The following is a 44,310-nucleotide window of genomic DNA, read 5'->3' as shown; positions in this document are numbered from 1 at the left end:
ATCCGCAAGCACTTCGTGTTGAAGCCACTCCGTTTTCCCGGACCCCTCGGCAACACCGTGGTGTCGTCGGGAGGGCGCGCATTGTGCGCCTATCGAAAATTTTTGGGAAGGCCTTTCGCGAAAATTTTTTCATGCTGCATCGCCCGTTCATCACAGGCACGGCCTGCAGCCACTTCTGCCACGCCTTCAACGCCGGCCGGCAAGGCGCAGGCCGGCGTTTCCCCCGCACGCGGCAGCGTTCGTGCCCGCATGCCTGCGGGCACTGGTCTCACTGGGCGGGTCCTGCTGCGGCCTGCCCTCCCGAGGGCGCCAGCCGCAAAGGCGGAGGAAGCGTCGCGATGCACCTGGAGCTTATGCCGGGCATCTCGCAGTCCCGGTGCCGGGCATGGGAGCGCAATCATGGTCATCGGGAATGAAACATCCGCCCTCGCCTGCCGGTGAAGGACAGATGCCGGAGCGGCGCGTCCCACGACGCGATGGCCGGAACGGGAGAGCTGCTACCTGGACCGGGCGCTTCCAGGCTCGGGGCCATGCCTGCGCCTGCCCCCTGCACGCAGGCGTCGACGCCTCGGGACTCCCGCGGGACGGACGCCGGTACGCCTGCAAGGCACCGGGCCAAGGCGGGATTGTTCACGCAGGAGGGCCCTTCGACGGAGCCGCGCCGCCGCTGGAACGGCGCAAAGAAAAAGCCCGGCCGTGGGGCCGGGCTTTCCATGGCTGCGCAGACCGCCAGGTCAGGCGCGGCGGGCCATCATCAGCTTCTTGATCTCCGCGATCGCCAGGGCCGGGTTCAGGCCCTTCGGGCAGGTCCGCGCGCAGTTCATGATGGTGTGGCAACGGTACAGCTTGAACGGGTCCTCGAGGTCGTCCAGGCGCGCACCGGTGTCCTCGTCGCGCGAGTCCACGATCCAGCGGTAGGCCTGCAGCAGGATCGCCGGGCCCAGGTAGCGCTCGCCGTTCCACCAGTAGCTCGGGCAGCTGGTCGAGCAGCAGGCGCACAGGATGCACTCGTACAGGCCGTCCAGCTTCTTGCGGTCCTCAGGCGACTGCAGGCGCTCGCGGTCCGGCGGCGGCGGCGTCTGGGTGCGGATCCAGGGCTTGATCGAGGCGTACTGCGCGTAGAAGTGGGTCAGGTCCGGGACCAGGTCCTTGACCACGTTCATGTGCGGCAGCGGGTAGATCGGCACCTCGGCCTTGCGGCAGTCTGCGATGGCGCGGGTGCACGCCAGCGTGTTGGTGCCGTCGATGTTCATCGCGCACGAGCCGCAGATGCCCTCGCGGCAGGAACGCCGGAAGGTCAGGGTCGGGTCGATCTCGTTCTTGATCTTGATCAGCGCGTCCAGGACCATCGGACCGCACTTGTCGAGATCGATCTCGTAGGTGTCGGTGCGCGGGTTGGCGCCGTCGTCCGGGCTCCAGCGATACACCTTGAAGGTGCGCACGTTCTTCGCGCCGGCCGGCGCGGGATAGTGCTTGCCCTTGGTGATGCGGGAATTCTTGGGGAGTGCAAACTCTGCCATTGGTCTGTCTCTGGCCCTGGCTCAGTACACGCGTGGCTTGGGCGGCACCACATCCACATCCTTGGTCAGGGTGTACATGTGCACCGGACGGTAGTCGAAGCTGGTCTTGCCGGTCTCCGCGTCCACGGTGACCAGGGTGTGCTTCTGCCAGTTGGCGTCGTCGCGCTCCGGATAGTCCTCGTGCGCGTGGGCGCCGCGGCTTTCCTTGCGCTGCTCGGCCGAGTTGATGGTGGCGACGGCGTTGAGCAGCAGGTTGTGCAGCTCGTAGGTTTCGATCAGGTCGGAGTTCCAGACCAGCGAGCGGTCGGAGACGCGGACGTCCTGGAAGCTGTCGTAGATCTGCGCCATCTTCTCGCAGCCTTCCTTGAGCGTCTTGCTGGTGCGGAACACCGCGGCGTCGGCCTGCATGGTGCGCTGCATCCGGTCGCGGATGACCGCGGTCGGGGTGTCGCCGTTGGCGTGGCGCAGCTTGTCCAGGTGGGCCAGCGCCTTGTCGCAGGCGTCGGATGGCAGCGGCTTGTGCGGGGCGCCCTTCTTGATGGTCTCGGCGCAGCGGTTGGCCACCGCACGGCCGAACACCACCAGGTCCAGCAGCGAGTTGGAGCCCAGGCGGTTGGCGCCGTGCACCGACACGCAGGCTGCCTCGCCGATCGCGTACAGGCCCGGCACGACCGCATCCGGGTCGTCGCCGACCTTGCGCACAACTTCGCCGTGGTAGTTGGTCGGGATGCCGCCCATGTTGTAGTGCACGGTCGGGATGACCGGGATCGGCTCCTTGTGCACGTCGACGCCGGCGAAGATGCGGGCGCTCTCGGCGATGCCCGGCAGCTTCTCGTCGATCACCTCCGGGCCCAGGTGGGTCAGGTCGAGCAGGATGTGGTCCTTGTGCTCGCCGACGCCGCGGCCCTCGCGGATCTCGATGGTCATCGAGCGCGACACCACGTCGCGCGAGGCCAGGTCCTTGTAGTGCGGGGCGTAGCGCTCCATGAAGCGTTCGCCGTTGGCGTTGCGCAGGATGCCGCCCTCGCCGCGGACGCCCTCGGTGATCAGGCAGCCGGCGCCGTAGATGCCGGTCGGGTGGAACTGCACGAACTCCATGTCCTGCATCGGCAGGCCGGCACGCATCACCAGGCCGCCGCCGTCGCCGGTGCAGGTGTGGGCGGAGGTCGCGCTGAAGTAGGCGCGGCCGTAGCCGCCGGTGGCCAGCACCACGCCGTGGGCGCGGAACAGGTGCAGCGTGCCCTCGGCCATGTCCAGCGCCAGCACGCCGCGGCACACGCCCTCGTTGTCGAAGATCAGGTCGAGCGCGAAGTACTCGATCATGAACCGGGCGTTGTGCGCCAGCGACTGCTGGTACAGGGTGTGCAGCATGGCGTGGCCGGTGCGGTCGGCGGCCGCGCAGGTACGCTGCGCCGGCGGGCCCTCGCCGAAGCGGGTGGTCATGCCGCCGAACGGGCGCTGGTAGATCTTGCCGTCCTCGGTGCGGGAGAACGGCACGCCGTAGTGCTCCAGCTCGATGATGGCCGGGATCGCCTCGCGGCACATGTATTCGATGGCGTCCTGGTCGCCCAGCCAGTCCGAGCCCTTGATGGTGTCGTAGAAGTGGTAGCGCCAGTCGTCCTCGCCCATGTTGCCCAGGGCGGCGGAGATGCCGCCCTGGGCGGCGACGGTGTGCGAACGGGTCGGGAAGACCTTGGTCAGGCACACCGTCTGCAGGCCCTTCTGGGCCAGGCCGAAGGTGGCGCGCAGGCCGGCGCCACCGGCGCCGACGACGACCATGTCGTACTTGTGTTCGGTGATCTTGTAAGCGGACATCGGGTCTGTTTCCTTTGCGCGGTCAGCCGGCCAGCGCGATGCGGGCCACGGCGAAGATGCTGACGATCGCGCCAAGCACCGCGATGAACTTCACGCTGACCTGGAGCGCCAGGGCCAGCAGGGAATTGTGGACGTAGTCCTCCAGGACCACCTGCAGGCCCAGCTGGGCGTGCCAGAACATGGCGACCAGGAAGCCGACCAGCAGCACCGCGTTCCAGGGCTTGGACACGGCCTCGGTGGCGGCCAGGTAGTCGCTGCCGGCCAGGCTCACGACGAAGTACACGAACCACAGCGACAGGAACGCCAGCGCGGTGGCGGTCAGGCGCTGGTGCACGAAGTGCTCGGTGCCAGCCTTGGCCGCACCCAGGCCGCGCACGTTCTTCAGGGGGGTACGGTAACGGCTCACGCGGCACCTCCGTTCAGCGCAAAAGCCCACACGATCGCGGTGATCACCAGGCTGCCGATGATCGACAGCCAGCTGTTGCGCACGAACACCGGGATGCTGAACCCGTGCGCGAAGTCCTGGGCGATGTGGCGGATGCCGTTGCACAGGTGGTAGGCAAAGCACCAGGTCCAGCCGAACAGGAACACCTGGCCGTACCAGGCGCCGGCATGGTCGCTGAAGCAGGCCCAGCTGTCCGGGCCGAGCATCAGCGCCAGCAGGCCACCGGCAAGGACCAGGGCGCCGCCGGCCAGGACGATGCCCGTGGCGCGGTGGAGGATCGAGGTCACCATCTGGACCTGCCAGCGGTACACCTGCAGGTGGGGTGACAGGGGGCGTTCGCGGCTGCTCATTCGCTGGCTCGTAGTCTCGGCTGTGCGGGCAAACCGCCCGCGTGGCTCCTGGGGCGCTGCCTTCGCATCAGAAATCGATGCAGCGTCCGTTCTTCCCCAGTCCCCGTAGCGGGTCGGTTCCGGCCCCTCTCGCCCGCCGATCTCGCGCGGCGGCGCCTTCGCGGCGTCCTTGTCGAGCGACGGCGCGGCTTCCGGCGCGTCTTCGTCCTCTGGAACCACGGGGCTATGACCTATCATGGATAGTCCTTTGCAAGCGCAAAATTTTAAGCCGGGGTTAACGTGCCTGACAACCAGCCCCTACCAAGCCCCTTGAATCTCCGGGAGTTTTTCGCGCTGGACGGGTGGTCCGTCCTCGCCCTGGAAGGCCCCGACGCGGCGGTCTTCGCGCATGCCCAGTTCGCCAGCGACGTACGGGCGCTGGCGACCGGGCACTGGCAGTGGAGCACCTGGCTCAACCCCAAGGGCCGGGTAATCGCCTTGTTCGCCCTGCTGCGCACCGGCGACGGAAGCTTGCGCATGCTGCTGCCGGATGCCAATGCGACGTTGGTCGGCGATGCCCTGCGCCGCTTCGTGTTCCGGCGCAAGGTGGTGCTGGCGCCGCGCGCGGACCTGCACGTGGCCGGCGCGTTCGGCGCGGCGCAGCCGGCACCCGGCGTACTGGAAGGCGCCGAGGACGCCCCCGATGGGCTGCGCCTGGGCATCGCCCCGGGCCGCGTGCTGCGGATTGGCACCTCCCCTGCCCCGGCGTACGCGGAGGCGGTCGCCGCCTGGGACGTCGCCGACCTGCGCGCCGGGATCCCGCGCCTGCCCGCGTCCCAGGCCGAGCAGTGGACCCCGCAGCAGCTCGGGCTGGAGCGGCTGCGCGCCTTCAGCGTGAGCAAGGGCTGCTATCCGGGCCAGGAAATCGTGGCCAGGACCCATTTCCTGGGCAAGGCCAAGCGCCAGCTGGTGCTGTTGCGTGCGGGCGATGCGGCGGAGGCCGGCGCCGAGGTCGCGCAGGACGGGCGCGCCATCGGCAACGTGGTGGCGGCGGCCGGCCAGGCACCGCGCCTGGCGCTGGCGGTGCTGCCGCTGGAACTGGCGGACGCGCCGCTGGCGGCCGCGGGGGCACCGGCCACGGTCGAGCCATTCGCGGAAGTCGCCGCCCCCTGAGTTCGCGCGGGCCGGCGCTAGGCCACCAGGCGGCGGCCATCGCGGGGATCGAAGAAATGCACGCGCGCCGGGTCCGGGCGCAGGCGCACGCGGTCGCCGGGCGCCGGCAGGTCGCTCGGGGGCAGCCGCGCCACCAGCGCCTGCCCGCCGAAGTCCAGGTGCAGGTAGGCCTCGCTGCCCACCGCCTCGACCACCTCGACCCGCGCCTCCAGGCCCTCCCCCTCCCGCACCGGCAGCAGGTGTTCGGGGCGGATGCCCAGCACCACCTCCTGCTCCAGCCAGGCCGGCGGCACCTCCACCCCGGGCAGCGGAACCGGCGCGCCCTGCGCCATCTCCAGGCGCAGGCCGCCCCCGGCATGCAGGCGGCCGCGCAGTACGTTCATCGCCGGACTGCCGAGGAAGCCGGCCACGAACAGGTTGGCCGGGCGGTCGTACAGCGCCATCGGGGTATCGATCTGCTGCACCCGGCCGCCATCCAGCACCACGATGCGCTGGCCCAGGGTCATGGCCTCGACCTGGTCGTGGGGGACGTAGACCATGGTGGCGCCCAGCCGCTGGTGCAGGCGCGCGATCTCTGTGCGCGTGCCGTGGCGCAGCTTGGCGTCCAGGTTCGACAGCGGCTCGTCCAGCAGGAACACCGCCGGCTCGCGCACCAGGGCGCGGCCCAGGGCCACGCGCTGGCGCTGGCCACCCGACAGCTCGGCCGGACGCTTGTCCAGCATGCCTTCCAGGCCCAGCATCCCGGCCGCCGAGGCGACCCGGCGCTCGACCTCGGCGCGCGTGGCGCCGCGCAGCTTCAGGCCGAACGCCAGGTTCCCGGCCACGGTCATGTGCGGATAGAGCGCGTAGCTCTGGAACACCATGGCGATGTCGCGGTCGCGCGGCGCCACGTCGTTGACCACCCGCCCGCCGATGCGCAGGGTGCCGGAGGTGATTTCCTCCAGCCCGGCGATCATGCGCAGCAGGGTGGACTTGCCGCAGCCCGAAGGCCCGACCAGCACCACCAGCTCGCCATCGCCGATCGTGAACGAGGCCTCGTGCACGGCCACGTGGCCGTTGCCGTAGACCTTGCGCACCTGTTCCAGCTGGACGTCCGCCATCGGCATCTCCGCATACGTATTCAACCAGCCCGCGCCGGGCGCGGACCGAGGCCGCGATGATGTCACGGCCGGCGGTGCAGGCGACGTGGCGGGTTCCCATGCCGCGTCCTCGCGGCCGGGCCAGCGGGTGCCGCCGCAACATACGCAGCAGCATGCGACGGACCGTTTCCGTGGACACTTTCCCGCCCACTGGACATTGCCCAAGGGGGCGGCCATATTTCGGAAGTTTCACGCATTACCTGCGGTCACCTGCCACCTTCCACCCGCTGCCCGGCGGGTGCGATCCGAAGAGAATCCACCGAACCAATGCCCCACCCCACGGAAGCCCACCGGATGCATGACACCCTGTTGCTGTTCGGCGCCACCGGCGACCTGGCACAGCGCTACCTGTTCCCCTCGCTCCTGCGCCTGATGGGCGACGGCCTCCTGCCGGAGGGCTTCCGCGTGCGCGCGATGGCGCTGTCGCCGCACGACACGGAGAAGTTCCGCGCGATCCTGCGCGAGCGCTTCGCCAACCTGGGCCACTACACGCCCTCGCCGGACCTGGTGGAGGCGTTCCTTCAGCGCGTGGACTACCGTTCGGTGGACATGCGCACCCCGGCCTCGGTGGCCGAGGCGGTGCGCGACATGACCGACCGCCCGTGCGTGAGCTATCTGTCGATCCCGCCGGGCCTGTACATCAGCACCTGCGAGGGCCTGGCCCTGGGCGGCGCGTTCGCCGCGCCCAGCCGGCTGATGCTGGAGAAGCCGATCGGCGCCGACCTGGCCTCGGCGCGCGAGATCAACGGCACGATCGGCAAGCTGATCGACGAGGACCGAATCTTCCGCATCGACCACTACCTGGGCAAGGCGGCGGTGCAGAACCTGCTGGCGCTGCGCTTCGGCAACGCCCTGCTGGAGGCGGTGTGGAACCGCAACTACATCGACTCGGTGCACATCCTGGTGTCCGAGAGCGAGGGCGTGGACGGGCGCAACTCCTACTACGCCCGCTCCGGCGCCCTGCGCGACATGGTCCAGAGCCACATCCTGCAGCTGCTGTGCCTGGTGGCGATGGAGCCGCCGGCCTCGCTGGAGGCCGACCGCATCCGCGACGAAAAGGTCAAGGTGCTGCGCGCCCTGCCCCCGTTCTGCGCCCCCGAGGCGCGCCGCCACAGCGTGCGCGGCCGGTACACCGCGGGCACCATCAACGGTGAGCCGGTGCAGGGCTACGCGCCGCCGGATGACAGCGATGTCGAAACCTTCGTCGGCGTCACCGCGCACATCGACAACTGGCGCTGGGCCGGGGTGCCGTTCCACCTGTGCACCGGCAAGCGCATGGCCGAGCGCTCAACCGTGGTCACCGTGACCCTCAAGCCGGTCACCCACTGGCTGTTCGAGCGCCCGGACCGCAACAACGCCGTGCCCAACCGCCTGACTTTCCGCCTGCAGCCGCAGGAGGACATCGAGCTGGGCCTGATGAGCAGCCTGGCCGGCCCGGAATGGGGCACCCTGGAGCTGCATCCGCTGGAACTGCAGCTGTCCTCGGAGACCGGCCAGAACCGCCGCATCGCCTACGAGCGCCTGTTCCTGGATGCCTTCCACGGCAACCACGCCCTGTTCGTGCGCAATGACGAGGTCGAGGCCGCCTGGGCCTGGATCGACAGCGTGGTCGACGCCTGGCGCGCCGACAACTCGCCGCTGCAGCCCTACCCGGCCGGCAGCTGGGGTCCGGAGGACGCGGCCGTGTTCCTGCCTGAAAGCTTCGACGCCGTCGCGCGTCCGGCACGCGACGCCCGCTGACCATGGCCGAACTGTTCCTGATCGCCGACATCGGCGGCACCAACGCGCGTTTCGCCCTGGCCGACCCAGGCGCCCCGGTCCCGCTGCTGGAGGACAGCGTGCGCGAGTTCGCGGTGGCCCAGTTCCCGTCGCTGGCCGAGGCCGCGCGCCACTACCTCGACCAGGCCCAGGCCAGCGCCCACCGCGGCGTGTTCGCCGTCGCCGGCCGGGTTGACGGCGACGAGGCGCGCATCACCAACCATCCGTGGGTGATTTCGCGCCCGCGCACCCGCGAGATGCTGGGCTTCGAGCAGGTCTACCTGATCAACGACTTCGCCGCCCAGGCCATGGCCATCAGCCTGTACCGGGCCGAGGACGTGGTGCCGATCGGCGGCGTGTCCTGGACCCCGGCGCCGCTGGGCGAGCCGCGCACCTACGCCGTGCTCGGCCCGGGCACCGGCCTGGGCGTGGGCGGGCTGGTGGTGCGCGACGGCCGCTGCTACCCGCTGGAGACCGAGGGCGGCCACGTCAGCTTCCCGCCGGGCACGCCGGAGGAGATCCGCATCCTGGAAATCCTGTCGGCGCAGTTCGGCCGCGTCTCCAACGAGCGCCTGATCTGCGGCCCCGGCCTGGTCAACATCCACCGCGCCCTGTGCGAGATCGCCGGGGTCGACCCGGGCCTGCTCGAGCCCAAGGACGTCACTGCCCGCGCCGCCGCCGGCGACCCGCTGTGCATGCGCGCGGTGGACGTGTTCTGCGCGGTGTTCGGCGCCATTTCCGGCGACCTGGTGCTGACCCTGGGCGCCTGGGACGGCGTGTTCCTCACCGGCGGCCTGGTGCCGAAGATGCTGGACTCGCTGCGCCATTCCGGCTTCCGCCAGCGCTTCGAATACAAGGGCCGGTTCTCGCCGACCATGGCCCGCGTGCCCTCGCTGGCGGTGCTGCATCCGCATGCCGGCCTGCTCGGCGCGGCCGCCTACGCGGTGGACATGGTCCGCCGGGAGGGCCTGGCGTGATCGCCGATCCGCGCATCGAATGGCTCGAACACGCCGGCGTGGACGCCTGGGGCGAGGCGATCGCCGCCGACCTCCAGGCCGCGCTGGCCGCCGACCTGGCCACCCGTGGCCGTGCCCGCACCCTGCTCTCCGGCGGCACCACCCCGGCGCCGGCCTACACCCGGCTGGCGCAGGCGCCGCTGGACTGGTCGAAGGTGAGCGTCGGCCTGGTCGACGACCGCTTCGTGCCCGCCGACCATCCGGCCAGCAACACCAGGCTGATCCGCGAGAGCCTGCTGGAGCGCGCGCCCGGCCTGCATTTCGAGCCGCTGGTACGCGAGGGGCTGTCGGCCGCCGAATGCGTGGAAGCCGCCAACCGCGAATCGGCCAACGCGCAGGATCCATGCGTGGCGGTGCTGGGCATGGGCAACGACGGCCACACCGCCTCGCTGTTCCCCGGTTCGGTGGACCTGGACGCGGCGCTGGCCGCGCAGGACGACTACGCCGTGCTCGACGCCACCGGCTGCCCGGTCGCGGCCGAGTGGACCACGCGCATCACCCTCACCCGCGCCGGCCTGGCCCGCTGCCGCCGGCACCTGCTGCTGCTGCGCGGCGAGGCCAAACGCGAGGTGCTGGAGCGTGCCCTGGCCGGCGACGACGTGCGCGAAATGCCGATCCGCGCGGTGCTGGGCCTGAGCGCCAGCCCACTGCGCGTACACTGGTGTCCTTGATGCGAGGCCCGCCGCCCGCACCTGTCTGATACCGGGGCGGCACGCCCCGGGCCCGCTGCCCCGTCCCTGCAGCCCGCGCCGGCGACGGCGCCAGCTCCGCCACTTCCTGGTACGACATGAGCCTGCATCCGAAGATCGAAGCCGTCACCGAGCGCATCCGCAAGCGCAGCGCCCCCTCGCGCGCCGCCTACCTGGCAGGCATCGACGAGGCGGTGCGCAACGGCCCCAACCGCACCCCGCTCAGCTGCGCCAACCTGGCCCACGTGTTCGCCGCCTGCGGCGAGCACGACAAGGCCCGCCTGCGCGGCTCGGCGACGCCCAACCTGGGCATCATCACCGCCTACAACGACATGCTCTCGGCGCACCAGCCGTACGAGCACTACCCGGAGCGGATCCGCGCCCTGGCCCGCGAGCTGGGTGCCACCGCGCAGGTGGCCGGCGGGGTGCCGGCGATGTGCGACGGCGTCACCCAGGGCCGCGGCGGCATGGAGCTGTCGCTGTTCTCGCGCGACGTGATCGCCCAGGCCACCGCCATCGGCCTGAGCCACGACGCCTTCGACGCGGCCCTGTACCTGGGCATCTGCGACAAGATCGTGCCGGGTCTGCTGATCGGCGCCCTGGCCTTCGGCCACCTGCCGGCGCTGTTCGTGCCGGCCGGCCCGATGCCCTCGGGCATCCCCAACAAGAAGAAGGCCGAGGTGCGCGAGCGCTACGCCGCCGGCGAGGCCACCCGCGAGGAACTGCTGGAGGTGGAGGCTCAGTCCTACCACTCCCCGGGCACCTGCACCTTCTACGGCACGGCCAACTCCAACCAGGTGCTGCTGGAGGCCATGGGCGTGCAGCTGCCGGGCAGCTCGTTCATCAACCCGGGCACGCCGCTGCGCAAGGCGCTGGACGAGGAAGCCGTGCGCCGGGTGCTGCAGATGACCGCGCTGGGCGATGACTACCGCCCCCGGGGCCGGCTGATCGACGAGCGCGCCATCGTCAACGCCATCGTCGCGCTGATGGCCACCGGCGGCTCGACCAACCACACCATCCACTGGATCGCCGTGGCCCGCGCCGCCGGCATCGTCCTGACCTGGGACGACATGGACCAGATCTCGCAGGTGGTGCCGCTGCTGGCGCGCGTGTACCCCAATGGCGAGGCCGACGTGAACCGCTTCCAGGCCGCCGGCGGCGTGCCGTTCGTGTTCCGCGAGCTGCTGGACGCAGGCCTGATGCACGACCTGCAGACCGTGGTGCCGGAAGGCATGCGCGCCTACACCCGCGAGCCGCGCCTGGAGAACGGCGTGCTGGGCTCGGCCCCCGCGGCGGCGGCCTCCGGCGACGAGAGCGTGGTGCGCACCGTGGCCGCGCCGTTCGAGAGCCAGGGTGGCCTGCGCCTGCTCCGCGGCAACATCGGCCGCGCCCTGATCAAGCTATCGGCGGTCAAGCCGGAGCACCGCTGCGTCGAGGCACAGGCGGTGGTGGTCGACGCCCCGCAGAAGCTCAACAAGCTGCACGCCGCCGGCGTGCTGCCGCACGACTTCGTCGCGGTGGTCACCTACCAGGGCCCGCGCGCCAATGGCATGCCCGAGCTACACTCGCTGGCGCCGCTGCTGGGCATGCTGCAGAACCAGGGCCGCAAGGTGGCGCTGGTCACCGACGGCCGCCTGTCCGGCGCATCAGGCAAGATCCCGGCGGCGATCCACGTCACCCCGGAAGCGGCGCGCGGCGGCCCGATCGGCAAGATCCGCGACGGCGACATCGTGCGCCTGGACAGCGAGGCCGGCGTGCTCGAAGTACTGGTCGACGCGGCCGAGTGGAACGCCCGCGAGGTGGCGCCCAACACCAGCCGCGCGGCGCACGACCTGGGCCGCAACCTGTTCGCCTACAACCGCGCCAACGTCGGTCCGGCCGACCAGGGCGCAACCTCGATCTCCTGTGGCCCGCCGGCGCACGACGGCAGCGCCTGGGACTACGACGCCGAGTACGAACTGGGCAGCACGGCCGAGGCGGCGCTGGCGCCGCACGCCGAGAAGGACAACTGAGCTACCGCCGCCGCGCCCGCGGCGGCCCACCCCATGCACGCGCGGCCCGTGGCCGCGACCCCGCACTTACGGAGCCACCGATTCCATGAGCATCGACCAGACCCAGGCCAAGGCCGAACAGCTGCTGAGCCAGGCCGGCATCCTGCCGGTGGTCACCGCCGACAGCGTCGACGAGGCGCGCAAGCTTTCCGCCGCGCTGCTCAAGGGCGGACTGACCGCGATCGAACTGACCCTGCGCACCCCCTGCGCGCTGGATGCGCTGGTGGCGCTCAAGAAGGAACTGCCCGGCATCGCCGTGGGCATGGGCACGGTGACCACGGTCGAGCAGATGCAGAAGTGCATCGAGCTGGGCGCCGATTTCCTGGTCACCCCGGGCACCCCGGCCGAACTGGCCGACGCGCTGGCCAGGGCGCCGATCCCGGCCGTGCCCGGCGGTGCGACCCCGACCGAATTCCTGTCGCTGATGGCGCGCGGCTTCCGCGTGTGCAAGCTGTTCCCGGCCAACGCGGTCGGCGGCCTGGCCATGCTCAAGGGCCTGGCCGGCCCGCTGGCCGAGCTGAAGATCTGCCCCACCGGCGGCATCACCGAAGACACCGCGGCCGAGTTCCTGGCCCAGCCGAACGTGGGCTGCGTGGGCGGCTCGTGGATGGTGCCGAAGAACTGGCTCAAGGCCGGCGAGTGGGACAAGGTCGAGGCCAGCGCGGCCAAGGCCGCCGGGATTGTTGCCGCGGCGCGCGCGGCCTGAGCCGCCTCACCTCGACACCAGGAAAGCCGGGCAATGCCCGGCTTTTTTGTTGCCGACGGTTACGGACCGGCCACCTCGATCCTTACCTCTGCCCCGGGCCGGGTGATGCGCAGCTCGCCACCGGTCCACTTGGCGGGGCGGCCATCGATCGTCGTCCGTCCGGGATGGCCCGCGTATGGCCAGGGCAGCACCAGCCCGCCCGGCGGCAGCCCTGCGTCGCCGGCCACGTCCAGCTGCAGCTGTCCGTCGCGGCGGCGCAGCGCGTAGCCGAGGCGGCCGTGGGGGGTGTGCAGGCCGCGCACCTGGATGCCCTCGCCTTCCAGCCAGTCCAGCGGCACGCCGGCGGCCAGCACCAGGCTGTCGTCGCGCTCGCGGTGGTAGGCGAACATGTCCAGCGCCGAGCGCACGAAGTCCGAGGCCACCCAGGCATGCGGCAGGTCGCCGACGAAGAACGGCTTGCGCGGCGTGGCCGAGACCACCTCGGCCCACTGGTTCCAGGGCGGCGGCGCGCGGTCGGCGAAGAAGTACTCCACCGCCTGCCAGGCGCGGTCGCGCCAGCCCAGGCGCACGAAGGCGGCCACGTTGCGCCACTCGTAGGGCGTGTAGTCCTTCCATTCGCGGCGGCCGTCGCGGCGCTCGACGAACTGCTGCCAGTAGCGCTCGAAGGTGTTCTCCAGCAGCTCGCGCGGCAGCCAGTCCTGCTCGCCGCCCGGGGCCAGCGCGATGGTGGTCGAGGTCGGGTCGAAGTCGCCCAGTTCCGCGGCGCCGGGCAGGTAGTCGATGCCATGGCGGGCGGTGGCGGCGCGCAGCGATGCGGCGAGGTCGGCGCGGAACTGGTCGCGCGCGGCGGCCATGCGCCGGGCCTCCTCGCGCAAGCCCAGCGCCTGGGCCACTTCCACCGCGTCCTTGTAGCCGCGCAGGGCCCAGAAGTTGTCCCAGTACGAGTGCATCGGCTTGGCCGAATAGCCCTCGTGGCTGATCGACACCGGCATCATCCCGTAGAAGGCCGGGTCGCGCCTGCGGTTCTCCTCCGTGCGCTCGCTGGCGCGCAGCCGTTCCATGTAGTCGAACGCACCGCGCACGTGCGGCCACATCCGCTGCAGGAATTCGCAGTCGCCGGTGTAACGCCAGTACTCGGCGATGTTGAACACCAGCTCGCCGTGGCTGTCGTTCTCCGGCACCGGGTCGCTGCCGCGCGCGTCGACGCAGCACGGGACCTTGCCGTTCTCGAACTGGTAGGGCGCGTACCACTCCAGGTACTGGCGCACGACCTCGGGCCGCCCCAGGCGCAGCAGGCCTTCGGAGATCATCGCCCCGTCGCGGATCCAGCTGCGCGAATACGAGCGCGTGCCCGGCTGCAGGCGCGGGCCGACGCGCGAGACCAGCATGTGCGCCAGCGCGGTGCGCACGGTGGCGGCGAAGTCGCGGCCCTCCGCCGGGAGCCGCAGCTCCACCTGGCCCAGCAGTTCCTGCCAGCGCGCAGCGGTTTCTTCGGCGGCACGCGCGGCGTCGAAACCGGGCGGCGGCGCAGTTTCGCCGTCCAGCGGCGCCACCAGGGCGACCTCGCGTTCCTCGCCGGGGGCCAGCCGCCAGCGGTACAGCAGCATGCCCGAGGCCAGGCCGGTCGGATCCTCCACCGCGGATGCGGCAGGGATGTCGCCGGAGGCCAGGCGCTGCACGTCCAGCCCGGCGTCGAACGGCGTGGCAAAGGCCTGGTCCGGTGGCCGGGTCGCGTAGACCCGCGGCCGGCCGTCCACCGACACGGTGGCGCCGTCGATGGCCAGCGAGCTGATCGGGCTGACGCCGCCGATGGTGTTGAGGAACTGCGCCGGCGGATTGACCTGCAAAGGCCGCACCGCCAGCGCCAGCACGTACTCGCGTGGTTGTGGATGCGGGTTGCGCAGGCGGTAGCGCGCGACCACGCGCGAGTCGCCCGCCTGGCCATGGGCGAAGGCGGAAACCTGCAGCGCCGGTGCATCGCCGCCTTCGCCGGCCGCGGTCCACTCCACCTCCGGCATGGGCAGCCCCTCGCCGGGCAGGCGCTGCACCGGCTTCACGTCGGCCCAGCCGACGAGCCGGCCGCCTTCGAGCACGAAGGGCTCGATGCTGAAGCCGCCACGCGCCAGCTCGACCGCGCCGTCCTCGCCGACCAGGCCCTGCTCGCTGCCACCATCGACGCCGATGATGGTCCAGTAGGGCTGCTCGCCGCTGAAACCGCGCGGCAGCCAGCCGCGCGGCAGCTCGCGGGCCAGGGCCTTGATGAAATCATTGGGATGGGCCGAGAACTCCAGCGGCTGCACCTGCGCCTCGGCCAGGGCGTAGCGTCCGCCTTCCAGCCGCAGCGCGATCCGCCGCGCCTCCGCTTCCGGCAGCGCCAACCAGTCGCTGTCACCGCGGCCCTGCTCGACCGTGCGCACCGTGCGCCACTGGCCGTCGGCATCTTCCAGTTCCACCGCGTAGCGCTGCGGGCGCCGGCGGGCATCGGCCCAGCGCAGCACCAGGCCACCGAACTCGCGCTCCTGGCCCAGGTCCAGCAACAGGCGCTGGCGGCCGCGGGCCTCCCAGGCCGTGCCGCGGTCGCCGTCGATGGCGTGCACGGCGCGGGCGGCGGCAGTGCTGGCCTCCACCGCAACGGCCGCCGGCGGGGTGGCCGGATCCGGCGGCAGCGGTTCCAGCGCCAGCTCGTCGAAGCAGACGCTGCCGCGGCCGCCGGCATTGTTGTAGATGGTGAACTCGACCTTGGCACTGCGGCGGAGCACGCGATCCGGATCCGGGCCCCAGGCCTTGTCGATGTGGCGGGTGCGGTAGCGCACCTCGGTCCAGTCGGCCGGGAAGTCGTAGCGCGGGCGGTTGACCCAAAACACGTTGTCGCCGCTGGCGTCGACCAGCTTGAACTGCAGGTCGTTGGCCGGGGAATCGCCGCGCAGGTGGAAGGAGAAGCGGTAGTTGTCCGGGTACTCCAGCGGCAGGTCGCGCTGGATGCCGGCGTAGCCGGACACACCGTTGAAGTCGTAGTCCAGGCATAGGGCCCCGCCCCGGGCGCCTTCGACGCGGCGGATCGCACCGCTGACCTGGTCGGACGCGACCACCCTCCACGGCGCCGGATCCTCGAACCCGTCCAGCACCCGCGCCTGCGCGCCGGCGACGGCGGGATGCAGCGCCAGTGCGCCCGACAGCAGGATGGCTCCACGCATCGCCACAGGCACCATCGACGAACCTCCTATCCCTTGACGCTGCCCAGCAGCAGGCCCTGGATGTAGTAGCGCTGCAGCAGCAGGAACAGCAGCAGCACCGGCAGCACCGTGACCACCGCGCCGGCCATCATCAGTTCCACGTCCATGATGTGCTCGCGCGAGAGCGTGGCCAGGGCCACCGGCAGGGTGTAGTGCTCCTGGTCGGTGAGCACGATCAGCGGCCACATGAAGTCGTTCCAGGCGGCCATGAAGGAGAAGATCGCCAGCGTCACCAGCACCGGCTTGAGCATGGGCAGGACGATGGAGAAGAAGATCCGCCACTCCCCCGCCCCGTCGATCCGCGCCGCCTCCAGCAGCTCGTCGGGGATCGAGCGCGCGTACTGCCGCACCAGGAAGATGCCGAACACGCTGGCCAGCGCCGGCAGCACCACGCCGGCGTAGCTGTTGACCAGGCCCAGCTGCTTCATCAGCAGGAACAGCGGCAGCATCGCCACCTGCGCCGGCACCACCAGCGCCGCCAGCAGCAGCTGGAACAGCCGGTCGCGGCCGCGGAAGCGCAGCTTGGCGAAGGCATAGCCGGCCAGGGTGTTCACCAGCAGCGAACCGATGGTGATCGCGCCGGCCACCAGCAGGCTGTTGAGGAAGTTGCGGCCCATGCCGGTGCGGCCGAACAGCGCCCGGTAGTTCTCCCCGCTCAGCTCCGAGGGCAGCAACGGCGGCGGGAAACGCGCGGCCTCGCCGGTGGGCATGAACGACACCGAGAGCATCCACAGCAGCGGAGCCAGGCTCACCAGCGCCAGCGCAAACAACGCGCCGTTGACCAGCAGCGCGTGCAGGCGCGACTGCCCGACCTCGCGCCCGATGGACTGCGCTGCGCTCATACCATCCCCCTGCGGCGGCCGAGCCGCAGCATCAGCGTGGTCGCCGCCAGGATCACCACGAACAGCAGGAAGGCCACGGCCGAGGCGCGGCCCAGGTTCCACCACTTGAAGCCTTCCTCGAACATGAAGTACAGCACGCTGACCGTGCTCTGCAGCGGGTCGCCGCGGGTCATCACGTAGGGCTCGGCGAACAGCTGGAAGTAGCCGGACACGGTGATCACCCCGACCACCAGCAGCACCGGCCCCAGCTGCGGCAGGGTGATGTGCAGGAACTGCTGCCAGCGCGAGGCGCCGTCGATGCGCGCGGCCTCGTACAGGTCGCGCGGGATGGCCTGCAGGCCGGCGAGGAAGATCACCATGTTGTAGCCGAAGTTCTTCCACACCGCGAACAGGATGATGGTCGGCATCGCCCAGCGCGGGTCGCCCAGCCAGTCGACCGGGTCGATGCCCAGGTGGCCCAGCGCCCAGTTCACCAGGCCGTAGCTGGTATGGAACAGGTAGCGCCAGATCACCGCCACCGCCACAAGGGTGGTGACCACCGGCGCGAACAGCGCGGTGCGGAACAGGCCGCGCAGCCGCGCAGCCGGGGCGTTGAGCAGCAGTGCCGCGCCCAGCGACACCGCCACCGACAACGGCACGCCCACCACCACGAAATAGGTGGTGTTCCACAGCGCCTTCCAGAACAGCGGCGTGCGCAACAGCTCCAGGTAGTTGTCCAGGGCGACGAAGCGCAGGTTGCGCATGTCCGCCAGCGCGTACAGGTCGAAGTCGGTCAGGCTCAGCGCCAGCGCCGACAGCACCGGCAGGGCGAAGAACAGGCCCAGCACCAGCAGCGCCGGGCCCACGAACAGCCATCCGGCCAGGCGCGCGCTCATCGCCCCGCCCCCTGCGCGGCGGCGCGTTCGTGGATCCAGCGCCGCTTGGCGAGGATGCCGTCGACCCGCGCATCCAGCTCGCGCGCGGCCGCGTCCTGGGCCAGGCCGCCGCGCACCACCCGCTCGGTGACCAGGCGCATCTCCTGGGCGATGCGCTCCCACTCCAGCACCTTGGGCGCCGGCTTCGCGCGCTCCAGCTGGTCGCGGAACGCGGCGGCCAGCGGGTCGCCGGCCAGGTCCGGGTGTTCCCAGGCGCTGCGGCGCGGCGGCAGGTCGCCAATCAAGGCGTGGAAGCGCTGCTGGATGTCCGGGCGCGAAAGGAACTCCACCAGCTTCCAGGCCTGTTCCGAACGCGGCGAGCCACGGAACAGGACCAGGCTGGTGCCGCCGGCGATGCCCGCGCCCGGGCCGTGCGGCCCCGGCAGCGGCATCGTGCCCCACTGCCCTTCCAGCTGCGGCGGCTGGCGGCGGCGGAACTCGCGGATGTTCCAGGGCCCGGACAGGTAGAACGCGTAGGAGCCACGGAAGAATTCGTCCCAGACGTTGGAGATCTGGGTCTCGGAGACCTTCGGCGCCCAGCCCTGCTCGAACACGTTGGCGTAGAACGCCAGCGCGCGGCGGAAGCCGGGGCTGGAGAAGTTGCCGCGGGTGTCGTCGTCGCGCAGCAGCGGGTCGTCCTGCTGCAGCGCCAGCGACAGCTGCTGCTCGAATTCGTTGAGCGGCATCAGGATGGCGTGGCGCCCGGGCCCCAGGTGGCGCTTGACCGCGGCCATGGCCTGCTCCCACTCGGCCCAGGTGCGTGGCAGCTGTCCAACCCCGGCCTCGCGCAGCAGGTCCTTGCGGTAGAACAGCAGGCGCGTGTCCACGTACCACGGCACGCCCACCAGCTGGCCGTCGACCACGGCGGTGTCCCAGATGCCCGGGAAGTAGTCGGCCGGTTCAATGCTGGCCGAGGCATCCACCCGCGCCTGCAGCGGTTGCAGTGCGCCCAGCTGGGCGAATTCGGGGATCCAGGTATTGCCGAGCTGGCACACGTCCGGCATCGCGTCGGCGGCGAACGCGGTCAGCAGCTTCTCGTGCGCGGCGGTCCAGGGGATCTGCTGGATCTCCACCTCGATCCCGCTCTCGCGCTCGAACTCCTCGACCAGGACGCTTACCACCTCGGCCTCGCGGCCCATCGCCCAGAAGCGCACCGGCTGCGCGGCCGGGTCGCCGCCGCAACCGGCCAGCAGCAGCGCCAGCAACGGCAGCAGGCAGGCACGCAGCAGCCGCGGCGTGGCCATCACTGCCTCGGCGGCTGCGCGCGGTTGGCCGCGGCCGGCTCTTCCCTGCGCTGCTGCTCCTTGCGCTGGGCCTCGGCGGCTGCCGCGCGCGACTCGGCCATGCCCAGCGCGCGCGCGTCGGCGGCGCGGCGGTCGGCTTCCATGCCCTCGTCCTCGTCCTCCGGCGCCAGCCAGCCGCCGCGGAAGCCGGCACGCTCCAGGCCGGTGCGGATGTACGGGCTCTTCTTCATCACCGACCACACGAACTCGTTGCGGTAGTTGGCGATCATCGCCAGGATCGGCCCCTGGTCGATGCCGATGTAGTCGCTGGCCACCCAGCCCTTGCCGGGGACGATGCGCCCGGTCTTGAGCGGGATGTCGTAGTTGAAGCTGGGGTTGAACGAGTCCAGGAAGCCGTAGCTGGAGTACAGGTAGTCGCCGTAGCGGCGGAGCATCTCCTCCGTGGCCGGGATCACCACCTCCGGCGCGAACACGATCGAGGAGATCGCCGCGGTCGGGGCGATGGTGCCGTCGTCGAAGTTCTCGCGCAGGCCGGCGCCGCGCGAGGAATAGTGGCGGAATTCGCGCTCCTCGCCGCGGTAGATCTGGCGGGTGTTCTGCGGGCCGTCGCCGGCGGTCAGGCCCCAGACGTTCTCGCCGTAGTCCTTCCACTTCATCGGGTTGGCGATGGCGTACTCGCGCTGGGCCAGCGCCGCGCGGCGGCTGTTGAGGAAGTAGTCGATCCCGCGTTCGCGCATGTACTGGTCCTGGATGTCGCGGAAGTCGATCCAGACATGGCTGTACTGGTGGCCGAACAGCGGGCCGAAGCTCAGGTACTCCTGGCCGTAGTACACGCCCCAGTCGTTGTTGTAGGTGCGGGTCCACACCGTCCAGGCCTCCGGCTCGACCGCGTGGGTCGGCGAGCCCAGGGCCAGGATGTACAGCAGCATGGCCTCGTTGTAGCCCATCCAGTCGTGCTGGATGAACCCGCTCTCGGGGAACCAGCCCATCGAGATCAGCGGCGGGCGCACCTGCAGCCACTTCCAGTCCACCCGGCGGTAGAGCTGGTCGGCCAGCTTGCGGATCTCCTGTTCGCGCGGGTCGTCGCCTTCGTAGTAGGCCTGGGCGAACAGCACGCCCATCATCAGGATCGCGGTGTCCACGCTGGACAGCTCCACCCAGCTGTCGTAGCGGTGGCCGTTCTGCATGTCGAGGAAGTGGTAGTAGAAGCCCTTGTACGCACCGCGCCCGGTGGCCTGGGGCCCCTGCGGGATGTCGCGCAGGAAGCGCAGCGTGGTCAGGGTGCGGTCCACCGCCTGGGTGCGGCTGACCCAGCCGTTCTCGATGCCGATCGGGTACGCGGTCAGGGCGAAGCCGATCGAGGCCACGCTGGCGAACGGGCGCGAGGGATAGCGGTCCGGGGTCAACCCGTTCTGCTCGTTGGTGGTGTCCCAGAAGAACTGGAACGTGCGCCGCTCGATGTCGCGGAACAGCGGCGGCAGTTCCGGCCGCGGCGGGCGTTCGGGGAGCACGGGCTCGATCAGGATCACGTCGGGCTTGGGCGGCGGCGGCAGCTCGGCCGGCGGCGGCGGCGTTTCCTGCCGGCATCCGGCCAGCAGCAACAGGAGGCCCGCCAGGGGGACGATGCAGCGTTGCCAGTACCACCGTTTCAAGACCGCTCTCTCCTCATTGCCGCCGGCGGCGGGACCGGATCCGCTCCATGCCGTGCGCGCCGCCGCCCCGGTGCAGGCAGGCCGGCGGCGGCGCGCCGGCGCTCACCAGTCGATCCCGAGCGTCAGCTTGAACGTGCGCGTCGGCAAGGCGATCGACAACGGCGTGCCCCAGGCCGGATTCTGCGGCTCGCCCGCGCCTCCGCGCCAGTCCTCGTAGCCGTCGTAGTTGGACCAGTTGAACACGTTGAGCACGTCGCCGCGCACGCGGAAGCTGATTCCGCCGCCGGTGTCCCAGACCTTCTCAAGCGCCACGTCCAGCTGCTTGAACTCCTCGTCCGGGGTGTAGCTGTCGTAGTAGCAGTACGCCCAGGCGGAGACGTTGCAGTTCTGGTAGTAGCGCGGGGTGGCGTCGGCCCAGGTGCCCTTGCCGGAGAAGGTCGTGCCCCAGGGGCCGTCCCAGATGCCGGTCAGCACCACCCGGTTCTCCGGCACCTTGCCCGGGAACCAGCCGTAATCCTCGATCCGTTCGGCGTTGAATGCGCCCGGCCAGCCGTCGACCGGGCTGTTCTGCTCCGAATCGGTCCAGGTGTAGGCCAGGGTCACGCCCCACGGCGAGGCGTTGGTGTACGGCTTCTCCACCTTGAGGTAGACCGAGCGGGTGCGGGTCTCCAGCGCGTTCTGCGCCAGGATCAGGTTGGAGAACGGGGCGAAGCCGATGCCCCACGGCGGCGGATCGGTCGCGTCCGGCGGATCGGAGGGGAAGAAGCTGCCGTCGTCGCGGCGGTTGCCCAGCAGGAACGCGATGCCGTCGTGGCTGCGCACGTAGGACAAGGTCAGCTCGGTGCTCCAGTCGTGCCCGCCCAGCGCCCAGGTGTCGCGGATGCCGAGGCTGAACTGGTCCGAGTACGGGACCTCCAGGTCGTTGTGGTTGAGGAACACCTCGCGCGCGCCGGCCACGCTGGCCGAGGCGCGCAGGAACTCCGGATCCAGGTAGCGCGGGTCCCAGGCACGGCAGGTCGCCCCGGTGGCGGTGTCGCAGGGGTGGGCCGGGGTGTCGAAGTCGTAGGTGTACTGGCCCCAGCTGGCCTTGGAGACCTCGTTCTGCAGGTAGTCGAACAGGTTGCGGTCGTAGGAACGGCCGGCGCCGCCGAACAGCACGTGGCGCTGGTCGCCGAAGAAGTCCCAGGAGAAGCCCAGGCGCGGGGCCCAGTTGTCCTTGTCCGCCTTGCGGTTGTTGCCGGTGCTGATGTAGTCCTCGACGTCCACGCTGGAGCCCGGAAGCGCGGCGTTGGAGGCGCGCAGCGCGTCCACCACCTGCTGCGGGGTGACGTAGTCCTCGTAGCTGGGCGTCTGCTCGTAGTCCCAGCGCACGCCCAGGTTGACGGTCAGGTGCTCGTTGACCTCCCAGTCGTCCTGGATGTAGATGCCGAACTGCTTGTTGCCGGAGGAGGCGGTGCCGTTGCCGAACCCGGCGACCGGCGCGCCGAACTCCACGTGCACCGGCACGTCCAGGCTTTCGTTGATGTCGTAGTAGAAGACCGGGTTGTACTTGTTCTGCTCCAGGGTCTTCAGGTCGACCTTCTTGTACTTGATGCCCATCTTCAGCGTATGGCCGTCCCAGCCGCTGTAGGTGAGGTCGTCCTGGAAGGACCAGCCCTTCTGGCCCTTGTCCTGGTAGTTGTCGCTGCCGCCGCTGCGGACGATGGTGTCGGTCCAGTTGCCGTCGCTGAGGTAGTAGCCGGGCACGAAGTTGGCCGGCAACGGGCTCCAGAACGCGTCCTCGTAGGTGATGTGGGCGTCGTTGAGCCAGTCGCCCGCGGTCAGCTGGTAGCGCAGGTCGACCCGGGTCTCCTCGTTGGTGTTGAGCGTGGCCGCCGGCGGCAGGCGCTGGTCCTGCACCTGGATGGTCTCGCTCTCGTCGCGGTACTTGGCGGTGAGCTCGAAGTAGTGGTTCTCGCCGAACAGCCAGTCGACCTTGGCGAAGTACAGGTCCTCCTTGAACGGCGAGGTGTAGGTGCCGGTGCCGTACTGCTCGCGCAGGTCGGGCGGCAACTGGTCGGGGGTGTAGCCGCGGCCGAGCAGGAAGTTGCGGGGGGTCTGGTACTCCTTGGCCTCGTAGGCGAGGAAGAAGTGGGCCACGTCGCGGATGATCGGGCCGCCGAAGCTGACGCCATACTGCTCCTGCTTGCTCTCGGCCTTGGTCGCGCCCTCGCGCTCCTCGAAGCGGCTGCGCGAGCGCCACTCGGTGCTGGTGCGGTCCCAGAAGAAGCTGCCCTCGAACTCGTTGGAGCCGGAGCGGGTGGCGGCCACGATCGCCGCGCTGCTGAGCTGGTCGAACTCGGCCTTGTAGTTCTGGGTGATGACCTTGTACTCGCCGATCGCCGACTGCGGGAAGGGATTGCCGCGGCTGGTGTCCTGGCCGCTGATGCCGCCGGTGGTCACGTAGTTCTTCTGGCCCACGCCGTCGATGAACACGTTGACCGCGTTGGCGCTCTGCGCGCCGGAGCGGATCCGGGTGTTGCCGCTGGCGTCGGTGATGAACTGCACGCCCGGCGCGGTGTCGGCGAAGGCGAGGAAGTTGCGGGTGTTCTGCGGCAGCGCCTGGATCTGCTTCTGGGTGACGTAGCTGGCCACCTCCGAGGTGCGGGTCTCCACCGCGGCCTGCGCGGTGACCTGCACCGCCTCCAGGGTGGTCGCCTCGCCGGTCGGCGCGCCCTCCGGCAGGCCGCCCACGCCCAGGTCCACGGTCGCGGTCTGGCCAACCTGCACCGTCAGCTCGCGGGAGGCGGTCTGGCCGTTGGCGTCGACCTCCACGCGATAGGTGCCCGGCGGCAGGCCGGCCAGGGTGTAGCGTCCCTCGCCGGACACGCGCACGCTGCGCCGCAGGCCGGTGGCGGTGTTGACCGCGGTGACGGTGGCGCCGGCCGCGGGCGCGGAATCGGCATGCACGTGGCCGCGGATGGTCGCGGCCGAGCTTTGCGCCAGCGCCGCGCCGCTACCCAGCGCCAGGCAGCCTGCCAACGCCAGGCTCAGCAGGCTGCGCGCGGGCCGATCGGTTCCAATGCGTTTCATCGCTCCCTCCCAGGATGGATGGGCCTGATGCGGTCAGGCCTTCGTTCGTCTAGCCCGGACCGGTGCCGGACGCGGGATGCTCCGGGCCCCCGCTGGATGCGCGCACCACCAGTTCCGGTGCCAGCACGTGCCGGTCCGCCACCTCGCCCGATGCGGGTCCGGCCACGTCCGCGCCGGCTTCGATCTGGTCGAGCAGGCGCTCCACTGCGCGTCCTCCGAGTTGCGCGATACTCACTCGCATCGTGGTCAAGGACGGGTGAACGAAACGCGCCAGCGGGATGTCGTCGAAGCCTGCGAGCGCGATGTCCTGCGGCACCCGTACGCCGGCCTGCGCGAATGCGTAAAGGCAGCCCAGCGCCATCATGTCGTTGGCCGCGAACACCGCCTGCGGACGCTCGCCCGCGGCGAGGATCGCCTGCCCCGCGCGGTGCCCCGAAGCCTCGTCGAAATCGCCCGGGTACTCGCATCCGCTCGCGCCCGGATGCGCGGCGATGGCCTCGCGGAAGCCACGCAGGCGTTCCTGCGCGTCGTAGTTGTGCTCCGGGCCGGCGATGAAGGCGATGCGACGGTGGCCCAGCGCGAGCAGGTGCGCGGTCATCGCCATCGCCCCGGCGTGGTTGTCCACCTCGAACGCCGGCCAGGCCGGCTCGGCCTGGTGGGTGTTGACCAGCACCGCGGGCAATGGCGGCAGGTTCTCCTCGAGGAACCCGGGCTGGTCGGCGAACGGCGACATCACCAGCAGGCCGTCGACCCGCCCGCGCATCGCGCGCAACGCCGCGGCCTGCTGCTCGGGGTCGCCGTGGTAGCTGGACAGCAGCATGTGCTTGCGGCGCGCGCGCGCGCCGGCGCCGATGCCGCGGATCAGCTCGGAGAAGAACTCGCCATGCAGGTCCGGCAGCACCACGCCGATGGTCTGGGTGCTGCGGCTGCTGAGGCTGCGCGCGGCGCCGTGCGGGCTGTAGCGCAGGCGCTGCGCCACCGCCTCGACCTGCTTGCGCACCGGCTCGGCCACGTTGGCGTGGCCGTTGAGCGCGCGCGAGACGGTGGCCACCGAGACCCCGGCCTCGCGGGCGACATCGCGGATCGTGACGACCGGGCGTACCATCGGACGGCTCCTGCGCGGAAACGTGACGCGAATGTAAACGTTTCCATGCGGGACGCCAAGGCGGCGTCAAGGTTCCGCGGCGCGTTCCTCAGCGCAGGACCGGCAGGAACGGCCGCACCTCGACGCGCGCGTAGACCCCGGCCTCGACGTAGGGATCGGCCCCGGCCCAGGCACGCGCCTGCTGCAGCGAGTCGAACTGCGCGATCACCACGCTGCCGCTGAAGCCGGCCGGGCCCGGGTCCTCGGCATCGATCGCCGGGCAAGGCCCGGCCACCAGCAGGCGCCCGGCCTCGCGCAGGGCCTGCAGCCGCGCCAGGTGCGCCGGTCGCGCCTGGCGCCGGCGCGGCAGCGCGCCCTCGGCGTCATGTCCCTCGATCACGTACCACATGGCTGGCTCCCGCACGCGTTGGCCCGGATTGTATCTGCCGCCTGTCCGGCCATGCACCGCGGTGCTGGACACGCCGCCGGGCAGCGCTTACCCTTGGCACCACATGCGGCCGTGAAGCAGCGGCCCGTCGGCTCCAGACTGCAAGGGCTGCCAGCCCGTACAGGGGAATCCGGGCGCGGTATCCCGCTCCACACCCGGCCGACCGACGACCGATCCGCTGACCGCGAACCGCCACGCAGACGACCTCCCCGGCACCCGGCCGCCGCCCCGCGCGACCTGGGCCTGTATTGATGTGCTTACAGGCGCCCGTCCCGTCCCCACGGCGACGTCCGCCATCCGCAGGTGGCACCGCGTTCCCGCCCCGGGGCGCTGCGTGCGCCCCTACCCGGGCATGGCTTTCCGAGCAGATGAGTTCCGAACCCGCGCAAGACGCGACCCTGCAAACGCCGCAGCAGCCGTCCGCACCGCAGCAGCAGGAAATGCCGCTGGCGATCGTGCACGGGCAGCCGCTGCTGCAGATCCCGCAGGACCTGTACATCCCGCCGGATGCGCTGGAAGTCATCCTCGACGCGTTCGAGGGCCCGCTTGACCTGCTGCTGTACCTGATCCGCCGCCAGAACCTGGACATCCTGGACATCCCGGTCGCCGAGATCACCCGGCAGTACGTGGACTACATCAACGTGATGCAGGACCTGCGCTTCGAGCTGGCCGCCGAGTACCTGGTGATGGCCGCGATCCTGGCCGAGGTGAAGTCACGGATGCTGCTGCCGCGGCCGGTGAACGAGGACGGCGAGGAAGCCGACCCGCGCGCCGAGCTGGTGCGCCGCCTGCAGGAGTACGAGCGCTTCAAGCAGGCGGCCGAGGACCTGGACGCGCTGCCGCGCATGGAACGCGACACCCTGCCGGTGCAGGCCCACGTGCCGGACCGCCAGGCCATCCGCCTGCCGCCGCCGGTGGACCTGCGCGAGATGCTGCTGGCCCTGCACGACGTGCTGCGCCGGGCCGAGCTGTTCAGCGGCCACGCCATCCGGCGCGAGGCGCTGAGCGTCCGCCAGCGCATGGGCGAGGTGCTGCAGCGGCTGGACGACGGCCGCTTCCACCGCTTCGAATCGCTGTTCACCCCCGAGGAAGGCCGCCTGGGCGTGCTGGTGACCTTCCTGGCCATGCTCGAGCTGGCCAAGGAGCAGTTGCTGGACATCGTCCAGGACGCACCGCTGGCGCCGATCTACGTCAAGTCGCTGGCGGTCGGCAACACCAACGCACCGCTCGAATTCCACAGCGAGTTCGACGAAGGCGACGACTCCTCCGCCGCGGCGGAAGAGTAAGCCCGCCCCACCCTTCAACCGATCCTGCGAGATTCATGGACCAGGCGCTGATCAACCGCATCGTCGAGGCTGCCCTGCTGGCGGCCAACCAGCCCCTGCCGCTGGCGCAGCTGCGCGGCCTGTTCCCGGAGGACGAACCGATCCCGCCGGGGGCCGTGGAAACGGCGCTGGAACAGCTACGCGAGGCCTGCGCCGACCGCGGCGTGGAGCTGGTGGAGGTTGCCTCCGGCTTCCGCTTCCAGGTCAAGGCCGAGGTCCACCCCTGGGTGGCCCGCCTGTGGACCGAGCGCAAGACCCGCTACACCCGCGCCACCCTGGAGACCCTGGCGCTGATCGCCTACCGCCAGCCGATCACCCGCGGCGAGATCGAGCAGGTGCGCGGCGTGGCGGTGAGCAGCAACATCATCCAGGCGCTGGAGGAACGGGAGTGGATCCGCGTGGTCGGCCACCGCGACGTGCCGGGCCGCCCGGCCCTGTACGGCACCACCAAGCAGTTCCTGGACTACTTCGGCCTCAAGCGGCTGGACGAACTGCCGCCATTGTCCGAACTGAAGGACATCGGCGAGCTGGAACCGGAACTGCCGCTGGATCCGGACGCAGCCCCGGCCGCGGCCGGCGTCTCCGCCAACGACGCCGGGGCGCAGCCGCAGGACGCGGACGCGAACCCCGCCGAGGGCCAGGCCGGCGCCAACGCCCAGGCGGCAACCGATGCAGGCGCGGCCGATGCTGCCGCCCAGGACACCCCCCACTCGCCGGAGGCCGCCGATACGGCCGCCGGTCCCGCAACCCAGGCCCCGGACGATACCGAAGGCCGGAGCAATACCCATGACTGAAACAACCCCACGCAAGACCCTCGGCAAGCTCTCGCTCAAGCGCAGCGAGGACGCCGCCCCGGCCGCGAAGATCGAGGAGCGCCTGCACAAGGTGCTGGCCCAGGCCGGCCTCGGCTCGCGCCGCGCGCTGGAGCAGCGCATCGCCGACGGCCTGGTGAAGGTCAACGGCGAGGTCGCGCAGGTCGGCCAGAGCATCCGCAGCGGCGACCGCGTCGAACTCGACGGCAAGGCCTTCGTGGCCTCGGCCCTGACCGAGCCGGCGCGCGTGCTGGTCTACAACAAGCCCGAAGGCGAAGTGACCACCCGCGAGGATCCCGAGGGCCGCCCGACCATCTTCGAGTCGCTGCCGCGGCTCAAGGGCGCGCGCTGGATCGCGATCGGCCGCCTGGACATCAACACCACCGGCCTGCTGCTGCTGACCACCGACGGCGAGATCGCCAACGCGATGATGCATCCCTCGCACGAGGTCGAGCGCGAGTACGTGGTGCGCGTGCGCGCACCGGAAGGCCAGGAGCGCGTGCCGGACAACGTGGTCGACCGCCTCGCCCGCGGCGTGGCCTTGGAGGACGGCCCGGCCAAGTTCGACCAGATCGAGCGCATCGGCGGCACCGACTCGCACGACTGGTTCAAGGTCGTGGTCAAGGAAGGCCGCAACCGCGAAGTGCGCCGCCTGTGGGAATCGCAGGGCTGCCAGGTCAGCCGCCTCAAGCGCGTGCGCTACGGCAACATCAGCCTGCCGCGCGAGCTGCTGCGCGGGCAGTCGCAGGAACTGCCGCAGGAGCAGGTCGACGCCCTGCGCCGCGAGCTGGGCCTGGACGCCAACGCGCCCTCCACCCTGACCCTGCAGCCGGTGATTGGCCAGCGCCGCGCGGCCAAGACCGCGCTGCACGTGCGCCAGGGCGGGCAGGCCTACGTCAACGGCCACAACACCGCCGACGAGGGCCGCGAACTGCGCCGCTTCGACCACGTGCGCGAGGACCGTCGCGGCGGCCGCGGCGGCAAGAAGCCGCACGGCGGCCTCACCGTCAGCGGCGAGATGGCGGCCAAGCAGTCGCAGAAGCCGTTCAAGCAGCGCAAGCAGAAGGGCGCGCTGAAGCCGCTGCCGGACGGCAACCCGGCCGCATTCCGCACCTGGTACGTGCCCGAGGGCGTGGCCACCGGCCCCAGCGGCCACCGCAACGCCGGCCCGGGCGGCAAGCGCTCCGGCAAGCCGGGCGCCGGCCAGGGCGCGCGCAAGGCGGCGCGTCCCTATGGCCATCCGGGCAACGCCGTGCACTTCCCCTCCGACCACGCCACCCCGGGCCAGGACCGCGGCCCACGCGGCAACGCCGGCAACCGCGCCAAGCGCCCCGGTGGCGGCGGCCGTCCGGGCGGCGGCGGCCGTGGCGGCCGCGGCCCGCGCCAGGGCTAAGCACCGCTGGTCCGATCGCGGCTCCACGGAGCCGCACCCACCTGCCCGCCCAGCGCGGGCAGGTCCGTTTCCGGGGCCTGGAAACTCCGCTCGCGGCCGATGCGGAACCGGTTCCTGCCCGGTTATCGCCTGCGCATCACGAGCGCATCAGAAGAGCGATCGCGACCACTCCGCCAGCCCCGCGGCCCTCCGGACCCGGGCTCACCGAATCCCGAATCCCGAATCCCGAATCCCGAATCCCGAATCCCGAATCACTCGATCACAAACTTGCCAAACGCGACACCCAGGTCCCAGCCCTTGCCGGTGCCGGCCAGCGCCAGGGAAACATCGCCCTTGGTCATGACCTGGGCCTTGCTGGACTTCGCCGCGCCGGCGTGCACCTCGGCCGCGGCATAGGTGCCCAGGGTCTCGGCGATGCTGTTGACGCCGGAGAACTCGCCCACGCCGTTCTCGATCTTCGACTTGCCGAAGGTCAGGCCGCCGCCCTTGGCGGTGATCCTCACCGCGCGGCTGGCGCCGTTGTCGCAGGTAATGACGCCGGTGCCGGTGGCGGTCTTGTAGAACACCGACCAGCCTTCCAGGTTGAAGCGCAGCTTGCAGTCCACCTCGCCGGCCTGTGCCTGGGGCAGTGCCAGCACGCCGAGGCCAAGCGCCAGGGCGGTGGCCAGGAAACGGGAAGCGGAACGCGGACGTCGGATCATGGCAGCCTCCGGAAGGATCGTGCGCCGGAGCATATAGCAGGCTTCCGTCGCCGTGCCGTGCACCGCGGCCGCCGTCCGTCGGCCGCGGTTCAGCGGGCCGGGTCGCGCAGTTCGAACGGGTCGGCGTCGAGCATGGCCGGGAAGTGCTCGCGGTGCGCGGCCAGGGCCGCGGCCGAAAGCGTGGTGGTCAGCACCTGCTCGCGGCCATGGGCCTCGACCTGGTCCTGGCCGAGGAAGTCGATCACCGCGCTGTCGCCGCTGTACTCCAGGCCGTTGCCGTCGCGGCCGACGCGGTTGACCGCGGCCACGTAGCACAGGTTCTCGATCGCCCGCGCCCGCGCCAGGGTCTTCCAGGCATGCGCGCGCGGCGCGGGCCAGTTGGCGACGAACACCTGCAGGTCGAAATCCATCCCGTCCGGCCGCTCCACCCCGTAGCGGTTGCGGCAGAACACCGGGAAGCGCAGGTCGTAGCAGACCTGCGGATTGATCCGCCAGCCCTTCCACTCCACGGTCAGGCGCTGCCGCCCCGGCGCATAGCGCCTGTGCTCGCCGGCGTAGCGGAACAGGTGGCGCTTGTCGTAGTGCGCCAGCGCGCCGTCGGGCGTGGCCCACAGCAGGCGGTTGAACACGCCCTCCTCCGTGCGCAGCTGCACGCTGCCGGTGACCGCCGCCCCCAGCCTGGCCGCCTGCTCCCGGATCCAGGCCACGGTCGGTCCGTCCATGCCCTCGGCGCGGTCGATCGCCTCGTTGGAGAAGCCGCTGGTGAAGGTCTCCGGCAGCACCACCAGGTCGGTGGCCCCGGCCAGCGGCGCCACCAGCGCCCCGTAGTACTCGCGGTTGGCCGCCGGATCGTGCCAGCGGGTGTCGCCCTGGACGAGGGAGATGCGCAAATCCTGCATTGCTGGGCTCGTGATTCGTAATTGGTGATTAGTGATTGGCGAAAGGGCGACTTGCTGGGGGTGTCGGACAGATAGCGATCATGTGGTTCCGCTCCTTCGAATCACGAATCACCAATCCCCAATCACAGTGCCTGGAGGCGCTCGATTGCCGCGTCCAGCGTTGCCTCGTTCTTGGCAAAGCACAGGCGGGCCAGGCGCTGGCCCGGGGGCGGGTTCTCGTAGAACGGGGACAGCGGGATCGCGGCCACGCCCTTCTCGATGGTCAGCCACTTCACGAACTCGTGGTCCGGCAGGTCGCTGACCTCCGAATAGTCCACCAGCTGGAAGTAGCCGCCCGGCACCGGCAGCGGCTTGAGCCGGGTGCCCAGCAGCTGCTCGCGGAAGCGGTCGCGCTTGGCCTGGTAGAAGGCGCCCAGCTGCTCGTCGTGCTCCGGTTCGTCGCGGATCATCGCCGCGAACGCGTGCTGGGCCGGGGCGAAGGTGCAGAACACGTTGTACTGGTGGACCTTGCGGAACTCGGCGCTCAGCGCCGGCGGGGCGATGGCATAGCCCACCTTCCAGCCGGTGCAGTGGTAGGTCTTGCCGAAACTGGACACCACGAAGGCGCGCTCGCGCAGCTGCGGCCAGCGCAGCACGGACTCGTGGCGGCGGCCGTCGAACACGATGTGCTCGTAGACCTCGTCGGACACCAGCAGGATGCCGGTGCCGTCCAGCAGCGCGGCCAGCTCGCGCATGTCGTCGGCGCTGAACATCGCGCCGGACGGGTTGTGCGGGCTGTTGATCATCAGCAGGCGCGTGCGCGGAGTGACCGCGGCGCGCACCCGGTCCCAGTCCACGGCAAAGGTGGCCGGATCCAGCGGCACGTGCACGGCGCGCGCACCGGCCAGCTCGATTGCCGGCTCGTAGCAGTCGTAGGCCGGGTCGAGCACGATTACTTCCTCGCCCGGACGCACCACCGCGTGGATGGCATTGAAGATGGCTTCGGTGGCGCCGCTGGTGACGGTGATCTCGCCGTCCGGATCAACCTGCGCGCCGTAGCAGCGCAGTACCTTGGCGGCGATCGCCTGGCGCAACACCGGCGCGCCGGTCATCGGCGCGTACTGGTTGTGGCCCTCGCGCATGGCCCGGTCCAGCTCGTCCACCAGCCGCTGCGGCACCGGGAAGTCCGGGAAACCCTGGCCCAGGTTGACCGCCCCGTGCTCGGCCGCCAGCTGCGACATCACGGTGAAGATGGTGGTGCCCACCCGGGGCAGCTTGGTCGGCGGGATCTGTACTGGCATCTCGGCGTCGGGGGAGTCGCGTGGAGGGGCGAGTGTACGCAATGCGGCCGCCGGGGGATGATGGGCCATGGCGCATAAGCACATTCCCGCCACGCCGCCTGCCCCGGGGGAACTGCTGGCGGCTTACCTGGACGCCCGCTACGAGGTCCTGGCCCCGGGCGGAAGCTGCCTGCTCCGGCCCGGACACCGCGCCCCGCCGGCGCTGGCCGCGGCCCTGCCGGCCACCTGCTGGACCGTGATCACTGCCTGGAACCCCGGCTCGCGGCCGCGCCCCGAGGCGGACAACCGCCAGGCCGACGCCGCCCTGCAGGCGGAGCTGGATGCCCTCGGCCTGCGCCGCCTGCCCACCCTCGCCAGCGACGCCGAAGGCAACTGGCCGGAGCCGGGGTGGCTGGTCGCCGACCTGTCCACCGCCGACACCGATGCCCTCGCCCGCCGCTTCGGCCAGGCGGGCGTGCTGCACTGGCGGGCTGGCGAGGCAGTCAGGCTGCGGATGTACCTCGCGCCGCCGGCGGAAGGACTGGAGGGCATCGACACGGGCTGCGTGAAGTGGGTCGTCCCAGCCCCGTAGGCGCCCTCCCTCCCACTACGAGGAATCGGAGGAGAGGGCCGGTCCCCCGGCGCAGCCCACACCCCGGCATCCCGCCCCCACCCCCTGGCCTTCCTCCGTGGGTAGAGGACCGGCGGCTTGCTACCGGACGCGCCATCTCCACGCAATGCGTGCGGGCAAGTGCCACGCCAGCGCCCGCGGCTACAATGCGCGGCGATGACCGATACCGCCCACGCCCCGCTGCTGGCCGCCCATGGCCTGGCGTTCGCCCGCAACGAGGAGCCGGTGTTCGGCCCGCTGGATTTCGCCGTCGATGCCGGCGAGGCGCTGCTGGTGCAAGGCGGCAACGGCGTGGGCAAGACCACCCTGCTGCGGGTGCTGGCCGGGCTGCTCCGCGCAGACGCCGGCCAGGTCCTGGTCCAGGGCAAGCCCGCCTCGCCCGAGCTGCGCGCCCGCGCCGTGGCCTACCTGGGCCACCTCCCGGCGCTGAAGGGCGAACTGACGGTGCTGGAGAACCTGCGCTTCCTGTGCGGCCTGCACGGCCGCCGCGAGGGCCAGCAGATCGAGGCGGCGCTGGAGATCACGGGCATGGCCGGCTACGAGGACGCCCCGGCCCGGCAGCTGTCGGCCGGGCAGAAGAAGCGCGTGACCCTGGCCCGGCTGTGGCTGTCGCCGGCGCCGCTGTGGCTGCTGGACGAGCCCTACGCCAACCTCGACCTGGAAGGCATCAACTTGGTCAACCGCATGGTCTCGGCGCACCTGCGCGACGGCGGCGCCACCCTGCTCACCACCCACGGCGCCTACGCCGCGCCGCCGGTGCGTACCCGCATGCTGATGCTGGGAGCCGAGGCATGAGCGCCGCGCCCGGCCTGCGCCAGTCCGCCCGCGCCCTGCTGCTGCGCGACCTGCGACTGGTCTGGCGACGCCGCGGCGATGCCCTGCAGCCGGCCCTGTTCGCCCTGCTGGTGGTGGTGATGTTCGCCCTGGCCATGGGCGGCGGGCGCGAGGTCCTGCGCGACCACGTCGCCCCCTATGCGGTCTGGGTGGCGGTGCTGCTGGCCGGCCTGCTGTCGCTGGACAGCCTGTTCCGCGGCGACGCCGAGGACGGCTCGCTGGAGCAGTGGCTGCTGGCCCCGGTGCCGCTGCCCTGGCTGGTGGCGGTGCGCACCTTCGGCCACTGGCTGACCACCACCGTGCCGCTGCTGCTGGTCGTGCCGGTGCTGGGCGAGTTCCTGTACCTGCCGCGCGCGCAGCTGCCGATCCTGATGCTGACCCTGCTGCTGGGCACCCCGATCCTGAGCCTGCTGGGCGCGGTGGTCGCGGCCCTGACCGTGGGCCTGAAGCGCTCAGGCATCCTCGTGGCCCTGCTGGCGCTGCCGCTGTACGTGCCGGTGCTGGTGTTCGGCGCCGGCAGCGTGGCCGCGACCGCGCAGGGCCTGGACGCCAGCGGCGCGCTGCTGCTGATGGCGGCCGGGCTGGTGGCCTCGGCGGTGCTGGCGCCGCTGGCCGCGGCCGCGGCGATCCGCATCGCCCAGGGCTGAAACCCGGCGCATTGCGCCCGATCAAGGCAGAATGGCCGCACGGGCCGCACCATGGCCTGCGTGCCGAACCGCCCCGCAGCACCGGATGCGCCCGGGGTGGACATTTTGTCCATGCGTCCGGCTTGGCCCTTCGGGGGCCAGTCTGGAAAAATGCCCTGAACAGCCCGTCCGGCAGGCCCAGGCCCGCCGGCGCCAAACGCGAGCGACGTGATCCATCCCATGAACCCGGTGATCCGCTGGTTCCACCTCCTCGGCTCACCGCCGTACTTCGACCGCTTCGCGGCGCGCTGGGCGCCGTGGTGCTGGGCCGCGGCGCTGCTGACCCTGGGCGTGGGCGCGTGGCTGGCCCTGTTCCAGGTGCCGGCCGACTACCAGCAGGGCGACAGCGCCCGGATCCTCTACATCCACGTGCCCTCGGCCTGGATGAGCCTGTTCGTGTTCGCGCTGATGGCCCTCTATGCGGCCATCGGCCTGGTCTGGCGGATCAAGCTGTGCGAGGTGCTGGCCATGGCCTGCGCGCCGATCGGCGCCGGCTTCACCGTGATCACCCTGGCCACCGGCTCGATCTGGGGCAAGCCGATGTGGGGTACCTGGTGGGACTGGGATCCGCGCCTGACCACCGAGCTGATCCTGCTGTTCCTGTACCTGGGCGTGATCGGCCTGTACCACGCCGGCGACGACCGCCGTGCCTCGGCCCGCGCCGCCGGACTGCTGGCCATCGTCGGCGTCGCCCTGCTGCCGATCATCCGCTACTCGGTGGAGTGGTGGGATTCGCTGCACCAGGGCCAGACCATCCGCGTGTTCGGCCAGTCCAGCATGGATCCGAGCATGATGGCGCCGCTGTGGTGGATGGTGGCCGGCACCAAGTTCTGGTTCGCCGGCTCGCTGCTGGCGCGCGCCCGCGCCGACAACCTGCGGCGCGAGGCCGGCAAGGACTGGGTGCGCAAGCTGGCCGGAGGCGACGCATGAGCTACCTGCCCTACGTGGTCGGCGCGTACGCCGTGTTCGCCGCCGTGTTCCTGTGGGATTTCCTCGCGCCGCGGCTGCAGGTCCGGCGCCAGCTGCGCGCCGCGCGCCTGCGCGCGCGCCGCGACCGCAAGTCGTCCGCCCGCCCGGCGGACGTGGAGTTGACCCGATGAATCCGCAACGCCGCCGCCGGCTGCTGCTGGTGCTGGTCGTGGTGCTGGCCTCCGGCCTGGTCACCGCCCTGGTCGCCATGGCCCTCCAGCGCAATGTCGCCTACCTGTACACCCCGGCCGAAGTGCTGCGGGGCGAGGCCGGCGAACGCGCCCGCTTCCGGCTCGGCGGCATGGTCGAGAAGGGCTCGTTCCAGCGCGCCGCCGGCTCCATGGAAGCCAGCTTCCGCGTCACCGACGGCGATGCGCAGCTGCCGGTGCGCTATACCGGCATCCTTCCCGACCTGTTCCGCGAGGGCCAGGCGGTGGTGGCCACCGGGCGCATGGAAGACGGCGTGTTCGTGGCCGAGAACGTGCTGGCCAAGCACGACGAGACCTACATGCCCAAGGAAGTGGCCGACAAGATGGGCGTGGCGCACCAGAAGCACGAGGTGCAGGTGCCGGCACCCGGGACCGAACAGCAGTGATGGCCCTGGCCCGCGTCGGGACGTCCGCCCGGGGAACGCAAGCTTCCTGTCATGCCGCAGGAGGCAGCCATGCTGCCTGAACTGGGCCAGGTGCTGATGGCCCTGGCGCTGCTGGTGGCCGCGCTGCAGGCGCTGCTGCCGCTGGCCGGCGCCCACCGCGGCGAACCGCGGCTGATGGCCGTGGCCCGCCCGGCCAGCTACGCGATGCTGGCCCTGGTCGGCGGCGCCTTCGCCCTGCTGACCTGGGCCTTCGTGTCGCAGGACTTCTCGGTCCGCTACGTGGCCACCAATTCCAACTCGCTGCTGCCCATGGTCTACCGCTACACGGCGGTGTGGGGCTCGCACGAGGGCTCGCTGCTGCTGTGGGTGCTGGTGCTGTGCGTTTGGAACGCGCTGGTGGCGGCCTTCTCCCGCGCCCTGCCGCAGGCGGTGGTGGCGCGGGTGCTGGGGGTGCTGGGCATCGTCGCCTGCGGCTTCCTCGCCTTCCTGATCTTCACCTCCAACCCGTTCGAGCGCCTGCTGCCGGCGGCGGCCGAGGGCCGCGACCTCAACCCGCTGCTGCAGGACCCCGGGATGATCATCCACCCGCCGATGCAGTACGTCGGCTGGGCCGGGTTCTCGGTGCCGTTTGCCTTCGCCATCGCCGCCCTGCTCGATGGCCACATCGATGCGCGCTGGCTGCGCTGGGTGCGGCCGTGGACCAACGTCGCCTGGGCGTTCCTGACCGTGGGCATCGCCCTGGGCAGCTGGTGGGCGTACTACGAGCTGGGCTGGGGGGGCTGGTGGTTCTGGGACCCGGTCGAGAACGCCGCGTTCATGCCCTGGCTGGTGGGCGCCGCGCTGATCCACTCGCAGGCGGTGACCGAGAAGCGCGGCAGCTTCCCCGGCTGGACCCTGCTGCTGGCCATCGCCGCGTTCTCGCTGTCGCTGATGGGCACCTTCCTGGTGCGCTCGGGCGTGCTGACCAGCGTCCATGCCTTCGCCGCCGATCCGTCCCGCGGCCTGTTCATCCTGGTGTTCCTGGGCCTGGTGATCGGCGGCTCGCTGCTGCTGTACGCGCTGCGCGCCGGGCGCCTGGACCCTGGCGCCGGCTTCCGCCCGGCCTCGCGCGAGACCCTGCTGCTGCTGAACAACCTGCTGCTGGCCAGCGCCTGCGCGATGATCCTGCTGGGCACGCTGTACCCGCTGCTGGCCGATGCGCTGGAGCTGGGCAAGATCTCGGTCGGCCCGCCTTACTTCGGCCTGCTGTTCTTCGTGCTGATGGCGCCGCTGCTGGCGCTGGTGCCGCTGGGCCCGCTGGTGCGCTGGCAGCGCGACCAGGCCTCCAAGGTCGCGGCGCTGCTGCTGCCGTGGCTGGGCCTGGCCCTGGTCGCCGGCGCGGTGGCGTACTTCGCCGCGCCGCAGGGCAGCTGGAAGACCGCGGCCGGCGTCACCGGCACGGCCTGGGTCGGGCTGGGCACGCTGCGCTTCGTCTGGGCGCGGCTGCGCAACAGCGGCCGCCTGACCGCCGAGATGTGGGGCATGGTCCTGGCCCATCTGGGCCTGGCCGTGTTCGTGGTAGGGGCCCTGCTGGTCGAGGCGCAGAACGTGCAGCGCGAAGTGGCGCTGAAGCCGGGCCAGGCCCTGGAGCTCGGCCGCTATGCCTTCCGCTTCGAGGGCGTGGACCAGCTGCGCGGCCCCAATTACCTGGCCGACCGCGGCCACGTGCAGGTGCTGCGCGATGGCCGCCCGCTGGCGCTGCTGCACCCGGAGAAGCGCGCCTATGCCAGCGGCGGCCAGGTGATGACCGAGGCCGGCATCCGCCCCGGGCTGGCCGCCGACGTCTACGTCGCCCTGGGCGAGTCGCTCGGCGACGGCGCCTGGGCGGTGCGCGTGCACGTCAAGCCGTTCGTACGCTGGATCTGGGGCGGTGCGGCGCTGATGGCGCTCGGCGGCCTGGTGGCCGCCGGCGACCGCCGCTTCCGCCGCGCCACCAAGGAGAAGACCGCATGAACACTCCGCACAAACCGCAGGGCCTGCCGGTGGTCGCCGTGGTGATCGGCGCCCTGTTCTTCCTTGGCCTGCTGGGACTGATGCTGCACGGGGTGATGCGCTCCGGCGACGCCGACCGCGACGTGCTGCCCTCGGCCCTGATCGGCAAGCCGGCGCCGGAATTCGTGCTGCCGGTGCTGCACGACCCGTCGGTGCAGATGGGCTCGGCCGAGCTGCGCGGCGCGCCCTACGTGCTCAACGTCTGGGGCAGCTGGTGCGTGGCCTGCCGCGAGGAGCACCCGGTGCTGACCCGCTTCGCCGAGACCCGCCGCGTGCGCGTGGTCGGCTACAACTGGAAGGACGAGCCGGAGGACGCGCTGCGCTGGCTGGAACAGTTCGGCAACCCGTTCTTCGTGGTGCTGGCCGACTACGAGGGCCGCTACGTGCTGGACTGGGGCGTGGCCGGCGCGCCGGAGACCTTCCTGGTCGACGGCGCCGGCGTGGTGCGCTGGAAGCACACCGGCCCGCTGACCGAGCAGGTCGTGGCCGAACGCCTGCTGCCGGCGCTGGAGCAGGTGGAGCGCGGCCGGTGAGCGCCATGGCCGCCCGCGCGCCGTGCCTGCTGCTGGCCGCGGCGCTGGCCCTGGCGCAAGCGCCGGCCGCCTTCGCCCAGGCCGCCGGCGACCAGGCACCACCGGGCTTCCGCGACGCCGCCGAGGAAACCCGCTTCCACGCCCTGACCTCCGAGTTGCGCTGCGTGATGTGCCAGAACCAGTCGCTGGCCGACTCCAACGCGCAGATCGCCCAGGACATGCGCCGCGAGGTGCTGGCGCTGATGCGCCAGGGCCGCAGCGACGCCCAGATCAAGCAGCACCTGGTCGAACGCTACGGCGAGTTCGTGCTGTACCGGCCCAGGGTGGACCGCCATACCTGGCTGCTGTGGTTCGGTCCCGGCCTGGTGCTGCTGGGTGGCGCGGCGGTGGTGTGGAGCATCGTGCGCCGCCGTGCCCAGGCCGCGCCCGCGCGCGAAGACGACGATCCCCCGGAGCAGGAATGGTGAACACCTCCGTGCTGCTGTTCGCCCTGCTGGCCGTGGCCGTGGTCCTGGCCGTGGCGCTGTGGGTACTGCGGCCGCTGGGCCGGCCGCTGGCGGTCGCGGTCGGCGCGCTGGCCCTGTGCGCCGGCACCGGCGGGCTGTACCTGGCGGTAGGCACGCCGGCGGCGCTGCGCGCGCCGGTGGCCGCGGCGGACGCGCCGCAAAGCCTGGAGGACGCGGTGGCGCAGCTGGCCGCCGAACTGGAACGCAATCCGGCCCAGCCCGAGGGCTGGGTGCTGCTGGGCCGCTCCCAGGCCGCCCTGGGCAATGCCGCCGCCGCGCGCGACGCCTATGCCCGCGCCCTGGACTACGCGCCCGACGAACCCGACCTGCTGGTCGACGCCGCCGAGGCCCGCGCCCTGGCCCATCCGCAACGCCTGTTCGACGAACAGGCCGTGGCCTGGCTGCAGCGCGCGCGCCAGCTGGTGCCCGGGCATGCCCGCGCCGGCTGGTTCATCGGCGTAGCCCAGCGCCAGGCCGGCCAGGCCGCCGCGGCCGCGCGCACCTGGGAAGCGCTGCTGCCGGGCGTGGACGAGGCCACCGCGCGCAGCCTGCGGCTGCAGATCGACGCGGCGCGCGCCGATGCCGGCCTGCCGCCGCTGGATGCGCCGGCCGCGCCGGCGCCCGGCACCGGCCTGACCGTGAAGGTGGCGCTGGATCCGGAATACGCCGCACGCGCGCAGCCGGACGGCGAGGCGGTGGTGTTCGTGCTGGCGCGCGTGCCCGGCGGCCCGCCGATGCCGGTGGCGGTGGAGCGCCACCGCGTGCGCGACCTGCCGCTGGAGGTGGTGCTGGACGACCGCGACAGCCCGATGCCGACGCAGAAGCTGTCGGCGCTGCAGGAAGTCGAGGTGCTGGCGCGGATTTCCGCCGCCGGCAGCGCCAGCCGCGGCGAGGGCGACGTGGAATCGGCCCCGGTGCGGGTACGCCTGCCGGCCGGCGAGGCGGTCGAACTGGTCATCGGCGCGCCGGCACCCTGAGCGCCGCGCGGCCGCGCGGATCGTTTCAGCCGTCACCGGCGCCAGCGGCGCGCGGGCGATGCCGTTACACTGCGCCGCCTATGGCATCGGCGTCCGCATACGAGTTCATCCCGCCCGGCAGCCGCTTCCATGCGCTGCCCTCGCCCTTCCCGATGAAGCGCGGCGGCGTGCTGCACGGCGCACGCGTGGCCTACGAAACCTGGGGCACCCTGGCGCCCGGCCGCGACAACGCGGTGCTGATCCTCACCGGCCTGTCGCCGGACGCGCATGCCGCCTCCGGCCCGCACGATCCCGCGCCGGGCTGGTGGGAAGCCATGCTCGGCCCCGGCAAGCCGATCGATACCGGGCGCTGGTTCGTCATCTGCGTCAACGCGCTGGGCAGCTGCAAGGGCTCCACCGGCCCGGCCTCGCTGGATCCGGCCACCGGCCAGCCCTACCGGCTGGCGTTCCCGGAGCTGTCGATCGAGGACGTGGCCGATGCCGCGGCCGCGGTGGTGCGCGGCCTGGGCATCGGCCAGCTGGCCTGCGTGATCGGCAATTCGATGGGCGGCATGACCGCGCTCGGGCTGCTGCTGCGCCACCCGGGCATCGCCCGCAGCCACATCAACATCTCCGGCAGCGCGCGCGCCCTGCCCTTCTCCATCGCCGTGCGCTCGCTGCAGCGCGAGGCCATCCGCCTGGACCCGAACTGGAACGGCGGCAACTACGACCACGACACCTGGCCCGAGTCGGGCATGCGCATCGCCCGCAAGCTGGGCGTGATCACCTACCGCTCGGCGCTGGAATGGGACGGCCGCTTCGGCCGCGTGCGCCTGGACCAGAGCTCGCCGTTCGCCAACGGCAATGGCGAGGAAGACCCGTTCGGCCTGGAATTCCAGGTCGAAAGCTACCTGGAAGGCCATGCCCGGCGCTTCGTGCGCCGCTACGACCCCAATTGCTACCTGTACCTGAGCCGCTCGATGGACTGGTTCGACGTGGCCGAGTACGGCAACGGCGACGTGCTGGCCGGGCTGGCCACGGTCCGCATCGAGCGCGCGCTGGCGATCGGCGCCAGCACCGACATCCTGTTCCCGGTGCAGCAGCAGCAGGAAGTGGCCGAGGGCCTGGCCCGCGGCGGCGCCGATGCACAGTTCCTGGGCATGGACTCGCCGCAGGGCCACGATGCCTTCCTGGTGGATTTCGGGCGCTTCGGCCCGGCGGTCCGCGGCTTCCTCGATCGGCTATGATCGTTTCCTTCGAAACATACTTCTAACGTCCGCGCCGCTACCCTGCCGCCGCGTACGTTCCGGCAGGCGATGGGCGTGGATTTCCCGGGCAAGCACAAGATGGTGGCCGCGCTGGACGCGGCCGTGGCGCTGGGCGAATGCCAGGCGGTGACCGCGGCCCTGCGCCGCACCCTGGTCGCGCTGTTCGCCGCCCGCGAGGTCGGCCTGCCGCCGCAGGTGCTGCAGCCGATCTGCGACCACTACGCCCGGCGCGAGCTCTACACCAGCCCGGACCTGGGCTACAGCGTGGTGGCGATGACCTGGGGGCCCGGCCAGGGCACCCATATCCACGACCACGACGGCGCCTGGTGCGTGGAGGGCGTGTGGCACGGGCGGCTGGCCATCACCCGCTACGAACCGGCCGAACGCGACGGCGAGCGCTGGCGCTTCGAGGCGGTGGACGACATCGAGGCCGCGCCCGGCTCGGCCGGTAGCCTGATCCCGCCGCACGAATACCACGCCATCCGCAATCCGCAGGCCGACGCGGTGGCCGTGTCGCTGCACGTCTACCAGCACCCGCTGCTGCGCTGCCACGTATTCGTGCCGGAGGACGGGGCCAGCGGCCCGGCAGGCTGGACCCGGCGCGAGGAACGCCGGCTGTGTACCGATCCGGCCGCTTAGCCGCCCCGCGGTCCGCTATACTGCGCGCCCGCGCCGAAGTGGCGGAATGGTAGACGCAGCGGACTCAAAATCCGCCGGCCTTAAAACCGTGTGGGTTCGAGTCCCACCTTCGGCACCAGATACGCGACGCCCCGGTCCGACGGCCGGGGCGTCCTCGTTTCCGCGCGCGAACCATGTCGCGGCCCACTCCCGACCGGCACCACCGCCGCGCAGCCCCCGCCCCACCTTGCGCCACGCCAGGCCGGAACCCGGCCCGGCCGTGCCGTCAGGACCCTGCCCCCAACGAAAAGGGCCCGCTTGCGCGGGCCCTCCGGTTTCCCTGCCGCCGGGGGCGGCGGCCTTCGCGGGGCCGCCGCCCCCCCTGGCCGAGGTCAGGCCGCCTGGGCGGCCGCCTCGAAATGCCTTCCGGCCAGCCGTGCGACCAGGTCTTCGCACAGGCTCTCCAGCGCCATGATCCGCACCGTCCCGTAGCGGGCCAGGCGCACCATCCGCTCGACGTAGATCTCGCGTCCATGTTCGGCGGTCTCCAGCATGGACTTGGTGAAGCCGTTGGGCACGAAGCCCCGCTTCCCGTCCTTGCTTCCGCCCACGTAAAGCACTATCGACGACATGGCCTTTCCTCTTCTTCTTGTTCTTGTCCGACCAGGCCGGGGAGTGTGGACACCTGGGCGTTAGGAACACGTGCAACCAACGTAGCCAGACCGTGTTTCCACCCGGGGACACGGTGGTTGCAGGCAGGGGACAGTCAGCCGGCGTTTAGCGGCGCCACGGCCACCAGCCATGGCCATGCAGGGCGTAGTGGTCGGCGGCGCGCTCCAGCGGGTTGCGCACCGAAATCCCGCCGCAGAGGAAATAGACCGGCACGAACAGCGGCCCCAGCAGCATGTACTGGTAGACGTGGGCGCGTTCGTGGTCGCCAAGGCGCACCTGCCGCTGGCGGCAGCGGCCGGCGCGGTGCTCGTAGGTGGCGCAGCTGGCGTCGAGGTCGGGTCCGGTGGACAGGATGACGTTGCCCAGGGTCATCGCCCCGCCCGGTCCCCAGGGGTAGCCGGCAAACAGCAGCGCCCGTTCGCGTCGGGCAAGGCGGAGGCGCGCGCCCAGCGGCAGCCCCGCCAGCCCCGCCAGCAGTCCCAGCAGCGTCCAGGGCGAGGCCCACACCACGCCCAGCACCAGGGCAAGCCCACGCAGGACGCGGGCGGCGCGGCTCAATCGGACTCGTTCGGGATCAGCAGCCACAGGATCAGGTAGACCAGCACGCCCGGGAAGGCGGCGGATACGACCGAACCGACCACGTAGATGATCCGCAGCCAGGTCGAACTCCAGCCGAAACGGCGGGCAATGCCGCCCAGCACGCCGGCGATCATGCGGTCGTTGAGTGAGCGGGCCAGGCCGCTCGTGGACGTTGCACTCATGGCCGACTCCGATGGTATCTGGCCGGAGTCTAGCGCTGCCCCGCGTCGCCGCGCAGTCGTTGCAGGCGCTGCCGCAGCCACTCGCCTGCCGGGCGTTCAGGCTCGCCCGGGCAGGCCACCCGGTACGGGCGTCCGGTCAGGCTGCTACGGCTGCCGGCACGCTCGATGAACTCCTCGGCCGTACCCTCCAGGCCGCGGCGGCGGGCATGCTCGTACTTGCGCTGCAGGTGCTCGCGCGCGGCAGCGGCCTCGTGCCAGCGGCCGTTGCGCTGGAAGCGGCAGCCGGAGTCGCCCAGCGCCGCGATCAGGGCGCGGATTTCGGCATCGCTGCCGGCATTGGCCAGCGCGGCTGGCACCAGGGCCAGGGCCAGCAGGCAGGCGCTGGCCCGTGCCCGTCCGGGGGCACGGCGCGCGGCCCGCGGGAAGTGCTTGGTGAGGTCGGGATGGCCGGTGGCGCTCATGGTCGGCTTCCGGGGATGGCGCGAAGTCTGGCCGGGCGGCGCCGGGCGGCGGGACTCAGCCCTGCCGCGCCGCCAGCCAGCGCTGGATCGCCGCCGGCACCTCGCGCTGGGCACGGCTGGAGACGTACAGGCCGATGTGCCCGCCGCGGAAGCCCAGCTCGGTGTAGTCGTCGGTGCCGACCAGGCCGCCCAGCGCGCGCGAGGCCGAGGGCGGCACCAGGTGGTCCTGCTCGGCGTAGATGTTCAGCACCGGCATGTCGACGAAGCCCAGGTCCACCGGCTGCCCGCCGATGCGCGCGTTGCGGTTGATGAAGGCATTGCCCTGGTAGAACTGCTTGATGAACTCGCGGAAGGCCTCGCCGGCCTGGTCGGGCGAGTCGAAGATCCACTTCTCCATGCGCAGGAAGTCCTCGACCGCCTTCGGATCCTCCAGCGCGTCCACCAGGCCCACGTACTTCTGCAGGTTCAGGCGGAACGGCTTGAGCATCAGGTAGCTGGCGTTCATCAGGTCGGCGGGGATGTTGCCCAGCGCGTCCACGAACAGGTCCACGTCCAGCCCGCGCACCCAGCCGGAGAGCATGTTGTCCGGGGTCTGGAAATCCACCGGGGTGACCATGGTGACCAGGTTGCGCACCTTCTCCGGGTGCAGCGCCGCGTAGCACAGCGAGAACGCGCCACCCTGGCACACGCCCAACAGGTTGACCGGGCCGCCGATGGCTTCGACCAGGTGGTCCACCGCACCGTCGATGAAGCGGTTGATGTAGTCGTCGAGGGTGAGGTAGCGGTCGGAGCGGTCCGGGTAGCCCCAGTCCAGCACGTACACGTCCAGGCCCAGCTCCAGCAGCCCGCGCACCAGCGAGCGGTCGGCCTGCAGGTCGACCATGTACGGGCGGTTGACCAGGGCGTAGACGATCAGCAGCGCCGGCCCGCTGGGCTCGCGCTCGCCGACGAAGCGGTAGAGCACGGTCTTGCCGTCGCGCCAGACCTCCTCGCGCCGGGTGGCCCCGTAGTCCACTTCGCCCACCCGTGCCAGCACCTGCAGGCCTTGGGCCAGCCGGCGCTGGAACTGCATGGCTTCCTGCGCCAGCGCCAGCGGGTCGAACCGGAAGGGACCACCCTGCCCGCTCATCCGCCACGGCCTCCGCGGCTACCTCCCGCCTTGCCGGTGGCGAGGTTGCGGTTGACCCAGTCCTTGATCGAGACCACCTGCGCGCCGCCGGCCGGCTGCGCCTTGCGCGCGCGTGCCTGGGCCGGCCGGGGCGACGCGGCC

General features: G+C 71.3%; 41 protein-coding genes, 1 tRNA gene and 2 pseudogenes. 22 read left to right on the top strand and 22 right to left on the bottom strand.

Features of this window, described 5'->3' with window-relative positions; all coding sequences use genetic code 11:
- Positions 1–734 precede the first annotated feature (734 nt).
- The 5 genes and pseudogenes from B351_RS0103690 to B351_RS17945 form a co-directional block, all read right to left on the bottom strand.
- Positions 735–1,520, bottom strand: coding sequence for a succinate dehydrogenase iron-sulfur subunit (locus B351_RS0103690; protein WP_019397706.1), 786 nt, complete (start codon positions 1,518–1,520; stop codon positions 735–737).
- Positions 1,521–1,541: 21 nt separating this feature from the next.
- Positions 1,542–3,335, bottom strand: coding sequence for a succinate dehydrogenase flavoprotein subunit (sdhA, locus tag B351_RS0103685; RefSeq protein WP_019397705.1), 1,794 nt, complete (start codon positions 3,333–3,335; stop codon positions 1,542–1,544).
- Positions 3,336–3,357: 22 nt separating this feature from the next.
- Positions 3,358–3,741 (bottom strand): succinate dehydrogenase, hydrophobic membrane anchor protein, encoded by a 384-nt coding sequence (sdhD, locus tag B351_RS0103680; protein ID WP_019397704.1) that lies wholly within the window; start codon positions 3,739–3,741, stop codon positions 3,358–3,360.
- On the bottom strand, positions 3,738–4,130 hold the full coding sequence (gene sdhC / locus B351_RS17725) for a succinate dehydrogenase, cytochrome b556 subunit (protein WP_019397703.1): 393 nt from the start codon (positions 4,128–4,130) through the stop codon (positions 3,738–3,740). The genes sdhD and sdhC overlap by 4 nt, the downstream gene beginning before the upstream one ends.
- Before the next feature lie 123 nt (positions 4,131–4,253).
- Positions 4,254–4,367 (bottom strand): annotated as a pseudogene (locus B351_RS17945) (DUF1674 domain-containing protein); the annotation flags it as partial.
- Between the two features lie 72 nt (positions 4,368–4,439).
- On the opposite strand from B351_RS17945, the gene B351_RS0103670 reads away from it, so the two are divergent.
- A complete protein-coding gene (locus B351_RS0103670; protein ID WP_019397702.1) occupies positions 4,440–5,282 on the top strand; it encodes a folate-binding protein YgfZ in 843 nt (280 codons plus the stop codon).
- A 17-nt stretch (positions 5,283–5,299) separates the two neighbouring features.
- Here the strand turns inward: B351_RS0103670 and B351_RS0103665 are convergent, their stop codons facing one another.
- Positions 5,300–6,382, bottom strand: coding sequence for an ABC transporter ATP-binding protein (locus B351_RS0103665; RefSeq protein WP_026010319.1), 1,083 nt, complete (start codon positions 6,380–6,382; stop codon positions 5,300–5,302).
- A gap of 333 nt (positions 6,383–6,715) precedes the next feature.
- Here B351_RS0103665 and zwf point away from each other — a divergent pair, with 333 nt between their 5' ends.
- The 5 genes from zwf (at position 6,716) to eda (ending at position 12,641) form a co-directional block, all read left to right on the top strand.
- Positions 6,716–8,161: a glucose-6-phosphate dehydrogenase gene (gene zwf / locus B351_RS0103660; protein ID WP_019397700.1), complete on the top strand. Its 1,446-nt coding sequence runs from the start codon at positions 6,716–6,718 to the stop codon at positions 8,159–8,161.
- A 2-nt stretch (positions 8,162–8,163) separates the two neighbouring features.
- Positions 8,164–9,156: a glucokinase gene (gene glk / locus B351_RS0103655; RefSeq protein ID WP_019397699.1), complete on the top strand. Its 993-nt coding sequence runs from the start codon at positions 8,164–8,166 to the stop codon at positions 9,154–9,156.
- Positions 9,153–9,866, top strand: coding sequence for a 6-phosphogluconolactonase (gene pgl, locus B351_RS0103650; protein WP_019397698.1), 714 nt, complete (start codon positions 9,153–9,155; stop codon positions 9,864–9,866). Before glk ends, pgl begins: the two co-directional genes overlap by 4 nt.
- Before the next feature lie 116 nt (positions 9,867–9,982).
- Entirely contained in the window at positions 9,983–11,896 is a 1,914-nt protein-coding gene (edd, locus tag B351_RS0103645) for a phosphogluconate dehydratase (RefSeq protein ID WP_019397697.1), read from the top strand.
- Between the two features lie 85 nt (positions 11,897–11,981).
- Positions 11,982–12,641 carry a bifunctional 4-hydroxy-2-oxoglutarate aldolase/2-dehydro-3-deoxy-phosphogluconate aldolase gene (eda, locus tag B351_RS0103640; RefSeq protein WP_019397696.1) on the top strand — a complete coding sequence of 220 codons (660 nt, stop codon included), beginning with the start codon at positions 11,982–11,984 and terminating at the stop codon, positions 12,639–12,641.
- 59 nt (positions 12,642–12,700) lie between these two features.
- Here the strand turns inward: eda and B351_RS0103635 are convergent, their stop codons facing one another.
- The 8 genes from B351_RS0103635 to B351_RS0103600 form a co-directional block, all read right to left on the bottom strand.
- Positions 12,701–15,835 carry a discoidin domain-containing protein gene (locus B351_RS0103635; RefSeq protein ID WP_019397695.1) on the bottom strand — a complete coding sequence of 1,045 codons (3,135 nt, stop codon included), beginning with the start codon at positions 15,833–15,835 and terminating at the stop codon, positions 12,701–12,703.
- 26 nt (positions 15,836–15,861) lie between these two features.
- Positions 15,862–16,698 (bottom strand): carbohydrate ABC transporter permease, encoded by an 837-nt coding sequence (locus B351_RS0103630; protein ID WP_026010316.1) that lies wholly within the window; start codon positions 16,696–16,698, stop codon positions 15,862–15,864.
- Between the two features lie 14 nt (positions 16,699–16,712).
- The gene (locus B351_RS0103625; RefSeq protein ID WP_019397693.1) at positions 16,713–17,591 is read right to left on the bottom strand and encodes a carbohydrate ABC transporter permease; all 879 of its coding nucleotides are present in this window, start codon (positions 17,589–17,591) and stop codon (positions 16,713–16,715) included.
- A complete protein-coding gene (locus B351_RS0103620; protein WP_019397692.1) occupies positions 17,588–18,874 on the bottom strand; it encodes a sugar ABC transporter substrate-binding protein in 1,287 nt (428 codons plus the stop codon). The genes B351_RS0103625 and B351_RS0103620 overlap by 4 nt, the downstream gene beginning before the upstream one ends.
- Entirely contained in the window at positions 18,874–20,526 is a 1,653-nt protein-coding gene (locus B351_RS0103615; protein WP_026010315.1) for a glucoamylase family protein, read from the bottom strand. The genes B351_RS0103620 and B351_RS0103615 overlap by 1 nt, the downstream gene beginning before the upstream one ends.
- Before the next feature lie 102 nt (positions 20,527–20,628).
- On the bottom strand, positions 20,629–23,598 hold the full coding sequence (locus B351_RS0103610; protein WP_019397690.1) for a TonB-dependent receptor domain-containing protein: 2,970 nt from the start codon (positions 23,596–23,598) through the stop codon (positions 20,629–20,631).
- Between the two features lie 49 nt (positions 23,599–23,647).
- A complete protein-coding gene (locus tag B351_RS0103605) occupies positions 23,648–24,703 on the bottom strand; it encodes a LacI family DNA-binding transcriptional regulator (protein WP_019397689.1) in 1,056 nt (351 codons plus the stop codon).
- An 88-nt stretch (positions 24,704–24,791) separates the two neighbouring features.
- Complete coding sequence (locus B351_RS0103600; protein ID WP_019397688.1) at positions 24,792–25,091, bottom strand: YciI family protein; 300 nt, start codon at positions 25,089–25,091, stop codon at positions 24,792–24,794.
- Between the two features lie 407 nt (positions 25,092–25,498).
- Here B351_RS0103600 and B351_RS0103595 point away from each other — a divergent pair, with 407 nt between their 5' ends.
- The 3 genes and pseudogenes from B351_RS0103595 to rluB all read left to right on the top strand — a co-directional run bounded on the left by B351_RS0103595 (position 25,499) and on the right by rluB (position 28,660).
- Positions 25,499–26,416 (top strand): ScpA family protein, encoded by a 918-nt coding sequence (locus B351_RS0103595; RefSeq protein ID WP_019397687.1) that lies wholly within the window; start codon positions 25,499–25,501, stop codon positions 26,414–26,416.
- Positions 26,417–26,451: 35 nt separating this feature from the next.
- Positions 26,452–27,225, top strand: a pseudogene (scpB, locus tag B351_RS0103590) (SMC-Scp complex subunit ScpB); the annotation flags it as partial.
- Between the two features lie 16 nt (positions 27,226–27,241).
- Positions 27,242–28,660, top strand: coding sequence for a 23S rRNA pseudouridine(2605) synthase RluB (gene rluB, locus B351_RS0103585; RefSeq protein WP_019397685.1), 1,419 nt, complete (start codon positions 27,242–27,244; stop codon positions 28,658–28,660).
- Between the two features lie 251 nt (positions 28,661–28,911).
- On the opposite strand, the gene B351_RS0103580 is transcribed toward rluB, so the two are convergent.
- The 3 genes from B351_RS0103580 to B351_RS0103570 form a co-directional block, all read right to left on the bottom strand.
- The gene (locus tag B351_RS0103580; protein ID WP_019397684.1) at positions 28,912–29,361 is read right to left on the bottom strand and encodes a hypothetical protein; all 450 of its coding nucleotides are present in this window, start codon (positions 29,359–29,361) and stop codon (positions 28,912–28,914) included.
- A gap of 89 nt (positions 29,362–29,450) precedes the next feature.
- Complete coding sequence (locus tag B351_RS0103575; protein ID WP_019397683.1) at positions 29,451–30,260, bottom strand: amidohydrolase; 810 nt, start codon at positions 30,258–30,260, stop codon at positions 29,451–29,453.
- Between the two features lie 122 nt (positions 30,261–30,382).
- Complete coding sequence (locus B351_RS0103570; RefSeq protein WP_026010313.1) at positions 30,383–31,540, bottom strand: pyridoxal phosphate-dependent aminotransferase; 1,158 nt, start codon at positions 31,538–31,540, stop codon at positions 30,383–30,385.
- A gap of 67 nt (positions 31,541–31,607) precedes the next feature.
- Here B351_RS0103570 and B351_RS0103565 point away from each other — a divergent pair, with 67 nt between their 5' ends.
- From B351_RS0103565 to B351_RS0103505, 13 genes are all read left to right on the top strand, one after another.
- Positions 31,608–32,111 (top strand): DUF3293 domain-containing protein, encoded by a 504-nt coding sequence (locus B351_RS0103565; protein ID WP_019397681.1) that lies wholly within the window; start codon positions 31,608–31,610, stop codon positions 32,109–32,111.
- 195 nt (positions 32,112–32,306) lie between these two features.
- Positions 32,307–32,945 (top strand): heme ABC exporter ATP-binding protein CcmA, encoded by a 639-nt coding sequence (ccmA, locus tag B351_RS0103560; RefSeq protein WP_019397680.1) that lies wholly within the window; start codon positions 32,307–32,309, stop codon positions 32,943–32,945.
- Positions 32,942–33,631, top strand: coding sequence for a heme exporter protein CcmB (ccmB, locus tag B351_RS0103555; protein ID WP_019397679.1), 690 nt, complete (start codon positions 32,942–32,944; stop codon positions 33,629–33,631). The genes ccmA and ccmB overlap by 4 nt, the downstream gene beginning before the upstream one ends.
- A gap of 219 nt (positions 33,632–33,850) precedes the next feature.
- On the top strand, positions 33,851–34,600 hold the full coding sequence (locus B351_RS0103550; RefSeq protein ID WP_019397678.1) for a heme ABC transporter permease: 750 nt from the start codon (positions 33,851–33,853) through the stop codon (positions 34,598–34,600).
- Positions 34,597–34,770 carry a heme exporter protein CcmD gene (gene ccmD / locus B351_RS0103545; RefSeq protein ID WP_019397677.1) on the top strand — a complete coding sequence of 58 codons (174 nt, stop codon included), beginning with the start codon at positions 34,597–34,599 and terminating at the stop codon, positions 34,768–34,770. Before B351_RS0103550 ends, ccmD begins: the two co-directional genes overlap by 4 nt.
- Complete coding sequence (ccmE, locus tag B351_RS0103540; RefSeq protein WP_019397676.1) at positions 34,767–35,234, top strand: cytochrome c maturation protein CcmE; 468 nt, start codon at positions 34,767–34,769, stop codon at positions 35,232–35,234. Before ccmD ends, ccmE begins: the two co-directional genes overlap by 4 nt.
- 69 nt (positions 35,235–35,303) lie before the next feature.
- Entirely contained in the window at positions 35,304–37,226 is a 1,923-nt protein-coding gene (locus B351_RS0103535; RefSeq protein ID WP_026010312.1) for a heme lyase CcmF/NrfE family subunit, read from the top strand.
- Positions 37,223–37,798 (top strand): DsbE family thiol:disulfide interchange protein, encoded by a 576-nt coding sequence (locus B351_RS0103530; RefSeq protein WP_019397674.1) that lies wholly within the window; start codon positions 37,223–37,225, stop codon positions 37,796–37,798. The genes B351_RS0103535 and B351_RS0103530 overlap by 4 nt, the downstream gene beginning before the upstream one ends.
- 5 nt (positions 37,799–37,803) lie before the next feature.
- The gene (locus tag B351_RS0103525; protein WP_083852385.1) at positions 37,804–38,265 is read left to right on the top strand and encodes a cytochrome c-type biogenesis protein; all 462 of its coding nucleotides are present in this window, start codon (positions 37,804–37,806) and stop codon (positions 38,263–38,265) included.
- Entirely contained in the window at positions 38,259–39,281 is a 1,023-nt protein-coding gene (locus tag B351_RS0103520) for a hypothetical protein (RefSeq protein WP_019397672.1), read from the top strand. Before B351_RS0103525 ends, B351_RS0103520 begins: the two co-directional genes overlap by 7 nt.
- A gap of 80 nt (positions 39,282–39,361) precedes the next feature.
- Positions 39,362–40,507 (top strand): homoserine O-acetyltransferase, encoded by a 1,146-nt coding sequence (locus B351_RS0103515; protein ID WP_019397671.1) that lies wholly within the window; start codon positions 39,362–39,364, stop codon positions 40,505–40,507.
- A 69-nt stretch (positions 40,508–40,576) separates the two neighbouring features.
- A complete protein-coding gene (locus tag B351_RS0103510) occupies positions 40,577–41,167 on the top strand; it encodes a cysteine dioxygenase family protein (protein WP_019397670.1) in 591 nt (196 codons plus the stop codon).
- A gap of 32 nt (positions 41,168–41,199) precedes the next feature.
- Positions 41,200–41,285 (top strand) — tRNA-Leu (locus tag B351_RS0103505).
- Positions 41,286–41,538: 253 nt separating this feature from the next.
- Here B351_RS0103505 and B351_RS0103500 read toward each other — a convergent pair.
- The 5 genes from B351_RS0103500 to B351_RS0103480 all read right to left on the bottom strand — a co-directional run bounded on the left by B351_RS0103500 (position 41,539) and on the right by B351_RS0103480 (position 44,169).
- The gene (locus tag B351_RS0103500) at positions 41,539–41,778 is read right to left on the bottom strand and encodes a hypothetical protein (RefSeq protein WP_037034918.1); all 240 of its coding nucleotides are present in this window, start codon (positions 41,776–41,778) and stop codon (positions 41,539–41,541) included.
- A gap of 145 nt (positions 41,779–41,923) precedes the next feature.
- Positions 41,924–42,355 (bottom strand): hypothetical protein, encoded by a 432-nt coding sequence (locus B351_RS16155; protein ID WP_125076941.1) that lies wholly within the window; start codon positions 42,353–42,355, stop codon positions 41,924–41,926.
- 17 nt (positions 42,356–42,372) lie between these two features.
- Positions 42,373–42,579: a PspC domain-containing protein gene (locus B351_RS0103490; protein WP_037034920.1), complete on the bottom strand. Its 207-nt coding sequence runs from the start codon at positions 42,577–42,579 to the stop codon at positions 42,373–42,375.
- A gap of 29 nt (positions 42,580–42,608) precedes the next feature.
- Positions 42,609–43,040, bottom strand: a complete 432-nt coding sequence (locus B351_RS0103485) for a DUF5329 domain-containing protein (protein ID WP_019397666.1) — start codon at positions 43,038–43,040, stop codon at positions 42,609–42,611.
- Between the two features lie 55 nt (positions 43,041–43,095).
- Positions 43,096–44,169 carry a class III poly(R)-hydroxyalkanoic acid synthase subunit PhaC gene (locus tag B351_RS0103480; RefSeq protein ID WP_019397665.1) on the bottom strand — a complete coding sequence of 358 codons (1,074 nt, stop codon included), beginning with the start codon at positions 44,167–44,169 and terminating at the stop codon, positions 43,096–43,098.
- Positions 44,170–44,310 lie beyond the last annotated feature (141 nt).

Origin of the sequence: Pseudoxanthomonas sp. GW2, assembly GCF_000283075.1 — a bacterium.
Classification (GTDB): Bacteria; Pseudomonadota; Gammaproteobacteria; order Xanthomonadales; family Xanthomonadaceae; genus Pseudoxanthomonas.
This window is presented reverse-complemented; position numbering and strand designations above follow the sequence as displayed.

Bases quoted from the DNA above. Each gene is read 5' to 3' on its own strand.
- B351_RS0103690 (WP_019397706.1), bottom strand. From the start codon at position 1,520: ATGGCAGAGTTTGCACTCCCCAAGAATTCCCGCATCACCAAGGGCAAG.
- sdhA (WP_019397705.1), bottom strand. From the start codon at position 3,335: ATGTCCGCTTACAAGATCACCGAACACAAGTACGACATGGTCGTCGTC.
- B351_RS0103635 (WP_019397695.1), bottom strand. From the start codon at position 15,835: ATGCGTGGAGCCATCCTGCTGTCGGGCGCACTGGCGCTGCATCCCGCC.
- B351_RS0103665 (WP_026010319.1), bottom strand. From the start codon at position 6,382: ATGGCGGACGTCCAGCTGGAACAGGTGCGCAAGGTCTACGGCAACGGC.
- edd (WP_019397697.1), top strand. From the start codon at position 9,983: ATGAGCCTGCATCCGAAGATCGAAGCCGTCACCGAGCGCATCCGCAAG.
- zwf (WP_019397700.1), top strand. From the start codon at position 6,716: ATGCATGACACCCTGTTGCTGTTCGGCGCCACCGGCGACCTGGCACAG.
- B351_RS0103520 (WP_019397672.1), top strand. From the start codon at position 38,259: ATGGTGAACACCTCCGTGCTGCTGTTCGCCCTGCTGGCCGTGGCCGTG.
- B351_RS0103515 (WP_019397671.1), top strand. From the start codon at position 39,362: ATGGCATCGGCGTCCGCATACGAGTTCATCCCGCCCGGCAGCCGCTTC.
- rluB (WP_019397685.1), top strand. From the start codon at position 27,242: ATGACTGAAACAACCCCACGCAAGACCCTCGGCAAGCTCTCGCTCAAG.
- B351_RS0103575 (WP_019397683.1), bottom strand. From the start codon at position 30,260: ATGCAGGATTTGCGCATCTCCCTCGTCCAGGGCGACACCCGCTGGCAC.
- B351_RS0103610 (WP_019397690.1), bottom strand. From the start codon at position 23,598: ATGAAACGCATTGGAACCGATCGGCCCGCGCGCAGCCTGCTGAGCCTG.
- B351_RS0103580 (WP_019397684.1), bottom strand. From the start codon at position 29,361: ATGATCCGACGTCCGCGTTCCGCTTCCCGTTTCCTGGCCACCGCCCTG.
- B351_RS0103595 (WP_019397687.1), top strand. From the start codon at position 25,499: ATGAGTTCCGAACCCGCGCAAGACGCGACCCTGCAAACGCCGCAGCAG.
- B351_RS0103525 (WP_083852385.1), top strand. From the start codon at position 37,804: ATGGCCGCCCGCGCGCCGTGCCTGCTGCTGGCCGCGGCGCTGGCCCTG.
- B351_RS0103625 (WP_019397693.1), bottom strand. From the start codon at position 17,591: ATGAGCGCGCGCCTGGCCGGATGGCTGTTCGTGGGCCCGGCGCTGCTG.
- B351_RS0103500 (WP_037034918.1), bottom strand. From the start codon at position 41,778: ATGTCGTCGATAGTGCTTTACGTGGGCGGAAGCAAGGACGGGAAGCGG.
- B351_RS0103550 (WP_019397678.1), top strand. From the start codon at position 33,851: ATGAACCCGGTGATCCGCTGGTTCCACCTCCTCGGCTCACCGCCGTAC.
- ccmD (WP_019397677.1), top strand. From the start codon at position 34,597: ATGAGCTACCTGCCCTACGTGGTCGGCGCGTACGCCGTGTTCGCCGCC.
- ccmE (WP_019397676.1), top strand. From the start codon at position 34,767: ATGAATCCGCAACGCCGCCGCCGGCTGCTGCTGGTGCTGGTCGTGGTG.
- B351_RS0103535 (WP_026010312.1), top strand. From the start codon at position 35,304: ATGCTGCCTGAACTGGGCCAGGTGCTGATGGCCCTGGCGCTGCTGGTG.
- ccmB (WP_019397679.1), top strand. From the start codon at position 32,942: ATGAGCGCCGCGCCCGGCCTGCGCCAGTCCGCCCGCGCCCTGCTGCTG.
- sdhC (WP_019397703.1), bottom strand. From the start codon at position 4,130: ATGAGCAGCCGCGAACGCCCCCTGTCACCCCACCTGCAGGTGTACCGC.
- ccmA (WP_019397680.1), top strand. From the start codon at position 32,307: ATGACCGATACCGCCCACGCCCCGCTGCTGGCCGCCCATGGCCTGGCG.
- glk (WP_019397699.1), top strand. From the start codon at position 8,164: ATGGCCGAACTGTTCCTGATCGCCGACATCGGCGGCACCAACGCGCGT.
- B351_RS0103485 (WP_019397666.1), bottom strand. From the start codon at position 43,040: ATGAGCGCCACCGGCCATCCCGACCTCACCAAGCACTTCCCGCGGGCC.
- B351_RS0103565 (WP_019397681.1), top strand. From the start codon at position 31,608: ATGGCGCATAAGCACATTCCCGCCACGCCGCCTGCCCCGGGGGAACTG.
- B351_RS0103570 (WP_026010313.1), bottom strand. From the start codon at position 31,540: ATGCCAGTACAGATCCCGCCGACCAAGCTGCCCCGGGTGGGCACCACC.
- B351_RS0103490 (WP_037034920.1), bottom strand. From the start codon at position 42,579: ATGAGTGCAACGTCCACGAGCGGCCTGGCCCGCTCACTCAACGACCGC.
- B351_RS0103605 (WP_019397689.1), bottom strand. From the start codon at position 24,703: ATGGTACGCCCGGTCGTCACGATCCGCGATGTCGCCCGCGAGGCCGGG.
- B351_RS0103530 (WP_019397674.1), top strand. From the start codon at position 37,223: ATGAACACTCCGCACAAACCGCAGGGCCTGCCGGTGGTCGCCGTGGTG.
- B351_RS0103600 (WP_019397688.1), bottom strand. From the start codon at position 25,091: ATGTGGTACGTGATCGAGGGACATGACGCCGAGGGCGCGCTGCCGCGC.
- B351_RS0103480 (WP_019397665.1), bottom strand. From the start codon at position 44,169: ATGAGCGGGCAGGGTGGTCCCTTCCGGTTCGACCCGCTGGCGCTGGCG.
- B351_RS0103620 (WP_019397692.1), bottom strand. From the start codon at position 18,874: ATGGCCACGCCGCGGCTGCTGCGTGCCTGCCTGCTGCCGTTGCTGGCG.
- B351_RS0103510 (WP_019397670.1), top strand. From the start codon at position 40,577: ATGGGCGTGGATTTCCCGGGCAAGCACAAGATGGTGGCCGCGCTGGAC.
- eda (WP_019397696.1), top strand. From the start codon at position 11,982: ATGAGCATCGACCAGACCCAGGCCAAGGCCGAACAGCTGCTGAGCCAG.